At 37.0% G+C, this 57,671-nt stretch carries 54 protein-coding genes (2 of these 54 cut by a window edge); 29 read left to right on the forward strand and 25 right to left on the reverse strand.

Translation table 11 applies throughout. From position 1 onward, the window contains the following. Positions 1 to 513: the 5' portion of a porphobilinogen synthase gene (hemB, locus tag C0W29_RS07505; protein WP_045045163.1), read on the reverse strand. The gene continues 480 nt to the left of window position 1, outside the view; 513 of the gene's 993 nt are visible here — the first part of the coding sequence; its start codon is at positions 511 to 513; its stop codon lies off the left edge, out of view. A gap of 128 nt (positions 514 to 641) precedes the next feature. On the opposite strand from hemB, the gene C0W29_RS07510 reads away from it, so the two are divergent. The 3 genes from C0W29_RS07510 to C0W29_RS07520 all read left to right on the forward strand — a co-directional run bounded on the left by C0W29_RS07510 (position 642) and on the right by C0W29_RS07520 (position 3,402). Next, the gene (locus C0W29_RS07510) at positions 642 to 944 is read left to right on the forward strand and encodes a hypothetical protein (RefSeq protein WP_045045162.1); all 303 of its coding nucleotides are present in this window, start codon (positions 642 to 644) and stop codon (positions 942 to 944) included. Between the two features lie 267 nt (positions 945 to 1,211). After that, positions 1,212 to 1,646 carry a thioredoxin TrxC gene (trxC, locus tag C0W29_RS07515; RefSeq protein ID WP_045042448.1) on the forward strand — a complete coding sequence of 145 codons (435 nt, stop codon included), beginning with the start codon at positions 1,212 to 1,214 and terminating at the stop codon, positions 1,644 to 1,646. A gap of 490 nt (positions 1,647 to 2,136) precedes the next feature. After that, on the forward strand, positions 2,137 to 3,402 hold the full coding sequence (locus tag C0W29_RS07520) for a NupC/NupG family nucleoside CNT transporter (RefSeq protein ID WP_045042449.1): 1,266 nt from the start codon (positions 2,137 to 2,139) through the stop codon (positions 3,400 to 3,402). 114 nt (positions 3,403 to 3,516) lie between these two features. Here the strand turns inward: C0W29_RS07520 and C0W29_RS07525 are convergent, their stop codons facing one another. Beyond that, complete coding sequence (locus tag C0W29_RS07525) at positions 3,517 to 4,386, reverse strand: NAD(P)-dependent oxidoreductase (RefSeq protein ID WP_045045161.1); 870 nt, start codon at positions 4,384 to 4,386, stop codon at positions 3,517 to 3,519. A 213-nt stretch (positions 4,387 to 4,599) separates the two neighbouring features. On the opposite strand from C0W29_RS07525, the gene C0W29_RS07530 reads away from it, so the two are divergent. The 4 genes from C0W29_RS07530 to C0W29_RS07545 all read left to right on the forward strand — a co-directional run bounded on the left by C0W29_RS07530 (position 4,600) and on the right by C0W29_RS07545 (position 8,654). Beyond that, positions 4,600 to 5,217, forward strand: coding sequence for a hypothetical protein (locus C0W29_RS07530; RefSeq protein ID WP_052671658.1), 618 nt, complete (start codon positions 4,600 to 4,602; stop codon positions 5,215 to 5,217). Between the two features lie 254 nt (positions 5,218 to 5,471). Further along, positions 5,472 to 7,286 (forward strand): protein translocase subunit SecD, encoded by a 1,815-nt coding sequence (gene secD / locus C0W29_RS07535; RefSeq protein WP_045042451.1) that lies wholly within the window; start codon positions 5,472 to 5,474, stop codon positions 7,284 to 7,286. A 4-nt stretch (positions 7,287 to 7,290) separates the two neighbouring features. After that, complete coding sequence (gene secF / locus C0W29_RS07540) at positions 7,291 to 8,193, forward strand: protein translocase subunit SecF (protein WP_036791097.1); 903 nt, start codon at positions 7,291 to 7,293, stop codon at positions 8,191 to 8,193. Between the two features lie 146 nt (positions 8,194 to 8,339). After that, positions 8,340 to 8,654, forward strand: coding sequence for a hypothetical protein (locus tag C0W29_RS07545; RefSeq protein ID WP_036791095.1), 315 nt, complete (start codon positions 8,340 to 8,342; stop codon positions 8,652 to 8,654). Positions 8,655 to 8,868: 214 nt separating this feature from the next. On the opposite strand, the gene C0W29_RS07550 is transcribed toward C0W29_RS07545, so the two are convergent. Beyond that, entirely contained in the window at positions 8,869 to 9,141 is a 273-nt protein-coding gene (locus C0W29_RS07550) for a hypothetical protein (protein ID WP_146145916.1), read from the reverse strand. A gap of 260 nt (positions 9,142 to 9,401) precedes the next feature. On the opposite strand from C0W29_RS07550, the gene C0W29_RS07555 reads away from it, so the two are divergent. Both C0W29_RS07555 and C0W29_RS07560 read left to right on the forward strand, forming a co-directional pair. Further along, complete coding sequence (locus tag C0W29_RS07555; RefSeq protein WP_045042453.1) at positions 9,402 to 10,001, forward strand: DNA-3-methyladenine glycosylase I; 600 nt, start codon at positions 9,402 to 9,404, stop codon at positions 9,999 to 10,001. 81 nt (positions 10,002 to 10,082) lie between these two features. Continuing rightward, positions 10,083 to 11,003: a cation diffusion facilitator family transporter gene (locus tag C0W29_RS07560; protein WP_045045160.1), complete on the forward strand. Its 921-nt coding sequence runs from the start codon at positions 10,083 to 10,085 to the stop codon at positions 11,001 to 11,003. Between the two features lie 56 nt (positions 11,004 to 11,059). Here the strand turns inward: C0W29_RS07560 and C0W29_RS07565 are convergent, their stop codons facing one another. Next, on the reverse strand, positions 11,060 to 12,079 hold the full coding sequence (locus C0W29_RS07565) for a lipoate--protein ligase (protein WP_045045159.1): 1,020 nt from the start codon (positions 12,077 to 12,079) through the stop codon (positions 11,060 to 11,062). A gap of 798 nt (positions 12,080 to 12,877) precedes the next feature. Further along, a complete protein-coding gene (locus tag C0W29_RS07570; RefSeq protein ID WP_036791088.1) occupies positions 12,878 to 13,567 on the reverse strand; it encodes a MaoC family dehydratase in 690 nt (229 codons plus the stop codon). 330 nt (positions 13,568 to 13,897) lie between these two features. Here C0W29_RS07570 and astB point away from each other — a divergent pair, with 330 nt between their 5' ends. Then, complete coding sequence (gene astB, locus C0W29_RS07575) at positions 13,898 to 15,235, forward strand: N-succinylarginine dihydrolase (protein ID WP_045042457.1); 1,338 nt, start codon at positions 13,898 to 13,900, stop codon at positions 15,233 to 15,235. Between the two features lie 51 nt (positions 15,236 to 15,286). Here the strand turns inward: astB and C0W29_RS07580 are convergent, their stop codons facing one another. Beyond that, positions 15,287 to 15,769 (reverse strand): YidB family protein, encoded by a 483-nt coding sequence (locus C0W29_RS07580; RefSeq protein WP_036791083.1) that lies wholly within the window; start codon positions 15,767 to 15,769, stop codon positions 15,287 to 15,289. A gap of 391 nt (positions 15,770 to 16,160) precedes the next feature. Between C0W29_RS07580 and C0W29_RS07585 the strand changes: the two genes are divergently transcribed. The 3 genes from C0W29_RS07585 (at position 16,161) to C0W29_RS07595 (ending at position 18,987) form a co-directional block, all read left to right on the forward strand. Further along, entirely contained in the window at positions 16,161 to 16,682 is a 522-nt protein-coding gene (locus C0W29_RS07585) for a DUF2058 domain-containing protein (RefSeq protein ID WP_036791082.1), read from the forward strand. Positions 16,683 to 17,011: 329 nt separating this feature from the next. Then, complete coding sequence (locus tag C0W29_RS07590; protein WP_045045158.1) at positions 17,012 to 18,715, forward strand: phospho-sugar mutase; 1,704 nt, start codon at positions 17,012 to 17,014, stop codon at positions 18,713 to 18,715. Positions 18,716 to 18,810: 95 nt separating this feature from the next. Then, complete coding sequence (locus C0W29_RS07595) at positions 18,811 to 18,987, forward strand: ATPase (RefSeq protein WP_036791078.1); 177 nt, start codon at positions 18,811 to 18,813, stop codon at positions 18,985 to 18,987. Positions 18,988 to 19,130: 143 nt separating this feature from the next. Here the strand turns inward: C0W29_RS07595 and brnQ (C0W29_RS07600) are convergent, their stop codons facing one another. From brnQ (C0W29_RS07600) to yjjG, 3 genes are all read right to left on the reverse strand, one after another. Beyond that, entirely contained in the window at positions 19,131 to 20,465 is a 1,335-nt protein-coding gene (gene brnQ, locus C0W29_RS07600) for a branched-chain amino acid transport system II carrier protein (RefSeq protein WP_045042459.1), read from the reverse strand. A 596-nt stretch (positions 20,466 to 21,061) separates the two neighbouring features. Next, the gene (gene brnQ / locus C0W29_RS07605) at positions 21,062 to 22,348 is read right to left on the reverse strand and encodes a branched-chain amino acid transport system II carrier protein (protein WP_045042515.1); all 1,287 of its coding nucleotides are present in this window, start codon (positions 22,346 to 22,348) and stop codon (positions 21,062 to 21,064) included. Between the two features lie 414 nt (positions 22,349 to 22,762). Next, on the reverse strand, positions 22,763 to 23,437 hold the full coding sequence (gene yjjG, locus C0W29_RS07610; protein ID WP_045045157.1) for a pyrimidine 5'-nucleotidase: 675 nt from the start codon (positions 23,435 to 23,437) through the stop codon (positions 22,763 to 22,765). Positions 23,438 to 23,681: 244 nt separating this feature from the next. Between yjjG and C0W29_RS07615 the strand changes: the two genes are divergently transcribed. Then, on the forward strand, positions 23,682 to 23,930 hold the full coding sequence (locus C0W29_RS07615) for a GlsB/YeaQ/YmgE family stress response membrane protein (protein ID WP_036791071.1): 249 nt from the start codon (positions 23,682 to 23,684) through the stop codon (positions 23,928 to 23,930). A 412-nt stretch (positions 23,931 to 24,342) separates the two neighbouring features. Continuing rightward, positions 24,343 to 26,688 carry a glycosyl hydrolase family 18 protein gene (locus tag C0W29_RS07620; RefSeq protein ID WP_045045156.1) on the forward strand — a complete coding sequence of 782 codons (2,346 nt, stop codon included), beginning with the start codon at positions 24,343 to 24,345 and terminating at the stop codon, positions 26,686 to 26,688. 73 nt (positions 26,689 to 26,761) lie between these two features. On the opposite strand, the gene dcuC is transcribed toward C0W29_RS07620, so the two are convergent. The 3 genes from dcuC to C0W29_RS07635 form a co-directional block, all read right to left on the reverse strand. Continuing rightward, positions 26,762 to 28,114, reverse strand: coding sequence for a C4-dicarboxylate transporter DcuC (gene dcuC, locus C0W29_RS07625; RefSeq protein ID WP_045042462.1), 1,353 nt, complete (start codon positions 28,112 to 28,114; stop codon positions 26,762 to 26,764). A gap of 372 nt (positions 28,115 to 28,486) precedes the next feature. Continuing rightward, positions 28,487 to 29,266 carry a RelA/SpoT domain-containing protein gene (locus tag C0W29_RS07630; protein WP_045042463.1) on the reverse strand — a complete coding sequence of 260 codons (780 nt, stop codon included), beginning with the start codon at positions 29,264 to 29,266 and terminating at the stop codon, positions 28,487 to 28,489. Positions 29,267 to 29,490: 224 nt separating this feature from the next. Next, positions 29,491 to 30,189: a nucleotidyltransferase family protein gene (locus C0W29_RS07635; RefSeq protein WP_052671657.1), complete on the reverse strand. Its 699-nt coding sequence runs from the start codon at positions 30,187 to 30,189 to the stop codon at positions 29,491 to 29,493. Between the two features lie 318 nt (positions 30,190 to 30,507). On the opposite strand from C0W29_RS07635, the gene C0W29_RS07640 reads away from it, so the two are divergent. Beyond that, positions 30,508 to 30,837 (forward strand): hypothetical protein, encoded by a 330-nt coding sequence (locus C0W29_RS07640; RefSeq protein WP_045045155.1) that lies wholly within the window; start codon positions 30,508 to 30,510, stop codon positions 30,835 to 30,837. A 53-nt stretch (positions 30,838 to 30,890) separates the two neighbouring features. Here the strand turns inward: C0W29_RS07640 and C0W29_RS07645 are convergent, their stop codons facing one another. Next, positions 30,891 to 31,250: a HopJ type III effector protein gene (locus C0W29_RS07645; protein ID WP_045045154.1), complete on the reverse strand. Its 360-nt coding sequence runs from the start codon at positions 31,248 to 31,250 to the stop codon at positions 30,891 to 30,893. A gap of 75 nt (positions 31,251 to 31,325) precedes the next feature. After that, positions 31,326 to 31,718 (reverse strand): DUF2750 domain-containing protein, encoded by a 393-nt coding sequence (locus C0W29_RS07650; RefSeq protein ID WP_045045153.1) that lies wholly within the window; start codon positions 31,716 to 31,718, stop codon positions 31,326 to 31,328. 410 nt (positions 31,719 to 32,128) lie between these two features. Here C0W29_RS07650 and C0W29_RS07655 point away from each other — a divergent pair, with 410 nt between their 5' ends. Then, positions 32,129 to 33,475, forward strand: coding sequence for a sigma-54-dependent transcriptional regulator (locus tag C0W29_RS07655; protein WP_045042467.1), 1,347 nt, complete (start codon positions 32,129 to 32,131; stop codon positions 33,473 to 33,475). On the opposite strand, the gene C0W29_RS07660 is transcribed toward C0W29_RS07655, so the two are convergent. Further along, positions 33,476 to 34,396, reverse strand: coding sequence for an endonuclease/exonuclease/phosphatase family protein (locus C0W29_RS07660; RefSeq protein WP_158260015.1), 921 nt, complete (start codon positions 34,394 to 34,396; stop codon positions 33,476 to 33,478). It lies immediately after the preceding gene. 137 nt (positions 34,397 to 34,533) lie between these two features. Continuing rightward, a complete protein-coding gene (locus C0W29_RS07665; RefSeq protein ID WP_045045152.1) occupies positions 34,534 to 35,640 on the reverse strand; it encodes a GGDEF domain-containing protein in 1,107 nt (368 codons plus the stop codon). Between the two features lie 320 nt (positions 35,641 to 35,960). Between C0W29_RS07665 and nrdD the strand changes: the two genes are divergently transcribed. The 4 genes from nrdD (at position 35,961) to C0W29_RS07685 (ending at position 41,463) form a co-directional block, all read left to right on the forward strand. Next, positions 35,961 to 38,096 carry an anaerobic ribonucleoside-triphosphate reductase gene (gene nrdD / locus C0W29_RS07670; protein WP_045042469.1) on the forward strand — a complete coding sequence of 712 codons (2,136 nt, stop codon included), beginning with the start codon at positions 35,961 to 35,963 and terminating at the stop codon, positions 38,094 to 38,096. A 114-nt stretch (positions 38,097 to 38,210) separates the two neighbouring features. Next, on the forward strand, positions 38,211 to 38,684 hold the full coding sequence (nrdG, locus tag C0W29_RS07675) for an anaerobic ribonucleoside-triphosphate reductase-activating protein (protein ID WP_045042470.1): 474 nt from the start codon (positions 38,211 to 38,213) through the stop codon (positions 38,682 to 38,684). Between the two features lie 360 nt (positions 38,685 to 39,044). After that, positions 39,045 to 41,099 carry an EAL domain-containing protein gene (locus C0W29_RS07680; protein ID WP_045042471.1) on the forward strand — a complete coding sequence of 685 codons (2,055 nt, stop codon included), beginning with the start codon at positions 39,045 to 39,047 and terminating at the stop codon, positions 41,097 to 41,099. Positions 41,100 to 41,199: 100 nt separating this feature from the next. Further along, the gene (locus C0W29_RS07685; protein ID WP_036791038.1) at positions 41,200 to 41,463 is read left to right on the forward strand and encodes a DUF2960 family protein; all 264 of its coding nucleotides are present in this window, start codon (positions 41,200 to 41,202) and stop codon (positions 41,461 to 41,463) included. 54 nt (positions 41,464 to 41,517) lie between these two features. Here C0W29_RS07685 and C0W29_RS07690 read toward each other — a convergent pair whose 3' ends face one another. Next, positions 41,518 to 41,886, reverse strand: coding sequence for a nucleotide pyrophosphohydrolase (locus tag C0W29_RS07690; RefSeq protein ID WP_045042472.1), 369 nt, complete (start codon positions 41,884 to 41,886; stop codon positions 41,518 to 41,520). Between the two features lie 90 nt (positions 41,887 to 41,976). Beyond that, positions 41,977 to 42,882 (reverse strand): EamA family transporter RarD, encoded by a 906-nt coding sequence (gene rarD, locus C0W29_RS07695; RefSeq protein ID WP_045042473.1) that lies wholly within the window; start codon positions 42,880 to 42,882, stop codon positions 41,977 to 41,979. Between the two features lie 343 nt (positions 42,883 to 43,225). On the opposite strand from rarD, the gene C0W29_RS07700 reads away from it, so the two are divergent. Continuing rightward, the gene (locus C0W29_RS07700) at positions 43,226 to 43,579 is read left to right on the forward strand and encodes a DUF2750 domain-containing protein (protein WP_045042474.1); all 354 of its coding nucleotides are present in this window, start codon (positions 43,226 to 43,228) and stop codon (positions 43,577 to 43,579) included. A 674-nt stretch (positions 43,580 to 44,253) separates the two neighbouring features. Continuing rightward, positions 44,254 to 44,643 (forward strand): NlpC/P60 family protein, encoded by a 390-nt coding sequence (locus tag C0W29_RS07705; protein ID WP_235862056.1) that lies wholly within the window; start codon positions 44,254 to 44,256, stop codon positions 44,641 to 44,643. 66 nt (positions 44,644 to 44,709) lie between these two features. On the opposite strand, the gene C0W29_RS07710 is transcribed toward C0W29_RS07705, so the two are convergent. The 3 genes from C0W29_RS07710 to C0W29_RS07720 form a co-directional block, all read right to left on the reverse strand. Then, on the reverse strand, positions 44,710 to 45,261 hold the full coding sequence (locus C0W29_RS07710) for a thioredoxin domain-containing protein (protein ID WP_045042476.1): 552 nt from the start codon (positions 45,259 to 45,261) through the stop codon (positions 44,710 to 44,712). Continuing rightward, a complete protein-coding gene (locus C0W29_RS07715; protein WP_045045150.1) occupies positions 45,261 to 47,363 on the reverse strand; it encodes a protein-disulfide reductase DsbD family protein in 2,103 nt (700 codons plus the stop codon). Before C0W29_RS07715 ends, C0W29_RS07710 begins: the two co-directional genes overlap by 1 nt. 262 nt (positions 47,364 to 47,625) lie before the next feature. Continuing rightward, positions 47,626 to 48,177 carry a hypothetical protein gene (locus C0W29_RS07720; protein ID WP_045042478.1) on the reverse strand — a complete coding sequence of 184 codons (552 nt, stop codon included), beginning with the start codon at positions 48,175 to 48,177 and terminating at the stop codon, positions 47,626 to 47,628. A 531-nt stretch (positions 48,178 to 48,708) separates the two neighbouring features. Here C0W29_RS07720 and C0W29_RS07725 point away from each other — a divergent pair. Next, entirely contained in the window at positions 48,709 to 49,173 is a 465-nt protein-coding gene (locus C0W29_RS07725; RefSeq protein ID WP_045042479.1) for an ATP-dependent zinc protease family protein, read from the forward strand. Between the two features lie 5 nt (positions 49,174 to 49,178). Then, the gene (gene rimK, locus C0W29_RS07730) at positions 49,179 to 50,081 is read left to right on the forward strand and encodes a 30S ribosomal protein S6--L-glutamate ligase (RefSeq protein ID WP_036791019.1); all 903 of its coding nucleotides are present in this window, start codon (positions 49,179 to 49,181) and stop codon (positions 50,079 to 50,081) included. Positions 50,082 to 50,140: 59 nt separating this feature from the next. Here the strand turns inward: rimK and C0W29_RS07735 are convergent, their stop codons facing one another. Both C0W29_RS07735 and C0W29_RS07740 read right to left on the reverse strand, forming a co-directional pair. Beyond that, a complete protein-coding gene (locus C0W29_RS07735) occupies positions 50,141 to 51,670 on the reverse strand; it encodes a phospholipase D family protein (protein WP_045045149.1) in 1,530 nt (509 codons plus the stop codon). A gap of 211 nt (positions 51,671 to 51,881) precedes the next feature. Continuing rightward, entirely contained in the window at positions 51,882 to 52,955 is a 1,074-nt protein-coding gene (locus C0W29_RS07740) for a Preprotein translocase subunit SecY (protein WP_080888867.1), read from the reverse strand. A 443-nt stretch (positions 52,956 to 53,398) separates the two neighbouring features. On the opposite strand from C0W29_RS07740, the gene C0W29_RS07745 reads away from it, so the two are divergent. Beyond that, positions 53,399 to 53,647 (forward strand): hypothetical protein, encoded by a 249-nt coding sequence (locus C0W29_RS07745; protein WP_045042481.1) that lies wholly within the window; start codon positions 53,399 to 53,401, stop codon positions 53,645 to 53,647. A gap of 235 nt (positions 53,648 to 53,882) precedes the next feature. Beyond that, positions 53,883 to 54,947 carry an L-asparaginase 2 gene (gene ansB / locus C0W29_RS07750; protein WP_045042482.1) on the forward strand — a complete coding sequence of 355 codons (1,065 nt, stop codon included), beginning with the start codon at positions 53,883 to 53,885 and terminating at the stop codon, positions 54,945 to 54,947. A gap of 83 nt (positions 54,948 to 55,030) precedes the next feature. Here ansB and C0W29_RS07755 read toward each other — a convergent pair whose 3' ends face one another. Then, positions 55,031 to 55,813 (reverse strand): DsbA family protein, encoded by a 783-nt coding sequence (locus tag C0W29_RS07755; RefSeq protein WP_045042483.1) that lies wholly within the window; start codon positions 55,811 to 55,813, stop codon positions 55,031 to 55,033. A 273-nt stretch (positions 55,814 to 56,086) separates the two neighbouring features. Here C0W29_RS07755 and aphA point away from each other — a divergent pair, with 273 nt between their 5' ends. After that, positions 56,087 to 56,806 (forward strand): acid phosphatase AphA, encoded by a 720-nt coding sequence (aphA, locus tag C0W29_RS07760; protein ID WP_045042484.1) that lies wholly within the window; start codon positions 56,087 to 56,089, stop codon positions 56,804 to 56,806. An 83-nt stretch (positions 56,807 to 56,889) separates the two neighbouring features. On the opposite strand, the gene C0W29_RS07765 is transcribed toward aphA, so the two are convergent. Then, positions 56,890 to 57,246, reverse strand: coding sequence for a DUF333 domain-containing protein (locus C0W29_RS07765; RefSeq protein WP_045042485.1), 357 nt, complete (start codon positions 57,244 to 57,246; stop codon positions 56,890 to 56,892). A 266-nt stretch (positions 57,247 to 57,512) separates the two neighbouring features. Between C0W29_RS07765 and arfB the strand changes: the two genes are divergently transcribed. Continuing rightward, positions 57,513 to 57,671 carry the start of an alternative ribosome rescue aminoacyl-tRNA hydrolase ArfB gene (gene arfB / locus C0W29_RS07770; protein ID WP_045042486.1) on the forward strand. Its footprint extends 255 nt past the window's final position, so only the first 159 of its 414 coding nucleotides appear in the window; its start codon is at positions 57,513 to 57,515; the stop codon falls past the right edge of the window.

A 57,671-nucleotide genomic window follows, 5' to 3' on the forward strand; every position in this document is an offset into this window, starting at 1 on the left:
CATTGCTGACGGTGCTAGCATATCAGCGCCCGCTTTAGCTGCAGTGATACTTTGTTTAACTAATAATGCGAGTGTTTCGTCATTGAGGACATGTTCATCATGGTAAACACCGCAATGGCCGTGAGTGGTATATTCGCAAAAACAAATATCAGGGATCACCATCATGTCTGGGCAAGCGGCTTTGATTGTTTTTACCATACGGGCAAGTAAACCATCATCATTCCATGTATCACTGCCGATTTCATCTTTGGTATGAGAGATACCAAAAGGCATTACGTAACGTACGCCAAGCTTATAAAGTGTATTTATCTCATCAGCCAGCATGTTTTCTGGAATACGTGAAATGCCAGGCATGGTGCTAATAGGCACTTCTTCAGTTAAAGTTTCTTCAATGAAGATTGGGTGGATCAGATCTGCTAATTTAAATTCATGTTCACGTACAAGATCACGCATATTGGCAGTACGACGCATACGACGAATACGTTTCACTGGAACAGAGATAGGGTTTGTCATTAGAAAATTCTATTTTATGTTAATCGGGTATACATCATACAAATGTTAGGGTTTGAGATGCAAGAGATTGTGCTGTTGATTCTTAACCAGACTAAACTTAATGCGGAAGTTACTACCCTGAGGTCATTATGAAAGTAATTATATTATTAGTATTATCTATTTTATCTTTTCAAGTCTATGCGCAAGACAAATATGTTTGTCACAAGGATGGCGCTGAACGCACTGTTGAAGTTGTTTATAGTCAGCCAGGCAGTAAAGTGCCTTGTGAGGTTAAATATACTAAGCCGGACAGTAATAAAATTTTATGGAGTGCTAATCATGAAGTTGGCTATTGCGAAACGAAAGCAAAACAGTTTGTTCTTAAGCTCGGTGGCTTTGGTTGGTCTTGTAGTGATGTAAATGATAAAGCAGCACAGCCATTGGGTGAATAGAACGCGAGTTTATCGGCATTCACACGGATAAAAAGAGTGAGCTCTTTTAATCCGTGTGATATTTGAGTTAACTCTTCTATATCAAGCCAAAAAAGTTATTTAATAGAGGCTAAAAAACAGTCATTAAAAGTATTTTGGTGTTATTGATGACCGATGTCTATTCATAGGTTTTTCCTATCAGCTTAATCTGTTAAAACTTCTTTTGTTTTGATAAAGAAGGGGATAGATTAAATATAATTAATTTATAATTAGATCTGGAAATTCATTATGACAACCATGACAACTCGCTGCCCACATTGTAAAGCAATGAACCGTTTACCTCTTGATCGTGTTAATGACGAGGCAACATGTGGTACTTGTAAAGAAAAGCTACTTGATGGTATGCCAATCGAAGGTACTGCTGATAACTTCGCTAATTTAATTAATGGTGACAAACCTGTTGTTGTTGATTTTTGGGCACCGTGGTGTAGCCCATGTGTCGGTTTTGCACCAATCTTTGCTGATGTTGCTAATGAACGTGATGGCGCAGCTCGTTTCGTTAAGATTGATACTGAAGCTCAACAGGCACTTGCTGGACAATATCGTATTCGTAGCATTCCAACCATTATGGTATTTAAAGGCGGTAAAATGGTCGACATGTTAAATGGTGCGATGCCTAAAACGGCATTCGATGAGTGGTTGAACAGCGCATTAACAAAATAACGACCAATAATATATTTTTGTTATATACGAATATTTGTCAGTGGTATGTTAATAAGTAAGCCTAGTTATTCAAACAGATAACTGGGCTTTTTTGTACAAAAAATCTGACTAAACAAGACTAGATATCATTATTTCGCATATTATTTATGCTAATTATGTGTAAATGTAAAAAAACACTATGCTAAATTTTTAATGTGATCAAGATCTCTATATACTCCCGCCTCGGCCAGAACAATTACGTTCAGCCACCTTATTACAAGCTGTCACTAGGATATGTGAACGACCCACGGAGTTGGACCGGCATTAACTAGCTTGTTAATTTAGGTGACTTGTATGTTGTACCATTGGACGAACACTCTTTTAGTTGTTTGCGCATATTTGCGTAATACCCATCTTTTGTTGAGTCTTCAGCAAATGTTTTTCCGATGCCGCGACACAATCAATACCTTCATTATTCGACACCCATTTATAAACACAGCAGGACGAAATAATGCAGTTGTTAATTAGTTTGGCCGGTATTGCAATACTGGTTTTATGCGCAATTTTACTTTCAGATAATCGCAAAGCGATCAATTGGCGTACCGTGATTGGTGCTTTAGTGCTGCAAGCGAGTTTTGCTGCCTTAGTGTTGTACATTCCACTCGGACAGAAAATGCTTGGTGCAATGAGTGACGGTGTTGCTGGTTTGTTGAGCTTCGCCGATGTAGGTATAAAGTTTGTATTTGGTGATTTAGCCAATATTGAAAAAAGTGGCTTTGTATTTGCTATTCGAGTACTGCCATTAGTGATCTTTATTAGTGCATTAATTTCGTTACTATATTATTTCGGTATTATGCAGTGGGTAATTAAAGTTCTTGGTGGTGGTATCCAAAAGCTATTAGGTACGAGCCGCGCAGAATCATTAGTTGCTACGGGTAATATATTCTTGTCGCAGGGTGAATCACCATTACTTATTCGTCCTTTTTTAGCCAAAATGACCCGTTCTGAGCTGTTTGTGGTAATGACATGTGGTATGGCGTCTGTTGCTGGTTCAGTATTGGGTGGTTATGCGGGTCTCGGTGTCGATCTTAAATTTTTGATTGCAGCTAGTTTTATGGCGGCTCCTGGTGGTTTGTTAATGGCTAAAATTTTAGTGCCAGAGCAAGAAACGCCAGAAGAGCAGGTTGAGATTGAAATGGCAACCAGTGAACACAGTAATGCCATTGATGCATTAGCAGCTGGTGCAATGAATGGTATGAAAGTCTCTGTTGCTATTGGTACGATGTTAATTGCGTTTGTTAGTGTGATTGCGATGGCTAATGCAGGACTAGAGCAGGTCGGTTATGGCCTAGCAAGTTTAACATCAACTATGGGAATGGAGTCGTTATCACAATGGTTTGCGACCACCCCATTAAGTATGCAGCTTATTTTAGGCTATATTTTCTCACCTTTGGCATTTGTTGTTGGGGTTCCGGCGAATGAAATGATGGCTGCAGGTACTTTCATTGGTGAAAAACTAATTTTAAATGAATTTGTTGCCTTTATGGATTTTGCTTCAGTTAAACAGACTTTATCCGCTCATACACAAGTGATTATCACGTTTGCCTTATGTGGTTTTGCCAATATTGGTTCAATTGCGATTCAAATTGGTTCAATTGGTGTGATGGCACCTGAGCGTCGTAGTGATGTCGCACGACTTGGCTTTAAAGCTGTGATGGCGGCAACATTAGCTAACTTAATGAGTGCGACCTTAGCGGGCATTTTTGTTACGTTATAATGGAATAAACAAGCAATTTATCCCTTGAATCACGAAACCGTTGTAAGATTTCTTACAACGGCTTCGTTGTTTCTAATATTATCTATTTTTATTCAAGCGTGATTTCAATGCTGATTATTTATCAAATTGTTTAATTAATACTGACGTATCTGCTCGATTAAATCCGCGTTGCTGCAATTTTTCATATTGTGAATCAACTTGTTTTGCCAATGGTAGCTCCACATTAAGTTTGTCAGCAGCATCGAAACAAATAGCAAGATCTTTACGCATCCAATCAACGGCAAACCCAAAATCAAATAAGTTTGCGTCCATAGTCTGGGCGCGATTTTCTAATTGCCATGATCCTGCTGCACCATGTTTTAATACTTCTGTCATGGTGTGAATATCAAGCCCTGCGGCTTTGGCGAGAGTAATTGCTTCTGATAACCCTTGTAATACACCAGCGATACATAACTGGTTGGCCATTTTAGTTATTTGACCGTAACCCGTTTCACCCATTAAAGTCGTTGCTTTGGCATAGCTTGCTATAGCCTGTTTGGCTTTATTAAAAACAGCTTCATTACCACCGACCATTACGGTTAAACAACCATTAATAGCACCGGCTTCGCCGCCTGATACTGGCGCATCTAAAAAGTCACAGCCAATAGCATGTGCTGCATCAGCAATTTCTCGCGCCACATCAGCAGAGGCTGTAGTATGATCGACTAAAATAGCACCAGGTTTAGCTGTTACTAAAATACCGTGTTGGCCTTTATAAATTTCACGTACGTCGTCATCATTACCGACACAAGTGAAAACAATATCTGCTTCTTTCACTGCATCACAAGGAGTAAGGGCAATCGCACCATTATATTCTTTTGTCCAAGCGTCTGCTTTTGCTTGGGTACGGTTATAAACCGTAACGTGATAGCCCGCTTTAGCAAGGTGTCCAGCCATCGAATAGCCCATCGTCCCGAGCCCTAAAAAAGCAACGTTTGCAGTCATAGTTAATACTTCCTTGGTTTTAATTGTGAGCAATATGTAACATCATAACAGACTGCATTATTGCGTAAATGGTTAGCAGTTGTATGTGTTTTGTTCAAATGAGTGAGGTTTATCAATAGGATTAATTATTCGAGATTAATCGCTTGTAACAACTTGTGTTGCCAATTATCATAACACTCACTTTTATTTTATGGATTGGTTTAGTTAAGCCTAATGTTGTCAGCTGTGTTTCGTATTGTGTTATTAGTACTATGTTTAGGAGCAAGTTCATTTGCTTCGGCATCGTCACATGCGGACTTCACTCAGACCAATCCTGTATATACTGATGTTATTGAAACACCGATGCTTAACGTTACTGCTGTTGCAATAACAGCAATAACAGATCATGCCTCAACGCAACAGCATCAGAGCGAACAAGCTCCTACTCAAAAGCATCCCACTGATCGATATGTCAGTACCAATGGCTTGCCGGTGTCGTTTTATAACACTAAGTTAGTGTGGAACTTTCCAGCACCAACCAATATTAAGTTTCCGCTACACAGTGGTAAACATCACCGTTCAGAAGTCCTTAATTTAAAAAATATCATTAATACATCTACTCGGTCTTTGAGTAGTTTTTATCATAATGCTGATGATATACCGCCAACATTTGAATTGGCGTTTGAATTACCTTTACCTCCTATACCTATACTTACTATTGGGTATGCAGAACCCCTTAGCCCACAAAGTGATTGGATATTAACGATAAAATCCACATCATCGCGTGTATCCGGCTGGAAAGAATCTAATCTACTCTATTCACATTACGAACGTCCGTTCGTTACCGCGTAAGACATTACTAGCGTTTATGTCATTTATGGCATGGTGTGCTTTACTTAGTGATGTTGCTTTCATCAACACATAAAACGTTCTATTAATTTATGTATTAAATCTATCAATAACTATTATTAATACTAACTGTTATCGGCTGTGAATATGATAACAAACAGTTGTTTGTCTATATAAAGATAAAAATTAATAATAATTGCTGATGTGTTATCGGTCGCAACAAGATGAGCTTGTTGCTAGATATATGGCTTAAAATAATGAGAAAAAAGAATAATAAACAGATTCTGAATCATTACTCAGCATGGAAATATGTTGTGTTAATTGTGACAGTCTCGATTATGTTGCTTAGTGCGATCCCAACTTGGTATGGCGAAAATGCAGCAGTACAAATCAGTGCGAAAGGCGGCTCAATGCCAACACCTTTTGAGATTCAACGTGTTCTAAAAGAAAATGGCATTGAAGCCAAAACTATTGAACAGCAGCCAACTCGTACTATTGTGGTCGTTAATTCAACCAAAGAGCAAACTAATACTAAAGAAGCGCTAAACAGCATTATTCATAATGAAAGCCGTTTAACGTTAGCATTAGAACCTGCTGCACCGAAGTGGTTATTAGGCCTAGGTTTTGAACCTATTAAGTTGGGGCTTGATTTACGTGGTGGTGTGCAATTCTTGCTTGATGTCGATATGAAGGAAGTTTACAAGCAGCATGCACAGCAGTTGACTGACGATCTTCGTGTTGATTTTCGTAAACAAGATATTCGTGCTGCACGCTCAGAATTGACCAATAATAATCAAGTTCTTGTGCGTCTTCCAAGTGAAGCTGCGAATGATAAAGTACGTACATACATTCGTACTCAATATCCACAATGGCAAGCGAAGAATGGTCAAGGCGATAACTTAGTCTTGTCTATGCGTGAAGATGAGCAAACTAATCTGCGTAACTTAACAGTACAGCAGAACTTGCAAACTATGCGTGGCCGTATTGAGCAGTTAGGTATTACCGAAGCATCTGTACAGCGTCAAGGTGAAAACCGTATTCGTATTGAGCTTCCAGGTGTACAAGATCCTGCGGCAGCGAAGAACGTTATTGGTGCAACAGCTAGCCTTGCTTTCTATGCGGTTAAGCAAGAAGGTACTGGTAGTACAATGATCATTGACGACAAAGAAGGTCGTCCTGTACGTGTAAGCCGTAAACCAGTATTAACTGGTGATCATATTATCGATGCACGTGCAAGCATGGGTGAAATGGGTACGCCAGAAGTTAATATTACTTTGGATAGTGCTGGTGGCAGCATGATGTCAGAGTTCTCACGTAATAACGTGGGCCAACCAATGGCAACGTCTTACAGTGAATATACGCGTAACGCCAAAGGTCAGACAGTACAAACTAACAAGATCATTAGTGTTGCTACTATTCAAACTCAGTTAGGCAGCCGCTTCCGTATTACGGGTGCTGGTTCACTTGCTGATGCACAACAATTAGCGTTATTACTACGTGCAGGTTCATTAACCGCGCCAGTAACTATTGTTGAAGAGCGTACCATTGGTCCAACATTGGGTGCTGAAAACATTAAAAATGGTTTTGCTGCTCTAGCATTAGGTTTAGGTGTGACATTGCTATTTATGGCATTGTGGTACCGCCGCCTTGGTTGGGTGGCAAACATTGCGTTGATCACTAACATGATCATGTTATTCGGTTTACTTGCCTTGATTCCAGGAGCGGTATTGACCTTACCGGGTATTGCTGGTCTGGTATTAACCGTTGGTATGGCTGTTGATACCAACGTGCTTATTTTTGAGCGTATTCGCGATATGGTTCGAGATGGCCGCAGTTTTGCTCAAGCGATTGATCGTGGTTTCAGTAGCGCATTTGGTACAATTTTCGATGCGAACTTCACCACAATGATCACAGCAGTGGTTCTGTACTCTATCGGTAATGGTCCAATTCAAGGCTTTGCATTGACGTTAGGTCTAGGTCTTCTAACCAGTATGTTCACTGGTATATTTACTTCCCGCGCCATTATTAACTTGGTCTGGGGTCGTGATTCTCGTCGAGATGTAAGGGTTTAACGCAATGAAAAATTGGATTATTACACACTTAACTAAATTGCGTTATATGACCGGTATTGTGTCAATTGCGCTAATGGTTATCTCGATCAGCTTCATTTGTATTCGTGGTTTAAACTGGGGTCTTGATTTCACTGGCGGTGTTGTTAGTGAAGTACAGATGAACAGCCAAATTACGAGCAGTGAAATTGAACCACTGATGGATGCTGGCTTTAAACAAGATGTTGTTGTAATTGCAGCTGATGAACCTGGTCGTTGGATTTTACGCTATTCAGTACCTGCTAAGGGTGAGACTTACCCAGAAATTACTCAAGTACTTGATCCGTTACATGCCCAAGTACAAGTGTTAAACACTAGTATTGTAGGACCACAAGTGGGTGCTGAAATGGCTTCTCAAGGTGGTTTAGCATTACTTGTTACTATGCTTTGTATCTTAGGTTACCTAAGTTACCGCTTTGAATGGCGTCTTGCTGCAGGTGCGCTACTTGCACTAATGCACGATGTTATTTTAGCGGTGGGTTTCTTTGCGATGACTCAGATGGAGTTTAACCTAACGGTACTAGCGGCTATCCTAGCTATTTTGGGTTACTCACTGAATGACTCGATTGTTATCGCTGACCGTATTCGTGAACTTCTGATTGCGAAACCAAAGCAAGACATTGAAGCAACAAACAATGAAGCGATCATTGCAACGTTCTCACGTACGATGGTGACATCGGGTACGACGTTGATGACAATCAGTTCATTATGGTTATTAGGTGGTTCATCACTACAAGGTTTCTCTATTGCGATGTTTATTGGTGTACTAACCGGTACATGGTCATCGATATCTGTAGGTACATTGTTACCTGAATTCTTAGGGTTAAAACCTGAGCATTATTTGCCAAAACCTGAATCACAAGATCCTTAACCGTTAAGGATAATGAGTAAACCGTCAGCAGTAATGTTGGCGGTTTTTTTTTGCTATAGATTCAAGAAGTGGCTTATTTTCAGTGCATAGTAAAATTTATTGCTAGACTAATAGAAGTGACATAAAGCATGGTAAAAGGAGATAGCATGCAACAAAGAATGATATTAATTAGTGGTGCAGCACTGTTAATTGTCGGCTGTACGCACACTGATGATGGCGATATTCGTTTTTTACCCGATAAATATATCAATAATATTGAATACAACAGTATTTATCATTATGGCTATAATCAAGGTTGTGAGTCAGCACTTGCGAAAGCAAAAGTAGCAGGACATCGCTATAACCAAGATCTGACCTTAAATGACACTTCAATGCGTTTTAATAAAGGTTGGCAACAAGGTTATTCTGCTTGTAAAGCTGGAAAAGAGAAGATGCTATATAATTTATCCCAAACACGATGATATTTTTGATATACGTCACTTTTTTATAAAATATGGTTTGTTTTGTATTATATTAGCAGTTATTATACTCAACATTAAGCATATGCTTTTAATTACCTTTAGTTATAAGATATAACCATATTTTTTTGGGGTAAAAAAAACAGACCTAATGATCTGTTTTTACTTAAATGTCAACTAGCCGAAGTTTTCATTATTAATTTTAAATATTTATTTTTTAAGCTGCAATCGCAGTTACTTTTTGATTGTTAAATACAATATGAGTTGCAACATTTATCTCTGACAATAATAAATAGTGCTCTAATTTGTTATTGTTTAGCTCAACGACAATTTGCAAATGACATTCAATCATTTCTCTAAGGTATGAATATCTGTTTTTAACATTATTACTCTTTAATTGTTTATAACTTCCATTTTGTGCATATACCCAAGCATTGTATGTGCACTTATCATTTTCTATTTGTGCGATGAACTCCGCAATATTTTTCACATTTAATCCCTTAATGAATCTGTACATGCTATAGGCCTAGTTAGTATGCATCAAAGAGAAAAAACTGAAACCTAAATTTATATTTAATATGGATAATGTGATATTGATAAGTATTTTTAGGTAATAACGATGATTGAAAGTGACTTATATTAAAAGACTTTAAGAATAATGCGTTATAGTAGTAGGTATTCTTATAAATTGATTACTTTTATTTTGTGAAAAAAGAGTTAATTAATATAAATATTGTTATTAGAAGTGATATGACAAATTCAAATAATATATGTGATTGGGCTATTCATTCAGATTTAGAACGCCAATATCATGATAATGAGTGGGGGCGTCCTCATAAAGATGATTGTTATTTATTTGAATTTTTAACATTGGAAGGTGCTCAGGCAGGGCTTAATTGGTATACCATTTTAAAGAAACGCGCTAGCTATAGAAAAGCTTTTGAAGACTATGATATTGAGAAGCTTGCGGCTTATAGTGAGCAAGAAATAGAATTACGTATAATGGCGATTATTGCTAACTATGATGTAATTCGACATCAAGGTAAATTACGTTCGGTATTTACCAATGCGCGCGCTGCTAAACGACTACAAAGCCAGTATGGTAGTTTAGCTGCTCCATTGTGGCAGTTTGTTAATGGTGTGCCTCATATTAATCATTGGTCGTCGAGTGAGCAAGTTCCTACTACAACCTCTGCATCACTGGCATTGAGTCAATTTCTAAAGCATCATGGATTTAAATTTATTGGTAATATAACCTGTTATGCATTTATGCAAGCAGTAGGGATGGTTAATGATCATACGATTAATTGTCATTGTTATCAATCTATTACAAACGGAATAGTAAAGTAGTTATTAATGTAAAAAAGATCACATTTTGTGAGCTAAATTCGTTATCATATCGCATCCATTTTTCATGTTTTATGGGGCGTTATGTCTAAGACGGCAGTTAAGTTAATTCAGAAAGTCACCTGGGTTGGGTCTATTGCAAATATTGCATTAGCATTTATAAAAATTACCGTAGGTAAACTTACTGGCAGTCAGGCGCTTATTGCCGATGGTGTACACAGTTTTTCTGACTTGGTTACCGATACGGCTATTATAATAGGCTCTCGCTATTGGACGGCTCCTGCTGATACAGAACATCCTTATGGTCATGGTCGTTTTGAAACTTTAACTAATATTTTTATTGGTTTTATTTTGGCTATTGTAGGTATTGGTATTGGTTGGGATTCACTACATTCGATCAGCACTCAATCACATTCGCAACCAGGGATATTAGCATTTAGTGCTGCTGTATTGTCGATTGTTGTGAAAGAGGTGCTTTATCGTTGGACTGCAATTCAGGCTAAAAGTATTAATAGTCGTGCATTATATGCTAATGCTTGGCATCATCGTTCTGATGCTTTAAGTTCATTGCCTGTTGCTATCGCAGTAATAGCGAATTATTTTTTTCCTACCTTTCATTATTTAGATCAAATTGCAGCATTAATTGTAACGGCGATGATTTTAAAAGCATCGTTTGAAATTTTATGGCCAGCAATTTTAGAGTTGACTGAGGCAAAAGCAGACTCAGATATTGAAAAACAAATTCAGGCATATGCAGCAGAAGATAAAGATATTCAAGAAGTTCATGCTATAAGAAGCCGCCGTACTGGTAGTACAATTTTATTAGATTTCCATTTATTGGTTGATCCTGAAATGAGTGTTGAGCGGGCTCATAATATTACTGAAAACTTTAAAACACATTTATTAAATGAATTAGATGAGGTTGTCGATATTATTATTCATATTGAGCCGTATAATTGCCAAGAGCGAAAAATAAACCCATGCAGCGATGATTGCCAGGAATAAATAATACCTATTTAACAATAATAAGACCGGTGTTAATCCGGTCTTGTTATTATTTTTTAATTAATAGTATTCTTTAACCAATTATCAACATCCATTAATAGATCATTATAGTGTGGGTATTCAATGGCTAAATTATTGATAGCATTACTTATCGCTGCATTATTATAAGGTAAGTTCATTAGCCGTTGTTCTAATAATTCTAACGGTGCAGGATCTAAACTATCAGTAAATAGTTTTACTTCAGTTATATTACCTTTGTTGACATCAAGGTGCAGTTCAATACCTCCCCAATTAAAACGTTCATCTAGGCTATGTGTAAACTGAGGTGTATTGCCAAAATTCCAATCCCAACGACTGAATTTTGCAAAGGTTTCATTGAAGCCAGCTAATTCAGGTAATGCTTGTGGTGAAATATGTTCGGCTTCAACATACTCATTATAATGATCACAAAAAGTATCAATAATGGCATCACAGACCATTTTATGGTCAATATTATGAACGATTTGGTTGAGATTTGTCACTCGTGAACGTACAGATGTGATCCCTTTCGCGGCAAGTTTCTTTTTATCGGGGTTAAGGTAATTAGCTAATTGTGTTAAATCGGCACTGAGTAATAATGTGCCATGATGAAAACCACGATCCATTGTTTCACGGTATGCTGAGCCTGAAAACTTACGCTCGCCTTCTGCATCTTCAACAACCAAATCATTACGGCCTGTTGCTTTACCATTTATGCCAAGTTGTTTGAGTGCTGTAAGTACTATATCTGTTGATATTGTCTTGTTGTAATCAGGCTTACCTGCCATAAATGTAAAATTGGTATTTCCAAGGTCGTGAAAGACTGCGCCACCGCCGCTTTGACGACGCGCAAGTGTAATACCATCTTGTTCCATCTTAAGCGTGTTACATTCTTTCCATGGGTTTTGTGCTCGACCTATGACAACTGTATTGTCGTTCCGCCATAGGAATAATACCCGTTGCTGGGTAGACATTGTACGGAAAATAGCATCTTCAACAGCAAGATTAAACCATGGGTTAGTTGAGTCTGAAATCAGTACTCTAATTTTTGAAGACATCACGCATACCTGACTAAATGTGGATGCAATGAATTTACCTTGTCATTCGAAAGAGGTAAAGCGGTCAATACAGAAGAGAAAATTTTTGTAGGATTTATAAATAAAAAAACCAAATCACATCCTATAAACTGGAACAAATGTGATTTGGTAACATGTTTTTAATTATGGCTCGCCTAGAGAATCTTGTTGTTTTCTAGATCATAAAATAAGAATAGCATCACAATTTTTGAATGCAAAGAACGATAATTGCAAGTTAAGGTTACTATATGTTATTTATTGATAGTAATTATGTGATGTATGGGTAAAGAAATATAGTTAAAAAGAAATGATACAGAATTGAAGCCTGAGGGGGATAAACGCAGTAAATGATAGTCAGTAAGAGCATGGATTGATCACCATGCTACCTCTAAGCTATTTATAATATAAAAATATAGTTACTTATAGATTAGTTACTGATTGTTCGTTGTTTGTTCTGTTGGTGTTGGTTGACTTACTTGGTTAAATACATCATACGTGATGAAATAGCCAATTAATAAAATGAGGGGAATGAATTTTATCCACTTGTTCATAATGATACCTAGCCAAAAAATATTCGGCTACCATACCAGTCTTCTTCACTAGGTAAATGACTATTAATGAAAAGTTAGGTTTTACACTATAAGATCATCAAGATAGGAAAAGAAGAAAGATAAATAACATAATGAATTGAATGCTTTTTTTTGCTTTTTTTGGTTGAGTTCTTGGAAATAGAGAAAAAGCCGATAACTCGGCTTTTTTGGGGAATAGGATTGCTTAAAATTAAAAATAAAGTCGCATAACTGATTCAGCAACACATGCAGGACGACGACAACCTTCGATTTCAACAGTAATCTCTTGAACGATTTCTAGACCGCGCTTAATTGGTGTTACAGATTGAATTTTTGTTCTTGCGCGAATATTAACGCCTGTTTTTACTGGGTAAGGAAATCTAACTTGGTTAAGACCATAATTGACCGTCATTTTTGCAGATGGAAACTTAGGGCTCGCAGGGTCAACACTGTCAGTTAATACTGATAGGAGTGAAAGCGTTAAAAAACCATGTGCAATGGTTGTTTTAAAAGGAGATTCTGCTGCTGCTTTTTGTGGATCAGTATGGATCCATTGATGATCGTCGGTAACATTAGCAAAGTTATTAATACGCAGCTGATCAACTGTTAGCCATTCGCCAACATGAATTTCTTCACCTAATGATGCTGTGAGCTCATTCATGACTTTGGTGGCTTCTGGGTGCATCTCAACCATAATAGGTTTAGAGACAGCTTCACCGTTAGATATAGAAACGAGGTTATGATCTTTTACCCAAGTTGCAAAATGGCTGCTATTGGCTTTATTGAGGAACTCAATCCAATAATCACGGATTGATGGGGATAGCCAGTCTTTAAATTCAAACGGGTGATGTGATAACACTTCACGTTTACGTTTGATAAAATCGACTACTTTTACTTTCATAGAGCATAACCTTAGTTTGAAATGCCGCGCTTGGGTTTGGGGCAAGGCATTGTAGCTATTATTTACAGTAGCACAACTGGTATTTTTTATAAAAAATACTTATAAGACTCATCGGATGAGTTAATTTTAAAGGATGTTGATGCCTTTACGCAATAATTAAATGGCGTTTTTTAACGATTTTTTATAGAAAAGCTGAGTTAGTCACGGAAACAATGCTAAATATTACTTATAGGTATCATAAACTATTAGATCTTAACCTATGCTGAAATACTATAAATAGTAGGAGACTATAATAGTAAAGAGATACGACTTATATCATGGAGGAAGTGGATGATTGCATATGAAGCTAATTTTGATGGGTTAGTCGGGCCCACTCATAATTATAGTGGTTTATCTACAGGTAATATTGCCTCGCTTACATATAGTCAGCAAGTATCAAATCCTAAAAGAGCGGCACTACAAGGCCTCGATAAAATGAAAGCATTGGCTAATTTAGGACTTATACAAGGTGTTATTGCACCTCAAATGCGGCCTGATATACAGGTGTTACGGCGACTCGGTTTTTATGGTAGTGATCGTTGTGTATTACAGCAAGCAGCACAGCAAGCACCTAAGTTATTAACAAGCTGCTGTTCAGCATCCAGTATGTGGGCTGCTAACGCTGCAACAGTCTCACCTTCGGCAGATACAGATGATCGCCGTATACATTTTACCCCTGCTAATTTAGTTAACCATTTTCATCGCTCTATTGAAAACCAAACAACGTCTCGAATTTTAGCGGCTATATTTAACGACGAGAATCATTTTTGTCATCATCAACCGTTACCTGCATCAGAACAATTAGGTGACGAAGGCGCAGCTAATCACATGCGTTTTTGTGAGCATCATGGTGAGCAAGGTGTCGAGATGTTTGTATTTGGGCGTTATGGGTTTGATCATCATCAGCAAGCACCTACACGGTATCCTGCACGTCAAACATATGAAGCGAGTGCTGCTATTGTACGGTTACATCAGTTAGACCCACAACAAGTGGTGATGGCGCAACAAAATCCGTTATTAATAGATCAAGGTGTGTTTCATAATGATGTAATTGCAGTTGCTAATCAGCAAGTATTGTTTTGTCATCAATATGCTTTTTTAAATCAAGCTGATGTTTATCTGCAGCTACAGCAGAAAATGGGAATGGATTTTTCTATTATAGAAGTACCTGACAATGTCGTAAGTGTTGATGATGCTGTCAGTAGTTATTTATTTAATTCGCAATTAGTGACTTTACCAAATGGTGATGTCAGTTTGATCTTACCGCAAGAGTGCCAACGTAACCCACGCATATGGCAGTATGTACAACAATTATTACAAGCGCGAGTTGGTATTAACCGAATTGATTTATTTAACTTAAGTCAGAGCATGTGTAATGGTGGTGGGCCAGCATGCTTACGTTTAAGAGTCGTATTAACCGAGCAAGAGCAGCGAGCGGTTAACCCTGCAGTATTATTAACAGATACATTATTTAAACGCTTACGAGAATGGATTGATTTACATTATCGAGATCGATTAGTAGAAGCTGATTTAGCTGATCCGTCATTATTATTGCAGTCTTATACTGCATTAGACGAATTAACCTATATTTTAAAATTGGGGTCAGTCTATGATTTTCAGCAAGTATAATCCGCAAAGTCGTGAGTAGATATTGACTGCGGATTATAAATACTAACATTGCTACTTTTTACCAAAAATGGTTGAAGCAAGGCTCTTAAGGTTATTAATATCCATTAAATCATCAATGCTATGAATTTCACCAACAGGCTGAATTAATAAGTTATGATCAATATCACCTCCAGGGCTTGCCTGATCAATCATGGTTGGTAATGCATCTTGTAGACCTAAAATGACATCTTGTTCTGACATTTTGAGTTCAGAAGCAAATGTGGCAAGTTTCTCTGTACTAAAAATAGTGGCAATATTTGTCGCTGAAATCTTAGCATTAACTTCGTTACCTAGCCAAGAGTTGGCAATATTAGATAAATCTGCTTGATTGAGCGCTTTAATAACAGTCTGGAGGTTTACGTGTTGAGCTTGATCATCACCGTCTAATAAATGAGAGAGTGCTGAAAAAATACTATTTTCATCAACAGCTTGAGTATTTGCACGTGATTGATTAAAAAACTGTGCACCAAGACGAACTATTTCTACCATATCCATGACTAAGACTCCTTGCTTGATAAGCTCATTATGCGGCTACTAAAAATCGTGATACTGATGTCACGCACAAAACTTAATAAGCTCATGTTATATTCTCTGCTGAGTCTATTACTGATGGCTATTAATAAGTATGTTGTTAATAATAATACAAAAAACAGATTGAATTATCAGCATTTTCTGACATTTTAATGCTAAAAATGTATTTTACATGCATTTGCGGTATGGTTGCTTATGAGGTTGTATAGTTGTCTGGCTTTAGTATTTATTTAACTAATGACCACATCTATGTGTAGCAATGCTTGACCTGTTTTAGACCAAACAGGGATAATGGTCGTCATAAATCTATAAGTGTAATAATCACTCATCGTCACGAATAATTGATGGAGTTTCAATGGCAAAGCTAAGCCTACAAGAGCAAATGCTAAAAGCTGGTCTTATTGATAAGAAAAAGCTAAAAAAAGCGGGTAAGACAACTAAGAAATCGCGAACTCAAGCTAAAGAAGCAAAAGCTGCTGTTGAGGAGAACCGAATCTCTCAGCTTGAGAAAGACAAACAGCTTAATCGTCAGCGAGATGAAGATGCACAACAAAAAGCATTTTTAGCGCAAGTAAAACAGTTGATTGAAATGAATCGCTTAGATCGTAATAGCGGGGATATTGGTTATAACTTTACTGATGGTACCACGGTTAAGAAGATCTATGTTGATAAGCTAATGCAAGCACAATTAGTGAATGGTCGCCTTGCTATTGCACGTTATCTTGATGGTTACGAGGTTATTCCTGCGTCTGTAGCGGATAAAATTGCTCTACGTGATCAAGAGTCAATTGTGCTTAATAATGTGGTTGATGAAAGTATTATTGATGATGATGATCCATATGCAGATTTTGTTATTCCTGACGATCTAATGTGGTAAATAGCACTAAATGGAAAAAGCCTCATTAGAGGCTTTTTTTATACCTAAAATATTTGGCGAAGGGATGTTTTTGGTATTACTGTTTTAAAAGAGTTCACGAAAAGCATCAATGTGTATTGATATAGGTAATCGTTTGCGAATCAAATGTTGGTTAAAGGCAGTTGTAATTCAATGAAATAGGGCATATTTTAATGAGAGTATTTATCATTTGCATTGCTGATACGATGGCAATGATAAATAAATGTACGATGGTAGTGTCTGCGGTCTCATAAATGACCCAGTCATTATTGTTGAGTTGTGATGATGATAAACGTACTAGGATAACAACAATGAATAATGAAATTACGCGTTGGCTACAACGTGACCCTGACCCTAAATCACGTCAAGAATTACAACAATTAGTTGCCGATAATGCGACCGCCGAATTAGCCGATCGTTTTAATGGACGCTTAGAGTTTGGGACCGCAGGTTTACGTGGTGTGGTTGGTGCAGGACCTAATCGTATGAATCGGTTAGTTATTCAAGAAACAGCAACAGGACTTGGCCAGTATCTATTACGTACAGATAGTGCCGCTGCTCATAAAGGTGTTGTTATTGGTTATGATGGCCGCCCAGATTCGCGTCAATTCGCTCATGATACAGCAGCAGCATTAGCAGCCCAAGGTATTAAAGTTTATCTCACCACCAAAGTTGCGGCAACACCGATTGTGGCTTTTGGTGTTAAGCATTTACATACTGCAGCCGCAGTTGTTGTGACTGCGAGTCATAATCCACCGGCTTATAATGGTTTTAAAGTGTATTGGAATAATGGTGCGCAGATCATTCCACCTCATGACGCAGGTATTGCTGCTGAAATTGATAAAGCTACCCAATCTGAATTACACCTTATGGATTTAGCTGAAGCAGAAGCCAAGGGCTTATTAGTATGGCTTGATGATGCTTATTATCAAGATTACCGTAAGGCAATAAATACGAATCCATTATTGAATAATCATCATAACCCGCAAGATATTAGTATTGCCTATACAGCAATGCATGGTGTTGGTGCTGATATGGCTGAAACATTATTAGCTGATGCAGGGTTTAAATATGTTTACAGTGTTGCAGCTCAACGTGAACCAGACGGTGCTTTTCCAACGGTTAAGTTTCCAAATCCTGAAGAGCAAGGGGCAATGGATCTTGTGATCGCAGAGGCGAAACTACACGGGGCAACTTTAGCGTGCGCTAATGATCCTGATGCTGACCGTTTTGCGGTTGCTGTTCGCTGTGCTGATGGTGAGTATCAGATGTTAACTGGCGATCAAGTTGGTACATTATTTGGTTATTACTTGCTTAATCAGGCACAAGCTTCAACTAGCTTAGTCGGTAATACCATTGTTTCATCAACATTACTTGGTAAAATCGCCACAGCCCTTGGTGCACAATATTATCAAACATTAACGGGGTTTAAATGGCTCACTAATGTCGCAATGGAACGTCAAACGGTTGATCATCAGTTCTTATTTGCTTATGAAGAAGCGTTAGGCTACACCATTGGCAATACCGTATGGGATAAAGATGGATTATCTGCGTTAGTAGCATTTGCACAACTAACCGCTGAACTATCTGCTAAAGGTCAAACTGTTTGGGATCAACTTGAAGCGATTTATCGTGAATATGGTTTATATATTAATGCCCAGCGTAGCATTGCGCTTGATCCAACCGCTGCGCCAATCGGTGATTCATTACGTACAACGCCACCACAGGCGATTGCAGGGTTGGCTATTCATAGCACTGAGGATTTTAAAACCTCATTGCGCACTTTTGCTGATGGATCGGTTGAAGCAATTGATTTACCGGTTAGCGATGTACTAATTTATCATCTTGAAGGTGGTGCGCGCGTTGTTGTGCGTCCGTCTGGTACTGAGCCTAAATTGAAATGTTATTATGAAGTTGTTGAGCCAATGAGCCAAGAAGAGACATTTGAACATGCTCAATTACGCGCTCAGGAAACAATGGATCGATTAATTGTTCAGCATCAAGCTTCATTGTAATTGAGCTTACCGTGGTATGGTAAAGCTGAACTCTAGACAATTTTCAGTGTATAATCACGAAAGTTAGAATTTATTTAGATAACCAAGGGTTTACCATGCACGATCTTAATTTATCGTTACCTGATGATTATGAAAAAGAGCCAGAATTACCGATTCCATCGATTGATGACCAAAAGAAAATTGTGGCAGAGCTTAAGCGTTTAGAAGAAGCAGGTGAGTTAACGCCTGAAATTTTGCACGCATTCATGACAGGTGAACGTTTACCTGAATAAGGTAATGTTGATCATTGTGTAATAAAAAGCCTCTTACTGTTCTTCATTTATTATTGAAGCAGTAAGAGGCTTTTTTATAGCTAATTAATGATGGGATACAGTCTGGTATTGATAACCCCAATTATCGTTACACAGAGATATTATTAATTTTTAGCCGTTGAATCTAAACGGTAATCCACAACATTGAACTTACGCGCTACGATGGGTAAGCGGGCCATGATAGTCGTCACAAATAAGATCAATAGAGTTGGTAGTAACCAACTGGCATGTGCCTGATATAGTGGCAATGTGTCATTAAAGAACTGATTAAGATCTGCGGGCATTTTACCGAGAATACTTATTGCATCAACAGTACCAAATACCATGGCAGTGACTAATACTGAGGAATGAGTCAGTGTTGAAACATGAATGGTAGAAGCGGTTAAAGAGGCAAACACGAGTGCAATTGCAACTGGGCATAAGACTAAGATAGCAGGCAAGCTAACCTTAAGAATATCATCGAGACCAAAGTTAGCAATCATACCTGTTAACACAACAATAATTGTTGCTGTTAAACCAAATGAAGCTTTGAATGTTTGTTGGTAATATTCAGCGCAGGCATTGGTTAAACCTACGGTAGTCGTTAAACAAGCCATGATAATAATTGCAGCCAGTAACCATTGGCCATAGACTCCAAACTCACCTGCAACATAACGTGTAAGGATTACACTGCCGTTCATTCCGTGAGTAGCAATTGAGGTTGAAGTCGCACCAACATACCCCATCGCAATATAACAGCTTCCCATTAATACAAAATAGATCATTGCGACTTTAAACGAGACGCTAGCGATTCCTTTTTGTGATACCACTCCTTTAGCTTTAATTGCTTGAATGATAACCCAACCAAAACCGACTGCTGCGATAGCATCCATCGTCATATAACCTTGGATTAAGCCACTGGTAACTGCGCTGTGCTGATAATCACCATAAGGAGCTGCTGGAGCACCTAGTGGTGAAAAGAAAGCGGCGAGGCCTAAACCTGCTAATAATAAAATCAGAGCTGGTGTCATGATTTTACCAATGTAATTAACGAGGTTGCCGGGCTTAAATGCCAAAATTAATGTTAGGGCAGAGAATACAATAGAGAAAGCAATGAGATGATCAGCTTTGAAAAAAGGTTTTAATCCCATTTCATAAGCAACAGTAACTGCACGAGGCATACCAAATGCTGGGCCAATTGCTGTAAATAATAGAATCCAGAATGTAGTTGCTAACCATTTTGGCAGTGCTTTAGTAAGGTTTTTAGTGCTACCAATACGACCTAGTACAATAATAGTAAAGGCGGGTAGACCAACTGCGGTGACTAAGAAGCCGCTCATTGCTGATGTTAATGATGTACCTGCATCCAAACCCATAGCAGGGGGAAAGATCAAGTTACCAGCACCTAGAAACAGTGCGAAGGTCATAAGACCGATAGCGAGTAAGTCTTGTGTTTTCAAATGTTGTACCTGCATTGTGTGAATGTCGAACAGTAACTAATGACTTAATGTTATAAGTATTATAGTGCTGTTACTTCGTTAATAATGGTTCCGCAGGTTTGCTGAAAGAAGATATGAAGAGTTGAAGCTATCCCCCATCAGCAACGGCTGACGGAAGCTTGCCCGCCAGCCTAGCGAATAATCACTAGAATCAAAGCGGAAATAATTCGAGATGTTTTTCTTATCGTCATAGAAGCAACTTCAACCCAAGCGTTTGTCGTTGTGGTTGATGCTAAGTATTTCTGTTCTCTATGTTTCAACGCTGTTGAATGCATAACTTAACAACTTCTATTAATGAATGAGTGAATTACCCTTTAAAAATATAAAGAAAAGTTAGTGTTGTAAATAACTTTTTTCAAATTTTTTTTAATAGTTGTAAAAAAAATCTAATTTAAGTGTTTAATATTAACAAGTTAGTAAAGTTTGATGTGTTTGTTTTGAATGATAGTAATAATTTCGATTGATTATGTTGTGAGTTAGTGCTTTTTTTGACGAAAATTGTTAATCATAAGGGCTAGATATTACCTAGCCCTACGATGATGGCGACTTAGATTAAACTAGTTTACAGCGACACTATCGTGATTTTTATGACTACGAGTACATAATTTACTGATTAAAATAGTGATAGTGACAGGTGCTAGCCAAGATGCGTGAGACGCAAATAAAGGCAGCCAATGTTGAGCAAATTCGGTTATTGACGTTGGCAGTTTACCTAAAATATTTAATGCATCAATAGTACCAAATAGTGTTGCAACTATGACAACTATTGTCTGACTTATTGAAATACGGCGTTGCTCTGACGTTGAGTGATTACGGATGAAAAAGGTTGAAATAATTAATGATATTGAAATTGGGCATAAAATTAAAATAGCGGGTAGGCTTACTTTAATAATTGTTTCTAAACCAACGTTAGAAATAATTGCGGTTAATACCATAATCACGGTAGCACTGAGTTTAAATTTTACACCGTAAGTGTTTTTATAATACTCACCATTAGCATTAGTTAAGCCTACTGTGGTGGTTAAACACGCCATTAATGTGATGGCTGCTAACAACAGTTGTCCTAGCGTGCCAAATTCACCCGCAGCATAGCGAGTAAGGATTTCACCACCATTGGTTGCTTGTGGTGCAATATCTGAAGATGTCGCACCTAAATATCCCATAGCAAGGTAGCAAAGTGACATTAGAACCGCGTAAATGAGTGCAATGCGAAGGGTGTAGTAAGAAATTGCTTTATTACATTTCACGCCAGTATTACGGATAGTTTGAATAATAACCCAGCCAAAAGCGACGGCTGCAATCGCATCTAATGTCATGTAGCCCTGAATAAGCCCATTAACCGTTGGTGCTTTTTGGTAGGTTTCAATTGCTGCTGTTGGAGAGCCTAAAGGATTAATAACCGCAGAAATTGCAAGTAATGCTAACATTGCAATCAGTGCTGGCGTCATTACTTTGCCAATATAATCAACTAGTTTCCCTGGTTTAAGCGCTAGTACTAATGTTAATGCACAGAAAACGGCAGAGAAGACCATTAAGCCATTACCAGAATAAAACGGTTTGATCCCCATTTCATAGGCAACCGTAACAGCCCGAGGTAAAACGAAAGCAGGGCCGAGTGTGGTTAACACTAAAAACCAAAATGAACGATCCATCCATTTTGGTAATGCCGCAGTTAATTTGTCCGCAGAAGATAACCGTCCTAGAACAACAAGTGTCAACGCAGGTAAGCCAACAGCGGTTAGCAAAAATCCTGCGATAGCAATTAACCAGTTTTCACCAGCTTGTTGTGCCATCAGAGGGGGGAATATTAGGTTTCCAGCACCGAGAAATAATGCAAAGGTCATAAAACCAATGGCTGCAAGTTCTTTTGTTTTCAAATGACATACCTTATTCAGAGCGAACAATGTGAGTCAGTATGCTGGAGAGGTAATAAGAAATGAAACTCATATCCGCCAGCGTTACTGACGAATAAATTAACCGTCAGCGTCAGAAAGTGACGACGACGACAGATTTTAGCGTACAAGCAATCGGTCTGGTTGCTGTAGCAATAGCATCCTGATTGTTGTTAATGTTCTGAGACATAGCCTATACGCTCTAAGAAAAATGAGGTTTAAACTTAATCGGAATTAAGAGGATTGTAAAGCATGATGAACAAGTATTTGACGTTTTTTTAGTATTGACTGGCTAGATGCCATATAAACAACTGAATTATAGTCGTTATATAATGACATCTAGTTTTTAATACAAAAAATCGATTTTTAAGTCAGTAAAATGGTTTGTAATTCAGCTAGTGACGCTATGGTATAAGTTGGAGTAATCCCTTTTGGCTGTGGTTTCTGATCACTGTTAAGCCAGCAAGTATCCATGCCTGCATTAATACCGCCTAAAATATCAGAATGTGGGTTATCTCCGACCATTAAAACCTGTTGGCGCTGAGTGATATTCATTTGCTGGCATGCATAATCAAAAATCTTAACGTCAGGCTTAGCGACCCCAACTTGTTCTGAAATAATGAGTACATCAAAAAAGTCGGCTAAACCAGTACGCTCTAAACGTATTTCCTGTAATGCAGTGAAGCCATTAGTAATAATGCCTAACTTTGCATGTTGGCTTAATGCTTCGAGCATCGATTTAGCGCCAGCTAATGGTGTACAAATATCAGCCATTGCTTTTAAAAAATCAGTATTCAGTTGCTCTGTTGATAGCGACAGCGCTGCAGCCCATGTTTCAAAGCGAATATTTTGTAATTCGGTCGCAGAAATTATACCGTTCTGATAATCAACCCATAATGGTTTATTAATCGCTTCATATTGCTCAAAATCACGATTAGAAAAAACGGTATCATGCCGAGAAAACATCAATTGAAGCCCGCGAAATGCATCAAAGTGAAACAAGGTTTCGTCAGCATCAAATAAAATCCATTGGTACTTCATTAAGTGTAATTCTCTATTTCAGTGAGTGTAAATGCTATTACATTAACCCTTGTAAAGCGGACTGTATTTTACTTGAAGTAAGGAAGTATGCGCTAGTAGTTCACAACGAATAACTGTGATCAATAACGCTATTTGTATAATTATGATATTTTTATTGAACTCAATAGTGTGATATATGTCTACTTATACCATAATCACATCATCTCTCTTGAGAGTGAAAAAATTAGCCAATTGAGGAAAGAAAATGGGCATTTTATCTTGGATTATTTTAGGTTTAATCGCTGGTGCATTAGCAAAATGGTTAATGCCAGGTAAAGATGGTGGCGGTTGGATTGTGACAATGGCACTAGGTATTGGTGGTGCTTTTGTCGGAGGGTTTGTAGGTAAATTTATTGGTTTAGGTCATGCAACTGGCGTAAATATTGGCAGTATTATCACTGCAACGTTAGGTGCTTTTATTCTACTGTTTATTTATAATCGATTTATTCGTTAATAATCATAATATTACAATAGCAATTAAATAATAATCGAGTTGTATTTTACAACTCGTTTTTTTATGCTTTTATTTTCTAATAGAACAAATATCTGTCTAGAAAAAATTCCATCAGCTTTATAATGATATTTTTATCTAAATATTATCTCCTTTTTTTTGTCGTTATCGATAGCAAAATGATGTTTTATTGTTCGTATTGTTGCTGACAAAGTATGAACCCAGTTCCATTTGTTGTGTTTTTGTTGATCATTGTAATCAAAATGATAATTTTTTTTCGCTAAACCAAAAAAGATCTATAACAATGATACAAGATTCTTAATGGCGTAAAAACATTACTAATCGTTATAAAAATCAGCTGAATTCATAAAAGCTGATATAGCAAGTAGCTATCAATCATAACGTGGAGCACAAAATGAAAAAGGGACTTAATAAAACGAAAGTTGCAGGTATTATTGCTGGATTTTTATTGGCGGGTTCAGCAGCTCAAGTACAAGCAGCACCAGCACATAATAAGAATGTGATTGGTTATCTAACTCAATGGGAAGCATGGAAAGGTACTAGTGCAGGTTTTTCTGTAAAAGGCGAAGCGACTCATTTAAATGTTGATATGGATATTTACTCTATTCTTAATTTCTCGTTTTTTGGAGTAGCAAAAGACGGCACATTGCACAGTGGTGATTTACGTAATAAAGATATTAATAAGCCTGATAGCGTACAAGAGCCTGGGCCATTATTACACCCAGATGTATATTCTAGCTGGGATTTCCATATTTTGTGGGGTGAGTTGGAATATATTCATCAATACCCAGTTAATGAACCTTGGGATGCGGAAAATTTAGCCAAGGTAACAGCACAAGGTTTTGTGAAAAGTGGCAAAGGTTGGCGTCATGAACCAACAGGCATTGAAGGTAATATGCCTATTCCACTGAAAAAAGAAGGTGGTGCTCCTGGCTTGATTGATCTTGCCAATCAGAAAGGTGTTAAGGTTATGGCATCGCTAGGTGGTTGGAGCATGTCTAAACATTTTCCTGAAATGGCTGCTGACCCAGTTAAAAAAGAACGTTTCCTTAATGATTTAGATAAGTTAATGGCATTAGGTTTCCACGGTATTGATATTGATTGGGAATATCCAGGGTTTGGTGGAATGAATTTTGCGGGAGATCCTGCCGATTTCGCGAACTTTGAACAATTAATGGAAGATATTCGCAAACGTATTGGTCCTGATAAATTACTGACAGCGGCATTCTCTGCATCAACGGCAAAACTCGAAGGGTTTAATTGGCCTCGCCTCGTTAAATCAATGGACTACTTTAATATGATGACTTACGACCTTAATGGTGGTTGGTCTAATGTTACTGCACATAACGCACCGTTATACCCATACCCAGAAGAAGAATATGCTGGATTAGATTTAGATACCTTGCGTATTTGGATGGCAGAAAAGGGCATTCCATCGGAGAAAATTAACTTCGGTGCTGCTTTTTATGGTCGAGGTGTGCAGACCACAGAAGCTGAAGCTTATTTAGGTGCGCCAACTGATAAACGTATGTATACCATGTCTGTTGATGGTCCATTGTTAACTGCTGTCGATGTTGATAACTGGAAAGAGTTTGAAGGCTCACCAAATTACAATTATATCGTTACAACGCCTGGTTGGGAGCATAAGTGGGATGCGAGTGCAGAAGTACCTTATGCTGTTAAAGGTAAATACTTCTTAAGTTATGACGATGTTCCTTCGATGAAGAAGAAAGCGCAGTACATTGTTGATCACGATTTAGGTGGGGTTATTGTTTGGCAAGTACACGGCGATATTAAGTGTGAAGGTACCTTTATCAACCACGGTACTAAGTTAAAAGAATGTACTAAGTTAAGTTCACCCCTAGCAGAAGCAATTGATGATGTGTTTAGCGCTGATATTACTCCGAACGCTGCGCCAGAATTGACGGTACCAGCCACTCAAGCTGCACAGTCTGGCGAGACTATTAGTTTTAGTGTTTCTGCAATAGATGCTGATGGCGACAGTTTAAGCTTTAGTTCTCCAGAGGCACAAATTACAGATAATGGTAATGGTACTGCAACAGTGACGTATACCGCACCAAACACAGCGACTGATATGGTGACATCTGTAATGATTAAAGTGACTGATGGCCGTAAAAGTGTGACTAAATCTGTGGTGGTGAATGTTAAAGGTTCAGGCGTTGTTGAAAATACGGCGCCAGTATTAACAGCACCAGCAACAGTTGCTGTTGAAAGTGGTCAAGATGTGGTTATCTCTGTTGCCGCAACTGATGCTGAGGGCGATAACTTAACTTATTCTTCATCAATAGGACAGGTTGTAGCAACGGCTAGCGGTGCTGATATCACCGTGACAGCACCAATAACGACTGAAGATGTAACGCTAACTGTTGTGGTTACTGTGACAGATGGCCAAGCGTCAGTACAGCAAACGGTTGTTGTGAATGTGACAGGACAAGCCGCTGGTGGTGATACATGGAGCCCAACAACAGAATATAGTGGTGGTGATAGTGTTATTTATAATGGTATCACTTATGTAGCTCAGTGGTGGACCAAAGGTGAAACACCAGGAACAGCTGCTGTATGGGTAGAAGAAACAACGGGTGAGATTGGTAATTGGTCTGCAAATAAAGCGTATGTTGCCGGTGACGAAGTTATCTTTGAAGGTAATAACTACCGTGCTAAATGGTGGACTAAAGGTAATCAACCCGGTGATGTGAATGGTCCATGGGAACGTATTTAAATTATGATTAATAATTAAATAATAAAAACCGCATCTTATTTGATGCGGTTTTTTTTTGAGTGTAGTTGATTCGTTATAAACCTAAGATAAGTGACATTGTGGTTGATACAATTAATGCACCGATCATTGGAATGGCTGTGCGTTTTACTAATTCAAATGGAGACACATCAGCGACACCAGCAACAGCAACGATTGCACCGGTAATTGGTGACATTGAGCGAGCAATACCGGAGGCTAATTGCATTGGCATCAGCATAACAACCGCATTAATACCTACCTTATCAGCAATATCTGGCACCATTGCTGCAAATGAGAAGAACGGCGCATTGCCTGAACCCATTAAAATTGCAGCAAAGGTAATGATAATAACCATTAAAATGATCATTAATGCCGGTGATACTGAGGCGTTAATAGCAAAGTTGATTACGGTATCAAGTAAGCCAATTACTTTCATACCATGAGCAAATACCTGACCCGCAATAACCAGTGTTACTACACGTGCAAATTGCTTACCCATGCTATCGAAATAAACCAAAATGTCTTTAAAGATCGGTTTTGCGCCATGACGAATCCCTTCACAAACCATTGCTACAGCAATTGAAATAAACATTGCGGTTACAACATCTATTTTTACGGTTGCGATAGCCATTGGACTAAAGATCATGATCAATGCCAGCGGTATAATCGGCAGTAAAGCGTACCACGCTGGTGGTGCAACTTGGATTTCTTCTGTTTGAAGTTCAACGTTGTCATTAGTTGTTGTGCGACGATCGAACCATTGCTGGACAAAAAAGTGCAGCGTAGCGATTGTTATCATAGTCGCAATCGCAACGGGTAATTGATAACTAATAAAATATTCGGTGACAGGAATATCAGCAGTACGAGCGGCTAAATTGACGTTACCAGACGCTGGTCCTAAATCTAAACAAGCTGCTGTTGCAATAACTGCTACAGCAGACATTTTACTGACCCCAAGACGCACTAAAATAGGGTAAAGCGTTACCATCAACAATAATCCAAGACCTGATGCGCTTGGAATAAAGATATTGAGTATTTGCCCCATGATATAACCAAGTGCCATAACTAAATAAGGCGCTTTAAAATAACCTAATGGTTTAATTGCAATATTGACCAGTGCTCGTGAGGCACCAATATGATCCATATATTTAGCAAAACCACCAACAGCCATAATAATAAGACCAAGCGTACCGACAGTCTTTGCGGTGGTGTTTTTTAGAAATGTAAAGATATCAAGCCATTGATTACCGCTTGAAATATTTTCTGGAAGCGGTGTGCCAGTACTAAATATAATAGCCGCGGCCATCATTATAATACCGCCAAGCAGTAATGTTGTTTGCGGGTTGTATTTTTTATAAATTAATAAGCCTACAAGGAATATAATTACAAGGCTAAAAATAGTAACCATTATCTATCTCCATATTGAAAAGCGTCCGTTATCTAGCGCTGGATAATAAGAGATAGAAAATGTTTTCACGATAAAAAAATGCAGTCATTGAGAGTAAATAAATGTAATTATGATATCGCTCAAATAAAGCCTTTTATCGATATCGGAATAAATCCAATCTATATACGTAATTTATTATTGATAAGTACATATAATTAACATTTTTATTTCAAATGATATTTTCAAAAATGAATAAATGAGATATTTAAAGAGGGATAGATTTAAGAAAGGGGATTTTTTATGTTCAAATGGAATTATATAGTCTAAAAGCCCGCTCGATTTTTTGTTCTCAATATTCGATCTCGGGCTCTATTGTTTCAATAAATATAAATGTTATGCGGCTTGAGGTTGCAGATAACCTAACCATGCTGTTTGGTAAAGCTGGTGAGATTGTTGTCGTAGCTTATTAATCTGTGCTACTTCAAACTCAGATAATGGACGTTGTTGTTGTAATGCTGCACGCTCAATATGCTGAATTTTTTCATAAAGGTCGTGCTCTGGACCATTTTTAATTGTTGATATTTCATTTAAGTGTAGTTGAACTTCAGTAATTACTTGGCTGTTAGGTAAACGTACCAGCACGTTTAAATCACGGTAGCCTGATGACGTTGGATTTTTAAAGCGATTTTTCACACTTACGATTGTTGCTTCTTTTGCCAGTAATTCATAAGCTTGAACTAATGCTGGAATATTTTTAGCAACAATAGATCCTCGTGCAATATCGGTGATTTTATCTACTTCACCTCGTAATTCAGTCGTGATTTTTTGTTGAGAACGTTGTGCTGATTTAATATTAGGAATAATAATATTGGTTGTAGATGCAAGGCTGACAGTCTGAAGTAATGTCTGTAATTCAATTTGTGCGTCAGTAGCTGCTAAATAAAGATCGTCAAAATTTTTAAATGGTTGACGTAGATTATCATCTTTCCATGATTGGATACTGTATAAGCCACTTAAGTCACGTTGAAAGGCTTTACGACTTGCTTGTGTTTGACGCGTTTGTGATTGGTCGTGGGTATTAAATGCGGGAGTAATAGCTGGCGCAGCCACAACAGAGCGGCTGAGCATGCAAAAAAGAACAAAACTTGTACGTAAAACAGATTTTATGTCCATTAAACAACTCCTAAAAATATTGCAGTGCAATATCAAAACATACTAAAACGGGCATAACTAAAAAGTTTGTATGTAGAGTGTTGGTTGTTATCTATTATCTGTTCACATAGTAATAACTTTACCCTGAATGGGAATTGAATACTGTGCTGGTATTCATATTTTTGAATTATTTATTACAGCATATTTACATCATTCATAACCACATACAATTCCCGTATCAATGGTTAACTAGCTAAACAGTTATTGCCCATATAGTGCTGCCACACACGGTGATAGAGATGCTGTGATTGTTGACGCAATTTTTTAATTTTCTGTTGTTCTAATTCATGTAGCAAGCGCGATTCAGTCATTGCTTGACGTTCAATTTTTTGAATTTGCTCATAAATTGAATGTTCAACGCCATTTTTTATTGAGGCTATTTTTTTGAGATGCAATTGTATCTCGGCAATAAAATGGCTGTTTGGTAACCGTATTAATAGTTTAATATCACGATAGCCAGAATCTGTTGGTCGACTAAAGCGGTTTTTAACTCCACAAACATCGGTATATTGTATTAAGTAATCGTAAGCTGCGATTAAATCATCAATATTAGTAGCAATAATTGAGCCACGTACGAGATCCGTTAATGCTTCGGACTTGCCATGCAGTTCTGTTGTGATTTTTTGTTGGGCACGTATTCGAGACTTTTGGCCGGGAAGAATTGCGTGGCAATCAGTACGTAACGCAGATTTTTTAATTAGTTGGTTAAGTTCTACTTGCGCGAATTTAGCGTGTTCATACAATGCCTCAAATTGCTGATGAGGTTGTTGAATGTTGTCATCGCGCCAATCGTTAATAAGACTAAGACGGTTGGGCGTGGCGCAGTTATGCACGATAGAGCGCACATTGTGCATCGCTATTTGAGAATATGAAATCGTAACCATTTTCACTCCTTAAACCTATCTTTAGCAAATGGCAGCTAAGTAGGCATTTTCAATGAACATCCTGTTCTGTCGCTAAATATAATACTTTTATTAATATAATCAACAGTATTCTGCATCATAATGATAACTTTTTTGTTACATGTGGTTTTTGTTTGAAATGTCGTTATTAAATCGGCTAAAAATGCGGCATAGTAATAAGATTACTGTCAATATTTGACGCAATGAGTAACAATTATTGAAAGTGGTTTAACGCAGTAACTATATGACACCTAGTTAAATAGGTGTTGTGTTTAAAGATATATTTTTTAAGGAAAAAAAATGCAGGAAAATCTACTAATTGGTTTCGTTGTAATTTGGCTAGGCCTAACGGTGGGAAGTGTGATGCTATTCCAACGTGGTAATGATGTGGCTAAAAAGCGTCGATTATGGCCAATTTATACTGTGTTTAGTAATGTTGTAATTGGTGGTTTTATTATCTTTATGCAACCACCTGTAGCATGGATGATTGCAATATTGATTTTATTAGTGCCTGTAACATTATTGACTATTCGATCAACAAGGTTTTGTGATCGTTGTGGTCAGGCTAGCCGCTCTCCTTTTTTTATGAAGCCGCCACAAAAATGCAGTCACTGTAAAAAACCACTGTAGGTGTATTCCTATTATTATATAAAGCCATTAGGTATGAATTGACTTAATGGCTTTTATATTGCTGTTTTTAGTGTGAGAGGAAAATGGTCAAAAGTGATCCCTTCCCAGCTAGATAGCATAAATTGACGAATATTTTGGTGATCAGTATGTTGAGGATGTTGAAGGACATCTTTACGGTAAAATGCACCAAAACAGGCTAAAGTTTCAGCTTGTGATAGTTGGTGTAAGTATGCAAACGCAAATATTTTGCATGATCCTTCGTTAGTGCCTGCTTGATTGATGATGATATTATTTTCTAGACCATTAGTAAAACGTACCGGTTGATAATGATAATGTTTACTGATAGCAGCAATAACATCGTTAAAATCAATACTGGCTGGTGTTTGTTTAATTTGTTCGACAATAGTATTCAAAATATACCTTATTAGATGCTGGGCGTTTAAAAATAAGGCCAGCTTAATGCTAGCCTATTAGGCACTTTGATCTAATTAGCGACGTTTATTCGCTAATGTTTTTAATTCATAATCAAATTCATCAGGATAGATCACTAGACCTTCTTGTTCAGGAATTGGGAATACGACTAATGCAAGTTCGTCATCTTCAAGGCCGTGAGTCCAACGGCTATGCCATTTATTTAATGAGATAGCTTCTGCTTTACATGTTTCCCATTCACCGGTTGCCCATGCTTCTGCAAATTCTTTATTCGGCCATACAGGTACGCAATCTTCATCATCAGTATTGAGCATAACGCAACCATGTTCATCGGTAAGAATCCATATTTCACGGTTGGCAACCACTTCTTTCACTAAGTGTTTGTAACGTTTTTCAGTATCAAAGCTCAAAATTGTTTCAATCATTGCAGCATCTAATGGAGTAGACATACTGTCGTCCTATTTATTACATATCATTATTTAGGCAAGGATAAAACAAAAGTAGGGTAAGGTCTCGTATTATCCTTGCTTTTTTGCTCATCATCATGGTTTATTTTATTCCGTTGATGTCTATATAATTGTATTTTAATGCATATTTAAATGTATAAAAAAACAATAAAGTTCAATATTTTCTTTTTTCTTTCTTTTTTTAAAGTAAATAATTTATATGACTATTTTTATCTTAAATATTCTTAATGCTATGAAATATAACAAATATATAAAATATTATATTATTAATGAATTTCAATTGGTATATTTTTATTGCTATTCTTATCGTTGATACAATGCAAAATACATTGTTGTTACCTATATTTTTTAATATAAATCGAGAATGGCTATTTTCTTAAAGGGTGACTCTAATGGTAGCTATAAATGATAAAAAAAAGAGTAATGGACGTTTGATTGCTATGGGGTGTACTTATGAACCTTGGATTGCATTGTTAGAGCAAGCTGGTTGGAAAACCCATTGTTGTTATGATTTGCGAACAGCTGATGCAATATTAGAAGAGTATAGTCCATGTGTTTGTATTGTTGATTTGAGCAATAATGATTTTAGCTTAAATAGTATTTCCCAGCGTGCAAATAAAACAAAGCATGTTAAATGGATAGCAATAATAAAAAAAGAGCAATTAAGAATTGATTCTATTTGCCAATTCATTAATAACTTCTGTGTCGATTTTTTTTCAACACCAATACCCTCAAGTCAATTATTAGACACGGCAGGTCATCAGCTAGGGATGTTGGATATTGAGTCGACGTCTTGGATTGATGCTAATCATCAATGTGAAATTGGATTATATGGTGAGTCTAAATCGATTAAACACTTAAGAGATATGGTAAAAAGAGTTGCCATGACTGATGTTAATGTTCTTTTGAGTGGTGAACAAGGGGTTGGAAAAGAACTTATCGCAAAGACAATTCATAATTTAAGTAAACGTCGTAATGACGATATAGTTGTAATTAATTGTTCTTCATTATCAGAAGATGATCAACGCACTGCTTTTTTAGATCCACTTCGACATACAAGTTCGAATGATATTATTACTAATGGGACGGTGCTATTCAATGGTATCGAAGAGCTTTCTAAACCATTACAGTTGAAATTGCTTAATTATTTACAACAACCAGAAAATGAAAAATTAAATGATCAAGGTTTTTTTGATGTACGTGTGATTACTTCATCAAGTATCGATTTAGAACTAGCGGTTAAAAATGATAACTTTAATAAAGAACTTTATTATCGGTTAAATGTATTCCATGTTGTAGTACCTACATTAAGAGAACGTGGTGCTGATATTATTTTATTAGCTGAGTATTATTTGCAAAAATACTCTAAGGAATATAATACGCTCGCAATGCATTACAGTGAAGAGGCCAAGCAACTATTACTTCGATATAACTGGCCAGGTAATGTCCGTGAATTAATCAATCAAGTTAAGCGGGTTTCATTATTAAATGATAGTAATGAAGTTAGCTTGGATCATTTTGACTTACCGAAGAAAAATAATATTAAACAAAGTTTACGAACGATTAAAGATGAAGCCGAAAAGGATGTATTAGTCGCTATGCTTGAGGCACACAAGGGGCAAGTAGCATCTGCGGCGAAAGATCTTGGTGTATCACGGGCCACAATGTACCGTTTACTCAATAAGCATAATATTATTCCCGATGTACGTTATTGTAATGGTGGGTACGCGACTGATTAGTTATGTATGTGACGAAGAATGAACAGCTAATGTAAACAACAATGGACAGTGATCACTGAGTGTAAATTGTGATAGTTGCTGTTTATCATACTGAATCTGATGTTGATTAAGAGCTTTAATATTTGTGGTCGTGAAAAGATGATCGATGAGCGTTCTGTAGGTACGATAGCGGGTTACTTTGCTGGCTAACTTTACCGTACAATTAGCATTAATTGCAGCAGAAACGTGGTGGATAGTTGTTGGATCGTTAGTAATTTTATCGATAAATTTTTTACTGGATTTAATGCGGTGGTTAAAATCACCAACAATGATGAAAGGTTGTGATATTGCTTGTTGAGTACTAACCCAATGCTCAATCAATTTAAGCTGCTGGGCCAGAGTTTTACATGATCTACCTTTTTGTTGGGCCAATTGTTTAGCCGTAAAACAACCTGATTTTAGATGAAGATTAAGTAAAATAATTGATTGTTTATTAATGGTAATACGTATCATACTGCCATAACGTAATTTGTTTTTAAAAGGCATTGAATTACCTGTTGCGATAGCTGGAGAGCTTAGTTGTGATAAATCAGTTATATCTTCAATATCAATACCATGCTTAATCGCAAATCCTGTGTATTGATTATTTATTTTAAAACTATCTTGTGGACTATTGGTTCGTGAGGAAAGATATATTTTATAGTGTTGTTGATTGATTACTTGGTATAAAGCCTCGGTACTGTCTACCTCTTGAAATGCGAGGATGTCGGGTGAATGAATGGCAAATAGTTGTTTTAAGGCTTGATAATCTGCCGCTGAGCGTACGATAGGTGATTTGGGATTTAGCGATAGCCATTGCATATTCCAACTCATGAGAGTGAAAGGTTGAGCGTAGCTATCGCTTATTGGCAGTAATAGTAGTAACAAGGCGAAAATAGGCATAGTTATTATCATCATGATTGGCTTGATATTGACTATGCCTGATCTATTTTAAATACTTAATTATTTATAGTTTGTGATTATCCATAGTATGGCGCTAGTTACTGTTTAGAGTAATAATGCCTTAACACTTTTCATCTTTATGTGCCGTAATATTGATTACGTCCTAATTCCTTCGCTTTATAAAGATAGCTATCTGCAACATCAATTAATTGACTAGGAAGTTGATTCGCTTTCAATGTGGCAATACCTTGGCTGACGGTGACAGTTTGACTAATATCAGAGTTTGGATGGGTAATCGCTAAGCTTGCTACATTTTGTTGAATGCGGTGAGCAACACAACGTGCACCTTGGTTATCAGTATTAGGCAGTAAGACCACAAATTCCTCACCACCATAACGAGATACGGTGTCACTACTCCTCAATAAACTATTTTGGATTGTCGTCGCCACTGATTTTAAACACATATCACCTTTAACATGTCCGAGGTTGTCGTTAAAAAGTTTAAAATAGTCAATATCAATTAAGATAATTGAAAGTGGTTGGTGGTAATGCTTTGCATTGATAATTTGTTTATTAATTGCAAAATCAAAAAAACGACGATTATTAATTTGTGTTAATTGATCCGTAAAAGATATTTTTGCCAGCTGTTTTAGCAAACGTTTGTTGTCATGTTCTTGCTTAATGCGAGTAGTGAACCATTTAAAGAGTAGCTGTCGGCCAGATTCAATAATGATTATAGTAATAGCGAGCTTGGTTAAAGCAAAGAGTAGGTCAAATCGAGGATCTTCAATACTGTACCAAGTGGTAAAAACTAAAATAGGAATCGTTGCGAGATAAACAGCGGTGCGATATGCATAAAAGCTAAGTAGTACAACAAGAAATAATAGATTAGCTACAATTTCAACAATAACATAGGCATGACCTAAGTTATTAAGGTTTATAATAGCCCCTCCCCATGTTAATCCGAATAACAAAGCATAACTAGATGAAACTATTCTGTAATGCTGAAGGGTTTTATTGTGGGCAAAAAAAAGCCATCCAAGGGCAAAGAGCAGTGCTTGAATACTAAAACCTACAGTGGTTAATAATAAATCATTATTTTTGGTGTTAAAAAAATCGATCCAAATAACAACGGTAATGAGCATTATTGTGATTAAAGAGATTTTAGATGCCCAAATAAAACCAATACGAAGATTTTTAAATATCGTGTTGTCAATGCGCGTATTGAGTGATGACAAATCCATGTGTTACATCCATGATTATTGAATAGAGGATAGTCTCAAGAATTGCACGAAAGGCAAGTAATTTTTTAAAAATATTGAATGAATGTGATGATAAATTTATTGACAATGGGCTTTATAAATAAGCTTACATTCGAAAATTTGTGGCGCTTCATAATCATCGTTCACAAGACAAACTGCTCGTGCTAAAAATTGATCTCGATCAAGGTTTCTTTGCGCCAGATCGCGCCTAATACACCACATCTTGTTGCCGCTTATAAATAGAACACTATATTTTGTGTTTAAGTGACAGTGTCATTTTTCTGTGATTTTAGGAGCCTTGTGTGAATCCTGTAGTAATAAAGCGTGATGGTTGCCGTGTATCCTTCGATGTTTTACGCGTAAAAGAAGCCGTTCTTGGGGCAGCAAATTCCATCAGCGATTCAGAGTGTCATACAATGGATGAGGCTTATGCTACCTCAGTGGCTGAAGCGGTATTAGCGCAATTTGCTGATACAGAGAATGTTGATATTCATGCTATTCAAGAAGCGGTAGAAACGCAGCTTATGGCAGGCCCACACAAGATTGTAGCTCGTGCTTATATTGAATATCGTCATGATCGTGATATTTCTCGTGAGAAGAAAAGTCGCCTGAATAATGAGATCCGTGGCTTAATTGAGCAAAGCAATGCTTCATTGTTAAATGAAAATGCAAACAAAGACAGTAAAGTGATTCCGACACAACGTGATCTACTTGCTGGTATTGTTGCTAAGCATTATGCAACTCAGCATTTGTTACCCCGTGATATTGTTAAAGCACATGAAAGCGGTGAGATTCACTACCATGATTTAGATTATTCACCTTTTTTCCCAATGTTTAACTGTATGCTGATCGATCTAGACGGCATGTTAACGCATGGCTTTAAAATGGGTAACGCAGAAATTGATACACCTAAATCAATTTCTACAGCAACAGCAGTAACTGCTCAAATTATTGCACAAGTTGCAAGCCATATTTATGGTGGTACAACGATTAACCGTATTGATGAGGTGTTAGCACCTTATGTTACCGTTAGCTATGCTAAGCATTTAGAGGTAGCGACAGAGTGGGGGATTGCTGATCCGATTGCTTTTGCACAAGCGCGTACCCATAAAGAATGCTACGACGCATTTCAATCACTAGAATATGAAGTAAACACGCTTCACACCGCGAATGGTCAAACTCCTTTTGTAACATTTGGCTTTGGTTTAGGCATATCGTGGGAATCGCGTTTAATTCAACAATCTATTCTTAAAAACCGTATTGCAGGTTTAGGTAAAAATCATAAAACAGCAGTATTCCCGAAGCTTGTTTTTGCAATTAAAGATGGTCTTAACCATAAACAAGGCGATGCTAACTACGATATTAAGCAATTAGCGTTAGAGTGTGCATCTAAGCGTATGTATCCTGATATTTTAAACTATGACAAATTGGTTGAAGTAACAGGTTCGTTTAAAACCCCAATGGGTTGTCGTAGTTTCCTTGGTCCTTATGAAGAAAATGGTGAACTGATTCATGAAGGCCGAAACAACCTTGGTGTAGTCAGTATTAACTTGCCACGCATTGCTTTAGAAGCAAAAGGTGATGAAGCGCGTTTCTTTGAAATTTTAGATGAGCGTTTGGCATTATCTCGTCGTGCTCTGGATACACGTATTACTCGTTTAAACGGTGTAAAAGCGCGTGTAGCTCCTATCCTTTATATGGAAGGCGCATGTGGCGTGCGTTTAAAAGAAGATGATGATGTATCAGAAATCTTCAAAAATGGTCGAGCTTCAATTTCATTAGGTTATATCGGTATTCATGAAACAGTGAATGCATTATATGGCAATAAGACCCATGTTTATGATAGTGAAATGCTACGTGAAAAAGCGGTAGCTATTGTTCAACGCTTACGTGACGCAACAGATGCATGGAAGGAAGAGTCTGGTTATGGCTTTAGTCTTTACAGCACCCCAAGTGAAAATTTATGTAGCCGCTTCTGTGCAATTGATACCAAAGAATTTGGTGTGGTTGACGGTGTAACGGATCGTGGTTTTTATACTAATAGCTTCCATCTAGATGTTGAGAAAAAAGTTAATCCATATGACAAGATTGACTTTGAAATGGCATATCCAGATATCGCGAATGGTGGTTTTATTTGTTACGGCGAATACCCAAATATTCAGCATAATCTTGAAGCATTAGAAAATGTCTGGGATTACAGTTATACCCGAGTACCATATTACGGTACTAATACGCCTATTGATGAATGTTATGATTGCGGCTTTACTGGTGAGTTTGATTGTACAAGTAAAGGTTTTACTTGCCCTAAGTGTGGTAACCATGAGCCATCACGAGTTTCTGTAACGCGCCGTGTATGTGGTTACTTAGGTAGTCCAGATGCTCGTCCATTTAACTTTGGTAAGCAAGAAGAAGTTAAACGTCGCGTTAAGCACATGTAAGTATTATTAATAACGCAGTCGAGTTGTAAAACAAGAAGTGCTTTAGAGCACTTCTTTTATTTGTAAGCGTTGCTTGAATGATTCGGCGCTAGCTTTAGTTAATCGAGATCGAAAATGAATTACCACAATTATTACCCTGTCGATATTGTTAATGGTCCGGGTACTCGTGTAACACTCTTTGTTTCTGGCTGTGTACATCAATGCAAGGGGTGTTATAACCAAAGTACTTGGCGTTTAGATGCGGGTCATCCGTTTACCCAAGAGATGGAAGATCAGGTTATTAATGACCTTAATGATACGCGTATTAAACGTCGAGGCTTATCGCTTTCTGGCGGTGATCCTCTTCATCCTAAAAATGTTGCGGCTGTATTGAAATTAGTACAACGTGTACGTCGAGAGTGCAGTGGAAAAGATATTTGGCTATGGACGGGGTATTTATTCTCTGAGCTCACAGTAGAACAACAACAAATTGCTAACTTAATCGATGTGATGGTTGATGGGAAATATGATCAAACGCAACGAAATCCTTCCTTGGTATGGAAAGGAAGTGAGAATCAGGTTATCCATTATTTTAAGATCGATAATTAGTAGTAGGTTATTAAGTAACCGACACTCGCTATGGTTCAGTAGTGTTTTGTAAGAAAGATGTTATGCGAGTGTTTTAATTTGTATGTTTTATGGACTTATCCACTGTTTCTGTGCATAACTATGGGAAAAGGTGGTGAATGGTTACTGGCTGCCATTGCTGCAGTTGAGCTTTTTTCTATAACTTAAAACTGTATGTGGAATATATTGACCGTATTTTTATAGCTAATTATTGATTTTTAGATGAAATTTGTTTGTTCTTTATTTAAAAATGACTATATTTGAGATGATTTTTTTTACAATATAGTTACCATTAATTATATCTATTTAGTTTAAGCGTTTAGTATAGAAGCAGAAAATATTATGCCAATGTTTAAAAAGATGTCTTATTTATCTGCGAATAAATATCTGGTTGCAGTTTCGAATGTTTTTTTAATGGCATTACCGTTGGTATTAATTTCGACATTTTGTGAGCTAGTTGCAGTTGTTTGTGATCATTTCAATTTTAATGATCTTGGTCAAACAGTACATTATGTCGGCCAAACAACAGGGATTATGATTCCTATTTTGGTTAATTTCTATTTAGCCACTTATTTATCAGCAGTAAAATGTATTCCAAAAGGAACGGTGATCGCAACATCATTAACGGTATTTTTTATTGTTTCTTATCAATGGAATTTAATATCACCATTAATTCCTTTACCAAATAACTTTCCAATATCATTACTGACTGCGTATGTTTCTTGTGAAATTATTGCTAAGCTAAAAAATATTAGAGTATTTAAAATAAAATCGGATGATTCATTTATTGATATTTCTATGAGTATGTTGGCAGGTTCAATTGCCACTATTTCAATGGTACTATCTATAAGTTTCTTATTTCGTAAAATATTTGAACAGGCATCAACATTAATTTCTTGGTCACTTATTCCCCGGTTAGATCCAACCTCATTTTTTGATGGACTCATTTATGAAGTGTTACGTGGTTTATTGTGGTCAATAGGGATTAATGGTCATAATATTCTGCACACTTATAAAACAGAACTCTATAATGTTACTATGGTAAATATTACCGAGTGGCATAATTTTGGTGCGGATCTTAATATATTAAGTACTAATTTTTATGATTTTTTTACCGGTATCGGTGGTAGCGGTAATATGCTAAGTTTAGCTCTCTGCATGTTGTTTTTTGCGAAAAGTAAAGGTTATAAAATACTAGCTAAAGCTGCTTTGTTGCTCTGCCTTTTTAATGTTAATGAGCCAATTTTATATGGTGTTCCTATCATATTTAATCCGGTTATGATTATCCCATTTTTATTAGTGCCTGCGGTGAGTTTTGTTATTGCTTATGGTGCTATTTATATTGGTATTGTGCCACACTTAACCGAAGTCCATAGTTGGTTAATGCCACCGATTATTAGTGGTTATGTAGCAACGGGTGGTTCAATAGCTGGCGCTATATTACAATTACTATTAATAGTGCTTGGCATAGTTATATATTTACCATTTTTTAGATTAATGGATAAACGTAGTTTAGGTATTGGTGTTTCAGATATCTTTTCTAATCGTTTATTTACGAGTGATGAAATTGAGGTTAAAACCCGTTTAACCAGTTTTATCCCTTCATTACATAATAATCTTACCGCTCAACGAGAAATTGAAAAGCTACAGACGGAAGGTGAGTTTATTCTTTATTTTCAGCCTCAAGTAGATATAAAAAATAATAAAGTGAGTGGGTGTGAAGTATTGATTCGTTTTAGGAATCACCAAGGGCAGATTTTGCCACCTACATTTATACCAGCTTTTAATCAGTTAGGATTAATGCCTGAACTTGATTTATGGGTGCTAGATAAAGCGATAAAAGCAGCGGAAAGATTTATTGTTGTTAACCCTAACTTCAAATTATCGATTAATATTTCACCGGACACTGTGCTTTCAAAAAATTTCGTTAATACTCTTAAAAACCGTATTATTGATAGTTCGTTGTCTTTTTGTCATATAGAACTAGAATTTACCGAAGAGTTATTGATTTTAGATGAGGCTAAAGTCACTCAGGTAATGTCACAATTACAACATTTGGGTATTTCTGTAGCGTTAGATGATTTTGGTACTGGATATTCATCACTGGCTTACTTATCACGTTTTGAATTTAATAAGGTTAAGATTGATCGTTCTTTAGTTTTGAACCTTGATAGTCAACGTGGCAAAGAGTTGTTCAAAATAGCTGTTCAATTGGGAAAAATTACTCAGGCAGATATTGTGGTTGAGGGCGTTGAGCAACAAGCAGAATTAGATTTCATTGCTTCATTAGGTGTACGTTATATCCAAGGTTTTTATTTTTATAAGCCAATGGCTGAAGATGAGCTATTTCAACGTGGCTTACTCACTTCACAGCAGTGTGAAGCTGTTGATAATTAACACACTGTAAAGTAAATCATTACAGTAAAGACGGTTCTACTTCCATCTTGAGCCCTTATACGGTAAATTCGCTCTCCTTTTATGCTCTATTGGGGACGTTATGTCACGTACTATTGTTTATACCTACAAAGAAGAAGAAAAGCGCTTAATTTTCTCTTTTGATATACACCGTAACATTCATGAAGCGGTAGCTGCTGCTGAAGGTATTGATTTAACGACATTCCTAAAAATGGAGCAGCAAGTTGAAGCTGTATCGACCTGTAGTAAAGCAGGACGAGAATATCGTGATAGTTACTTTCGTAAGTTAGGTTTTGGTAAAATAGCTTTAGCTAAAAAAGAAAACCGTGGTGTCGGTGAAAAGTAAATTATTTATGAAAAGCTGACCTCGAGTCAGCTTTTTTATTGTTAGTGAGTGATACTAATCTAATTCGTTATATTTCTTTGCAGAACCATAGCATTTACTTATTGGGTATTTAGCTGCGTTTTGTTGTATCTTTTGTTGGCAGGCTTGCATCACATCGATATTACATTTATCGGCTAATCGCAGTAAATACATCATTACATCAGCGATCTCTTCACTGGCGTGCTGTTTCTTTTCTAAAGATAACTGCTGGCTTTGTTCTGGAGTTAGCCACTGAAAAATTTCTACTAGTTCTCCTACCTCACCACTTAATGCCATCACTAAATTTTTGGGAGTATGAAATTGATCCCAATCTCGTTGTTGAGCAAATTCAGCAAGAGTGTATTGTAATTGTTTTATTTCTGAATCAGGACTAGTTGTGGTCATTATTAATAGTAGACATAGTGAAGTTTGTTACAGCATAAACGCAAACACCGCCAAAAACACGGTGTTTGCGTAGGCATCAAAAAATAATGGTTAATGGTCTGACATTGTTACTTTCTTGCGTCGAGACAGAGGTGGTAAAGCTTCTAGCGTACAAAAAACTAAACCTAGCCAGATCAGGCCAAAGCTGATGGCCTTGGTATGATCAAATACTTCACCGAATAAGAATACCGCTAATAAAAGTTGCAAGCTTGGTTCAATATATTGCATTAAACCTACCATCGTCAGGCTAGTACGATTCAGGGCTAAGGCAAAAAATATCAATGGCGCTACGGTAACTGGAGCGGCCCCTGCATACAATAAAAAGGTGGTTGTCCCAGAAGTAAGAGCAACACTATCACCACTAAGATATAACCATATCATATAAATAAGGGCAAAAGGGGTCAGTACAGCCGCTTCTATCATGACAGATGTTAGTGCGTCATATTTGATGTATTTTTTTGTTAAACCATAGACAGCAAAAAAACTGCCCATAATTAAAGAAAGCCAAGGTAATTGGCCGTATTGCCATACCTGATAGCCAATGCCTAAAATAGCCAAAATAACAGCAATAACTTGTGCTTTGGTGAGTCTTTCTTTTAAGAAAAACATTGCAAGAGCAATAGCAAATAAAGGGTTGATAAAATACCCTAAACTCGCAGCTAATACTTCACCATGAGTGATAGCCCATGTAAAGGCATACCACGAAACACTCATTATAATGCCCGCAATACCGCACATCAGTAATGATTTTTTATCAGCAACGATATCTTTTATCGCAGGGATGGGTTGCCGAAGTAATATCATCACAATGAGCATGACAGGAACCGAAAAAATAAGTCTTAATGCAAGTAATTCATTGGTATTTGCTTGAGGTAAATATTGGTAATAAAGAGGTAATATTCCCCATAAAACGAATGAAAATGCCGCAAGCATATTACCTGCACGACGTGATTGCATGTTAACACCTAAGATAGAGAGTGGTTATTGCCTCAATGTCATTGCAATATTGAGGCGCTATTTTGATGAATGATCAATAGTGGCACTCAGAGCCCTAGATACCATCCTGGTGTGAAGTGATAACATTCGTCGTTATTCTGTCATTGAATTCTTATAAGTCAATATACATAGTGAAGAAAAGCGATTTATTGATGCTGTTCATTTTTTATCGTTGCTGTACAGTGAATCATTACTAAATAATAATGCTGCTAAGGTGTTTTTTTTGATAAAATATCTAGGTAGGGTAAGGTTGATATATTTAACCGATAAAGCCAGATTATGGCATTTTGATTGAGAGAAAATAATGACTAAATTAACTGCAGATATCCAAGCAAATAAAGCTTTGTTCGTAACAGAAACACAAGCAACACGCGTTGTTTGGAGCCTTCGTAACGAAGAGGGTGATTGGTTATCTGTTGCCTCTTCTGAATTTGAAGACTCTGAAGTGATGCCATTTTGGTCAAATGAAGCCGATGCTAAAACGCAATGTGCTGATGAGTGGGCAGAATTTCAACCGAGTGAACTGCCACTAGACATTTTTCTTGAAGATTGGATGATCACTCTAGTAGAAGATGGTGTTTTAGTTGGTTTGAACTGGAATGACTCACTTGAAGGCGTAGAGTTAGAGCCTTCAGATGTAGCTAAGCTTTACCTATAATTGTTTTATTTAATATAAAACGTTGACCCTATGAATAATAATGAAATATTTCATTTCCTTATTTTCATAGGGTTTCTATGTTATTGATAATATGATCATTTACAAGATGGCGTGAATTGTCTCTAATACTGATATTAAAGCTCTCGCATTAAATATGAAAAGATTTACAGTAGAGTCTGATGACATTTCATCATGTTTGTCTCTTCTATTGTGTTAATTTTGGCTTGCACTTTAGTGTAAGCTTTTTTTTTGATATTTTTATCAACTGTAATGAATTTTTGCTTATATTTCTATATACGCTAAGCCTCCAATTAGCTACATACCTTGATTGTCTAATTGTATGCTATTGTTCAGCTTGCATTCTTGAATGGTATAACTCTTCGTGTATTATCGGGTAGATTAGATAGTAATATATGGAACAATTGAATCAATACCACAGTTATTGGTTATGGTTTACGCTAGCATGGCGAATGTAACGATAATATTTGATTGATTGTATTAAACATATTTATTTCCACCGAAGGACTGTAGGATAAATAGTGAAAAACGGATTAATTACAAAAAAAGCGATATTAATTTTATTCGTATTATTAGCAAGTGTTGGCTGTTCTTCAACACCTGCCGTGAATGAAACTGCAACAACTAAGTCTCTAACGCCGCCACCTAAGCTACAAATAAAACCTGCATTACCGTTGGATAACGGCGTATTTGATGGCGTCTATCACAGTTGGAAAGGAACGCCATATCGTTATGGTGGTTCGTCGAAGAAAGGTATCGATTGTTCGGCATTTGTGCAGGTCGGTTATTCAAGTGTTTATCAAAAACTACTGCCAAGAACGACACTAGAATTAGTCAAAAAAGGCAAACAAGTTAAACGTAATACAGCTAAGGAGGGGGATTTAGTCTTTTTCCGAACCGGACGTAATACACGCCATGTGGGGATTTATTTAGGGAATTCAGAATTTCTACATGCCTCGCAATCAAAAGGCGTTATGATTTCGCGATTAGATAACCCATATTGGAAGCGTCATTTTTGGCAAATACGGCGATTAAATAAATATTAAAAAGAAACCCAGTTACTCTATGACTTTTTCTAGTTGAAAGAGTACATGCAGTAGCTGGGTTTATTATTATTTCATGTCAACCCATGCTAAGCGGGCGAGTAATCCAGGAGGCGTGACTAAACCTGCGGTTGTACTTTGAATTTTACCATTCTTAATGATTAAAATAGTCGGTGCTCTAGAGAGTTTCCATTGCTTCGTTAATAAATTGCTATTGATATTTACAACCGGGAAATCATATCCTTTCATATTTAGATAGGCATGTAAGCGGCGATCATCACCGGATTGCATCGCGATTGTGACGACCTTGATATTTAACCATGATTGATTATTAATCCAGTTAATCATCGGCGATACTATTTTACAGCTACCACACCATGTTGCCCATGCATACACAAGTACAGTTTGATCATAGCTATCTTTAAAGATATCGACCTTTTGACCATCAATTGTGGTGAAGGCTTGCTGGGTTGCTGCAGATACTTGCATTTGATTTAAATGACGATTGCGCCACATTTCTAATGCTGTACTAGCAATTGTAAACATAATTATAAAAATAATAATACTTTTGAGCCATCCTCGCCATTTACGGCGAGGTGATTTATTGATATTTGATGACATTATTTACCTGCTTTTTTGAGTGCATTAAGAACGCTATCACTTGATAAAATAACAGGAAGTTCAATGCCTTTAGGTGCATTAGGACCGTAAACGATATTAAACGGTACTCCAAAGCGGCCATGTGATTGTAGAAAGCCAGTAACGTAATCTGAAGGTTTAGTCCAATCGCCACGCATTAATACAATATTTTTATTATCTAAGGCAGAATAAACAGGTTCTTGTAAAATCACGCCCATTTTGTTGGCTTTACAAGTAATACACCATTGTGCTGTCACATCGACAAAAACTGTTTTTCCTTGCGCCACTTCTGTTGCTATTTGGGCTGTATCTAATGGGATCCAGTGATGATCGGCCGGTAGTGGCGTTGCCCATTTATTAGCGGTTAAACTCCCAGTAAATAAGCTAGCACCCGCACCAAGTAACATTACAGCTAAGGTAATAATAACTGTTTTACGGCCTTTCTTTCGTCCTAGTAACCATAAAATAATCACTAAGATTACGGCACCTAATCCCCATACTGTAGCCGTGTTAAAGAAGCTAGTCATCAAGCTCAATAGCCATACTGACGTTGCGAGCATCATTAGGCCGAACAGTGTCTTAACACGATCCATCCATAAGCCAGGTTTTGGCATTAATGCTGCTAACTGTGGGAAAGTGGCAATTAATAACCACGGTGCAGCCATACCGATAGCAAGCGCTGTGAAAATAGCAAATAAAGTCACTAAATCTGCGCCCAATGCAAACGCAACGGCTGTGCCTAAAAAGGGTGCACTACACGGTGTTGCTAATAAGGTCGCAAACATGCCTTGAATGAAATGCCCAAAATGAGAGTTATCTCCTTTGGTTGCTAGCCAAGTGTTGGTATTGCTTGAAAGACGAATTTCAAACAAGCCCAGCATATTGGCACCAAATAGCACCGTAATAGTAATCATGGCAGCGATAAACCATGGGCTTTGGAATTGAATTCCCCACCCAAGAGCCTGACCTGATAATTTCATTGCGGCAAGAAATAGAGCTAATAACCAAAATGAAACAATAATTCCAGCGGCAGAAGCTAAGAATTGGGTGCGAATTTGACGACGAGCTAATCCTTGCGCAGAGATAACACTGCTTAATTTCATCCCTAATACTGGTAAGACACACGGCATAATATTAAGAATAAGGCCACCGAGTAAGGCTAATCCAATAATTTTTAGAAGATTGTTACCCGTAGTTGGAATACTAACGGGTATATCAGTCGCTTTTGCGGTCATTTCAACGGCAATATCATGATCACCAATAGTCACATGCAGTGGCTGTCCCACTAATTTTGGTGTACCAAACCAACTAGTGACAGGTAATGTCGCGTAAAGCGTATTACCTTTTATAGTTGTGGTTGATTTAAGAAACGAGGTGTCTTTAGCCGCTTGCGAATCACCATCAATAATTACATCGGGCTGTTGCCATCCCGTAGTATTAGTCGCTACAACCGTAACTTGTTTTTCGGTTTTATTATAAGAGAGGCTATTTAAAGTGACGGTTGGAGATGGTTTGGGTACCTGACTTTCCCCTTTGTTATATAGAAACATCGCTTCTGTCGATGGCATTAACTTACTTGGGATAAAGTCTAATGAAAGTTCGTAATCGGTTAGTACGCAGATGCTAGTACATGACGACATAGTTAATTTACCAGCGAGGAATACTGGTTTATTCATATCTTTAATATGAATTGAAAGTGGGAAGATAACGTCATGCTTGTAACCAAGCGTTTCAACACCTAAGAATTCATAGCGTTTGGGTAAAGGCCATTGCCAATCAACTTTAGCAATATTTGATGACATATCCCAATTGATAGAGGGTGCGACACCACTTTCGCCGGGTGAGCGCCAATAGGTTTTCCAATTAGTGTCAAGTTTGACTTCTAACAGGCCTTGAACGGTATGTTTAGCAGGATCTTTTTGACCTGTAAGCATCAGTCTAACTTCAACCGGTGGATGTTGAGGGTTTTTAACCCAACCTGTTGTGTATTGCGGTGTAGCCGCTGCTATTGATGAAAAGGTAATGCCAAACCCAGTAATTAGTAAGGCAAAGGTTAAATAGAGGTATTGGTATAACTTTTTCAATCTAGAGCTCCAAGTAAACAACGTACAATGTGATGATATTTAGCGTTGTTCGATATATGATTCTTTGTGTTGGGCCAAGGTACTATCTACATTAAAGCGATAAGTATTTATAATATTTCCTATGAGACCGACAATAAGTAGATTTTATTTCATTAAAGATAAATACAGCCGTATTGTCGGTAATTTATGAAGTAAGGACAAGTCAGTAGCGCGGTTAAAGAAGGCAGTTAATGCTATTTTAAAGTTATAAGCTATAACGTTGTTATGCTTTTCTGAACAGTTGCTTGATGCGGGTTCGAAATTTAGCTTTATTATGGTTTTTTCCTAAATAGTATGATTGCATAAATTTGCATCTTAGCGATTCTACTTCGGTATTAAGCTGTGTGGGTTGTATCGTCTGTTTATCATTAATGATGATGTGACTTTGGGCTTCAGCTTGTTCGTTGCTGTAACTGTAATCAATACCTGAGGCGCCTTGTACCATTAGCCATAAATGCGTTACAGCAAGTAAGTAATGTTGATCTTGATGAGTGAAGTGACAAGCATAATCGTTACCGATTGTATTATTAATAACCGTTTTCATTTTTATTGCTGCAGTGTGTTGATGCAGCCATTGTTGATGTGCTTGTTGATGATGTAACGTCATAAATCCAAGTAATAAGTCTAATAATGTACTATTTGGACGTTGTTGGCGGACATGCTCAAAATGCGCCGATGATGCTAAAATAAATTGTTCTAATTGCTGCTGGGTTGAAGCGTCAACAGGCAAGTCAGCCATGCCAAGTAATAGTAGTTGTTGTTTTAGTTCTGACATGTTTATACGTTCTTATTGATTAATAATGAAAGAGTAACATGAGTGAAGGTTGTAACTGAAAAGATTTAAATAAGATTGATAATCAGCTCTTTTTTATTGGAATTAAAATAATCAAAAATGGTCTTTTTATATACTAGTATTTTATTGTTATTGTATTCAGATATACTGAAGGCTGAGCAATAGTTATGTTTTGGAGACTCGGCTAGGAATAACAAAGAGGATTATTACTATTATCACGTTGAAACTTATTGCTTAATGAGATTAATAAAAAATCCTATATGGCTAATATGTGGTAATATATACCACGATGCTACTAAAAAACAGTCATCTAATGGTGGTTTTATCACCGTTATTGGCACTGATTCAGGTCAGTTCAGTGCTCAGTTAGTTAATGATTTCCTTATTTATTGATAATAGTTTAATTAAAGTACAGTTAACTATTCATAATCAGAAACTGTTAGTTTCGGTTTTATATGCTGTATTTCAATAAAAGTGCTTTAGTTAGCTGTTAAGGAAGTTTGGGTTATTGTAATGATTAATAAAGAAACAATTGTGAATAAAAATAATAAATTTATTGTTGGTTGGCGTGAAATTGCCGCTTTACCTGATCTTGGTGTCGATGATATTCATGTGAAAATTGACACAGGAGCACGTAGTTCTTGTCTTCATACATTCAAAATTGAAGAGTTTACTCAAAATGATGAATTGTGGGTGAAATTCTGGCTACACCCGATTCACAATAATACTGATATTGAACAGGTTTGTATGGCTAAAGTTGCTGACAAGCGTGTTGTGAGAAACTCTGGTGGCGATGAACAATTACGCTACTTTATTGTTTCAACTATTGATTTTAATGGTCAACAATGGCCAATAGAAATATCGTTAACAAGCCGTGATAATATGGCTTTTCGAATGTTGCTAGGGCGAACCGCTATGCATGGTCGTATCATTGTTGATCCGGAAGCTTCTTACCTAATTCAAAGCAAGGAAAAGTAATAGTAATGAAAATCGGTATCTTATCTCGTAATCAGTCATTGTATTCAACGTCTCGCCTGATTGAAGCGGCAGAGCAACGTGGCCATGAAATCAAGGTGATTGATGCACTTCGTTGCTATATGAACATTAACTCGCAAAAACCGTCGATTCACTTTAAAGGTGAAGATTTAGTGGATTTTGATGCAGTTATCCCTCGTATTGGTGCATCAGTAACATTTTACGGTACAGCGGTATTACGTCAATTTGAAATGATGGGTGTTTATACTGTTAACGAATCTGTTGCAATTAGTCGTTCTCGCGATAAATTGCGCTCAATGCAGCTGTTATCTCGTAAATGCATCGGTATGCCTGTTACTGGTTTTGCAAGTAAGCCTGATGACGTTAAAGATTTACTAGATATGGTGGGTGGTGCGCCAGTAGTAATTAAGCTACTAGAAGGTACGCAAGGCATTGGTGTTGTTCTCGCTGAGACACGTAAAGCGGCTGAAAGTGTTATTGAAGCATTCATGGGCTTAAAAGCTAATATCATGGTGCAGGAATACATTAAAGAAGCTGGTGGTGCAGATATTCGTTGTTTCGTGATTGGCGATAAAGTGATTGCAGCAATGAAACGTCAAGGTGCAGAAGGTGAATTCCGTTCTAATCTTCACCGTGGTGGTAGTGCTGCATTGGTTAAAATTACTCCTGAAGAGCGTAAGACTGCGGTTGCTGCTGCGAAAATCATGGGATTAAGCGTTGCAGGTGTTGATTTATTGCGCTCTGAACGTGGTCCATTAGTTATGGAAGTTAACTCATCGCCAGGTCTTGAAGGTATCGAGAAAGCAACAGGTAAAGATATTGCTGGCATGATTATTGATTATATTGAAAAGCATGCATCTAAAAAAACAGTACTACGTACTAAAGGTTAATTAAATTCTGCTTTATTGATTAAAGCCCTTCATTGCCAAATGGTGATGAAGGGCTTTTTTTATAGTTGCTTTTCTATCGGCAGAATACCAGCCAGCCAAGCGCCCATTTTTAACATTGCGCTACTGTCTGGCTCTGAGTCAAGCTGTTGACCATTAATATCATCAATCCAAATAATGTCATTGTTATTATCTAACGCTAAACGGTAAGCACTTTTCTCTAATAAGTTATTTAAATTATTATAAAAAACATCAGAGAATGGTTTGGAATCAACAAAGACGCCAAGTTCAGTATTAAGGTAGGCTGAACGAGGGTCAAAATTAAACGATCCAACAAAGATTTTGCTGCGATCAATAATAAACGTTTTAGCATGTAAACTAGAACGGGAGCTACCTAGCCATGAATGCTTCTTTTTAAGTTCTGGGTCAATTTTGGTTTCGTAAAGTTTAACGCCACCTTCAAGCATGATTTGACGATATTTAGCATACCAACCGTGAACAGCAAAGACATCATTAGAGGCTAGTGAGTTCGTTACAATAGTAATGTTTAAGCCATTTTTAGCCGCTGCTGCTAATGCAGTCGCACCCGCTTCTGTTGGTACAAAGTATGGTGAAATTAATAAGAAATCTGTTTTTGCCTTGCTGATCATTGCGGATAATTGATGCAGCAATAAATCATCTTGGCTATTTTCTACTTTGTAAGGCGTATCATAAACCAGTTCTGCATCAGCCCAGTAGAAGGGTAGTGTTTGATTTAATAGCTTTTTTACCATCGGATGTTGCTTTAATGAACGCGCATAATCAGAGCTCAAATATTGCTTCTGAGCTTGTTGCCATTGAGCTAACTGTGCTGTTGTTGGTAAATGTGCCTTCGAAACTAATGCTTCAATAGGTGTCGCTGGTCTACTGTTCCAGTATTCATCAAACTGACGTGAAATCTGAAGAATGATCTTTCCCATCATTAATAGGTCGAAATCACCAAACTCAACATTATCATTAGCAGAGAAGTATTCATCACCAATATTACGTCCACCGGTAATAGCAAATACATTGTCAGCAATAATGGATTTATTATGCATACGGCGATTGAGACGATCAAAGTCAGTTAAAAAGCTTAGTGGCTTAAAACTACGATTACCAAATGGATTAAACAACCGGACTTCTACGTTTGGGTGTGCAGATAGGCTGGCTAAGGCTTGATCATCACGACTTTGCATATCATCTAATAATAGACGCACTCGTACACCACGTTCTGCTGCTTGATATAAGTACCAAGTGAGTAAGTTACTGGTTGCGTCATCACGGTAGATATAATATTGCACATCGATTGTTTTTTGTGCACCTTCAATGACAGCTAAACGAGCAAGAAATGCTGCCTGGCCATCACCAAGTGGGTAAAAACCTGTTTTATCAGGATTCGCTTGTGTGTAAGGACGCGTATGCTGATAAAAAGAAGTATTGAAATTATCGACATTACTGTGGGTTGCCGTTTTTAGAGTAGATAAAGGCTGAGCACATCCGACCAATGTTAAGGCACTGGTAGCAATAAGCGAATGAGTAAATATTTGCTTGAAACGACTAAAAGTAATCATTAGAAAACATTGTCCTGAGAAAAGTGCGCCGATTCTACCTGTAATTATAAATTTGTGCTTGAGATAAATAAACGGATGATTAATTTTGATTGCGAGATATTCTTATTACGAATTATCAGTTGATTAGATGTCATTGTTGACACTTTTTAGTGCAAAAAAGCCCAAAATAGAGTCTCTATTTTGGGCTTAAAGAATAGGCTGAATTGAACAATTAACTTGTTACAGCATCAGTGCCATGCCATTGATAATGGTTGTTGGGTTTTTTACTTACGATACCTTGAGTTAATAGCTCGTGAAAAATGGCATCAACTTCGTCAGTAGTCAGTTTTAGTAACTGACTAACTGCACGTTTACTGCAGTTAACTTGATTTTTAGTGAGTGCTTCTACAGCTTGCTCATAGGCTGTTTTTGGCGGCTCTGGTTCAACTTCTTCAACAATAATTTCATCTTCGTCACTAATATCGGTGATAGATGATGTGCCTATAGAAGAAGGATCAAAATGAGTTAGTAACTGCGGTTGATCTTGGACGTTATAACCATTGACCGATAGTAATTGCTGACGCTTAAATTGATAGCGGAAACGATTTTCCTCACCGATAAGGCCAACAAAAAATGCGGCAAAGAAATCAAGCAATACCGACAAGAAAATAACCAAGCCAAGTTGAGCTGCTTGATTACTGACATTGAATGTTGTTGCTAGGCTATCAATCAGTCCAAGTACTGAACCTTGACCAACAATTGGCGTTGTATCACGTTCAATTGCGATTTGCTGTTGTTGTTTACGTAGTGCTTCATTTTCTTTCTGGATACGTGTTACACCAGAAGCAATGCGCTCCATTTGGATGTACTTCTCAGCGGCAATATTATTTAGATCGATTTGCTTTTCAATAGCTTGAATTTGCATATTAAACGCATTGATTTTACTTTGTTGCACGTTCGCTTCACTGTGTGCTTTATTGGTTGCGCTATTAATACCGCCAACAGAACCACCAATAGAAATAGCCGCTAGTACTGCATAAAACGTAAATGCGGTGAAAGTGCCGCTGTAATTACGGCGTGCTTTGCGTTCTCCAACTTCGTACCACGCAAAGAATTTACCCAATTCAAAAATGACTGCTAAACCACCAAAGAGGAATTTCATCAGTGGGTCATCATCAATAGATAAAAACAACAATAGTGAGAACACGATTGAAGCAAGAATAGCTGCACCTGTGAAGCTGTAAACACTCCACATTGCGAAAATCCCTTTAGGGAAGCGTACTGGTATATTTTGGTTGAAATGCATAAAAATGTCTAAGTAAGGAGCATTTGTTCAGCTGGTCGCATTATAGCGGCAAGCATATAAAGGACTTCTAGGATACAGTAAAATGCTTGTTAACCCCTTATAAAAAGTGACACCCAAAAACCTTGTGAGGTTAATTTGTGCGTTATTGTTCTCATTGTATAAATAACCAACTAAAAGTGTAAAATAAAAAATCATTATTAATAAATTCTAACATATCAGTAATTAGGCAGCTTAATCCATTTACCATAAAGTAATTCATCACATTAAAAGTAAGGTTATTTTTGCAGAAATTTAGTGTGATATTTATCATCTATAGAATATATATACATCGATATGAGCAATCAATACGCGACCAATACAATGGTGATATTTTGCACTGATGAAAATACACTGAACAATTATGTCTACACTTAATAGATAATTATTTAAAAGGTGTGCGCTTTATGTTTTATGTAAGTCAACATCAACTCTTTAATTTACAACAAAATGTGAATGAGGTTGCTGTCTTTGAAGTGGGGTTACCAAATAATATGGTATTGCACTCAACATTTGTTTATATAAAAGAAGGCTATTTTCAGTGCTTATGGGAAGCGGATAATATTGATAATATCCAACAATATATTAATACGACTGTGGGTGATGAGTGTCAAAGTGATTATTATAGCATTGATCCTATGACGGCAATTGCATAACTAATTATTGACTAAGGAGTAATAGTAATAGTTCGAGCTCTTATATAAAATAGAAATAAGTATTTGTTATGTAAGTGTTTGTGTTTTGTTGTTGTTTGTGGGTGCTGTTACTCTTGTGTGATTGTGGTCACTAGGGTTGTGCATAAACAGTGATATTGAGCACAAAAAAATATTCCATTAACAATAGTATTCATACCATAAATAAATTTATATAAAATAACTTATGGTGTGAGTGATGAATAAAAATCCTATCCGTGTTGCTATGCTGATCGCAGGTTTATGTATTACTTCGTTGGCTACCGCTGCCGATGATTTACCCAATATTAAAATTTTAGCAACAGGAGGAACCATTGCAGGGGCTGGGCAATCGGCAACAGAATCTGCTTATACTTCTGGTCAAGTTGGAGTTGAATCATTAATTAAAGCAGTACCTGCAATGACTAAAATTGCAGATATATCTGGTGAGCAAGTGACTAATATTGGCTCCCAAGATATGAATGATCAAGTATGGCTTACTTTATCTAAACGTATTAATGAATTATTAGCTCGAGACGATGTTGATGGTGTTGTGGTAACCCATGGTACTGATACGATGGAAGAAACTGCTTATTTCCTTGATCTGACAATTAAAAGTGATAAGCCTGTTGTGCTTGTTGGCTCGATGCGACCATCAACGGCAGTGAGTGCTGATGGCCCTGCTAATTTATATAATGCTGTTGTTACTGCTGTTGATGAAGATTCAAAAGGGCGCGGAGTATTGTTAGCAATGAACGATACGGTGTTAGATGCACGGGATGTAACTAAGACTAACACGACGGCTGTTGATACATTTCAGGCTCCAAATTTTGGTCCGCTCGGTTATATTCATAATAGTGACGTTACCTATCAACGCGCGCCAGAACGTCATCATACGACGGCGACGCATTTCGATGTGTCAAAATTAACGAGTTTACCTAAAGTAGGGATTGTCTATAACTATTCAAATGCATCACCATTGCCAGTAACCGCGTTAGTGAATGCTAAATTTGATGGAATTGTCAGTGCCGGTGTTGGTAACGGTAATATGTATAAAGCAATTTTTGATGAATTAGCAAAGGCGAGTAAAGAGGGAACGATGGTAGTGCGTAGTTCACGAGTACCAACGGGATCGACGACATTAGCCGCTGAAGTTGATGATGCAAAATATGGTTTTGTTGCTGCAGGTACGCTTAATCCACAAAAGGCACGGATTTTATTAATGCTATCGTTAACACAAACCAAGAATTATAAAGAAGTTCAGCAGATGTTTCAGTATTACTAAAATAAAGCTTAAATAAGCTCAATAACACAACAAGGCCAAAAATAAGGCCTTGTTGTGTTTATTATATTGAATAGCCGCGATGGTTATTTAGTGCTTGCTTTTACGTCACTGATTGCTTTTGCTAACGCATCAGGGTTATAACCATTAATAATATGAATATTATCTTCGGTTATGTTGTTACTTGGCATAACAATTAGCGCAGGCGTTCCTTGGAAGCCTAATTTACTAAATAACTCAAAGTTATTCATAAATGTATTGTTAACATTAAATTTAGATACATCAACGCCAACACTGGTTGCGATAGTGTTGATATCTTGTTTGGTTAATTTACCTTCATCTTTACCCGTTGCAAATACAGCATTGTGGTATTTAGCATAAGTAGCGCCACCTTTTTGTTGGTAGATCCAGTTGCCCATATCTGCTGCATATTTTGAAGCTTCCCAGCGCGATGCGAAAATTGGCGTTTCTTTAAAGATGAATTTCACATCTGGGTTTTTAGCTTCTAATTGCTTAACTACATCAGCAATCTTAGAACAGTACATGCATTGATAATCAAAGAATTCAATTACATTTACTTTGGCATCTTTAGGACCAATAAATGGTGTTGTTTTATCTTTTAAAAGTTGATCTGCATTCGCAATAACAGCTTGTTTAGCGTCATTTTGTTGCGCTTGCATTTGTTGCTGTTGCAAGGTCTTTGAAGCTTTTACTAACACTTCAGGATGGTTAATAATATATTGGCTAGCAATCTGCTCAATTTGTGCTTTTTGTTGAGCTGTAAAATCACCATTATTATTAACGGTTGTTGTTTCATTACAGCCAGTAAGTAATGCACCCAGCATAATAGGTAGAAGCAGTTTTTTCATTGTATTATCAATCACTATAAATATTTATCGGTTAGAGTAATAGTAGAATAAATTAGTTCAATCTGTTTCAGTAAAATGTTAGTTCTTAATAATTATAATAACTGATAACTATTTTTATAAATATCATCAATCGAAATAATGTTATTTTTTACATTCATTTTTTATGGATCTTATATTGCATATAAAATAATGAGTCATGTGATAATTGTCACTTTATATGTAGAGATGAATAGTTAGATTATCTATTCAATTTTTTTGCTGATTTATTCTAAAATGAAAAAGACATTTACTGCGATTACTATTTCTTCTTTACTAGCCTTTAGTCTTGTTTCTACTTCTGTAATGGCAGAGCCAAAAGTACCTGCAACAGAGACAGGTTACAGTACTATCCAGTTAACGCAAATGGGTCAACCTAAAAGTGTTGATTGGGTGACAGTCGATCAAATTGCTCAACAACTCAAAGGTAAGCCACCAATGGCTGTCGGTTTTGATATTGATGATACAGTGTTGTTTAGTTCTCCAGGTTTTTATCGCGGCAAACAAGTCTTTTCCCCTAACAGTTTTAGTTATTTAAAAGATCAGAAATTCTGGGATAAAATGAATTGTGATTGGGAAAAATTCAGCCTTCCTAAGCAAATAGGTAAAGAGTTAATCGCAATGCATCAAAAACGTGGTGATGATATTTACTTTATTACTGGTCGCGATCCATCGAAATGTGAAATTACTACCCAATATCTAAAAGATGTCTTTGGTATTAAAAATATGCACAAAGTTATTTTTGCAGGTTCGAGTAAAACAACAAACACCAAAACACCATATATAAAAGCTGAGAATATTAAAGTTTATTACGGTGATTCTGATGGTGATATTACCGCTGCTCGTGATGCAGGCGCGGTTGGTATTCGTGTAATGCGAGCTGCAAATTCAACCAATCGTCCGATTGCTAAAAATGGTATTTACGGTGAAGAGGTAGTCGTAAATTCACAGTATTAATTGTTGTTATTAAAATTTAAGAAAATAATAATGCCCAACCTATTATGAATAGGTTGGGCATTATTTTTATGGCAGTAGATTAATTAATACACTTTTGGGTGTTTAGGCTTTTTCTTACAGGTGCCATTGTAGAATTGTTTTAGATCACAGGTTGTGCCTTGCTTATTAAAGTGGCAATTAGAACCAATTGCAGTGCCTTTATGTTTAACACAGTATTTTATCCATTTATTTTGTTTCGGTTGTGATGATGAACATTGACCTTTTTGAAAAGCCCATTCATCACACATTTTTCCACTAGGGAGACGGCAATAGCCTTGACCATCAACAATAACGGATTTACCGCCATGGTTAACACAATAAATAGATGCAGGATTACCGTGAGGCATCGCAAAAACAGAACTTGAAACCACGAGTGCTGCTAGGAGTAATAATTTTTTCATGTAATAACCTCGATGTTCTTTGTGACGCAATATCAATACCTCGATCATAATTAAAAACAGCGTTCAAATGTCAGCTTAGTGCAAGGTTTGTAAATAGAGTTAATCAATTGTGACTATTTGTGAGCGTAAATGCTTGTATATAAAAAGAAGTGGGCTAATTGATAATATTCTACAAGTTATTGTTTGCTTGTAGACTGCGCTTATTAGGGCGCTGAGTGTGGTATTATAGAGTGAATATAAATATAGCGTTGAAGGGGTAAATATCGATGCTAGTGATTTCTAATTCTGTCAACTTAGCTGATTGGGAGATTGAATTAACAGCCATTCGAGCACAAGGCGCGGGTGGGCAAAATGTTAATAAAGTGTCGAGCGCTATCCACTTACGGTTTGATATCAATCGTTCATCACTGCCAGGCTTTTACAAA

Origin of the sequence: Photobacterium kishitanii (assembly GCF_003026355.1) — a bacterium.
Taxonomy (GTDB): domain Bacteria; phylum Pseudomonadota; class Gammaproteobacteria; order Enterobacterales; family Vibrionaceae; genus Photobacterium; species Photobacterium kishitanii.

Coding starts and splice junctions, on each gene's coding strand:
- aphA (WP_045042484.1), top strand. CDS start 56,087: ATGAAAAAGACATTTACTGCGATTACTATTTCTTCTTTACTAGCCTTT.
- astB (WP_045042457.1), top strand. CDS start 13,898: ATGATTGCATATGAAGCTAATTTTGATGGGTTAGTCGGGCCCACTCAT.
- trxC (WP_045042448.1), top strand. CDS start 1,212: ATGACAACCATGACAACTCGCTGCCCACATTGTAAAGCAATGAACCGT.
- C0W29_RS07585 (WP_036791082.1), top strand. CDS start 16,161: ATGGCAAAGCTAAGCCTACAAGAGCAAATGCTAAAAGCTGGTCTTATT.
- C0W29_RS07615 (WP_036791071.1), top strand. CDS start 23,682: ATGGGCATTTTATCTTGGATTATTTTAGGTTTAATCGCTGGTGCATTA.
- rimK (WP_036791019.1), top strand. CDS start 49,179: ATGAAAATCGGTATCTTATCTCGTAATCAGTCATTGTATTCAACGTCT.
- C0W29_RS07580 (WP_036791083.1), bottom strand. CDS start 15,769: ATGGATATGGTAGAAATAGTTCGTCTTGGTGCACAGTTTTTTAATCAA.
- C0W29_RS07520 (WP_045042449.1), top strand. CDS start 2,137: ATGCAGTTGTTAATTAGTTTGGCCGGTATTGCAATACTGGTTTTATGC.
- C0W29_RS07650 (WP_045045153.1), bottom strand. CDS start 31,718: ATGTCTACTCCATTAGATGCTGCAATGATTGAAACAATTTTGAGCTTT.
- C0W29_RS07680 (WP_045042471.1), top strand. CDS start 39,045: ATGCCAATGTTTAAAAAGATGTCTTATTTATCTGCGAATAAATATCTG.
- C0W29_RS07525 (WP_045045161.1), bottom strand. CDS start 4,386: ATGACTGCAAACGTTGCTTTTTTAGGGCTCGGGACGATGGGCTATTCG.
- C0W29_RS07725 (WP_045042479.1), top strand. CDS start 48,709: ATGATTAATAAAGAAACAATTGTGAATAAAAATAATAAATTTATTGTT.
- yjjG (WP_045045157.1), bottom strand. CDS start 23,437: ATGAAGTACCAATGGATTTTATTTGATGCTGACGAAACCTTGTTTCAC.
- C0W29_RS07735 (WP_045045149.1), bottom strand. CDS start 51,670: ATGATTACTTTTAGTCGTTTCAAGCAAATATTTACTCATTCGCTTATT.
- C0W29_RS07635 (WP_052671657.1), bottom strand. CDS start 30,189: ATGGTTACGATTTCATATTCTCAAATAGCGATGCACAATGTGCGCTCT.
- C0W29_RS07700 (WP_045042474.1), top strand. CDS start 43,226: ATGACTAAATTAACTGCAGATATCCAAGCAAATAAAGCTTTGTTCGTA.
- C0W29_RS07565 (WP_045045159.1), bottom strand. CDS start 12,079: ATGTCTTCAAAAATTAGAGTACTGATTTCAGACTCAACTAACCCATGG.
- C0W29_RS07570 (WP_036791088.1), bottom strand. CDS start 13,567: ATGAAAGTAAAAGTAGTCGATTTTATCAAACGTAAACGTGAAGTGTTA.
- C0W29_RS07665 (WP_045045152.1), bottom strand. CDS start 35,640: ATGGATTTGTCATCACTCAATACGCGCATTGACAACACGATATTTAAA.
- rarD (WP_045042473.1), bottom strand. CDS start 42,882: ATGCAATCACGTCGTGCAGGTAATATGCTTGCGGCATTTTCATTCGTT.
- C0W29_RS07755 (WP_045042483.1), bottom strand. CDS start 55,813: ATGAAAAAACTGCTTCTACCTATTATGCTGGGTGCATTACTTACTGGC.
- brnQ (WP_045042515.1), bottom strand. CDS start 22,348: ATGACCTTTGCATTATTTCTCGGTGCTGGAAACCTAATATTCCCCCCT.
- C0W29_RS07720 (WP_045042478.1), bottom strand. CDS start 48,177: ATGTCAGAACTAAAACAACAACTACTATTACTTGGCATGGCTGACTTG.
- C0W29_RS07655 (WP_045042467.1), top strand. CDS start 32,129: ATGGTAGCTATAAATGATAAAAAAAAGAGTAATGGACGTTTGATTGCT.
- dcuC (WP_045042462.1), bottom strand. CDS start 28,114: ATGGTTACTATTTTTAGCCTTGTAATTATATTCCTTGTAGGCTTATTA.
- C0W29_RS07685 (WP_036791038.1), top strand. CDS start 41,200: ATGTCACGTACTATTGTTTATACCTACAAAGAAGAAGAAAAGCGCTTA.
- C0W29_RS07765 (WP_045042485.1), bottom strand. CDS start 57,246: ATGAAAAAATTATTACTCCTAGCAGCACTCGTGGTTTCAAGTTCTGTT.
- ansB (WP_045042482.1), top strand. CDS start 53,883: ATGAATAAAAATCCTATCCGTGTTGCTATGCTGATCGCAGGTTTATGT.
- C0W29_RS07745 (WP_045042481.1), top strand. CDS start 53,399: ATGTTTTATGTAAGTCAACATCAACTCTTTAATTTACAACAAAATGTG.
- C0W29_RS07510 (WP_045045162.1), top strand. CDS start 642: ATGAAAGTAATTATATTATTAGTATTATCTATTTTATCTTTTCAAGTC.
- C0W29_RS07620 (WP_045045156.1), top strand. CDS start 24,343: ATGAAAAAGGGACTTAATAAAACGAAAGTTGCAGGTATTATTGCTGGA.
- C0W29_RS07690 (WP_045042472.1), bottom strand. CDS start 41,886: ATGACCACAACTAGTCCTGATTCAGAAATAAAACAATTACAATACACT.
- secF (WP_036791097.1), top strand. CDS start 7,291: ATGAAAAATTGGATTATTACACACTTAACTAAATTGCGTTATATGACC.
- secD (WP_045042451.1), top strand. CDS start 5,472: ATGAGAAAAAAGAATAATAAACAGATTCTGAATCATTACTCAGCATGG.
- C0W29_RS07590 (WP_045045158.1), top strand. CDS start 17,012: ATGAATAATGAAATTACGCGTTGGCTACAACGTGACCCTGACCCTAAA.
- C0W29_RS07545 (WP_036791095.1), top strand. CDS start 8,340: ATGCAACAAAGAATGATATTAATTAGTGGTGCAGCACTGTTAATTGTC.
- C0W29_RS07710 (WP_045042476.1), bottom strand. CDS start 45,261: ATGTCATCAAATATCAATAAATCACCTCGCCGTAAATGGCGAGGATGG.
- C0W29_RS07555 (WP_045042453.1), top strand. CDS start 9,402: ATGACAAATTCAAATAATATATGTGATTGGGCTATTCATTCAGATTTA.
- C0W29_RS07530 (WP_052671658.1), top strand. CDS start 4,600: ATGTTGTCAGCTGTGTTTCGTATTGTGTTATTAGTACTATGTTTAGGA.
- C0W29_RS07595 (WP_036791078.1), top strand. CDS start 18,811: ATGCACGATCTTAATTTATCGTTACCTGATGATTATGAAAAAGAGCCA.
- C0W29_RS07660 (WP_158260015.1), bottom strand. CDS start 34,396: ATGCCTATTTTCGCCTTGTTACTACTATTACTGCCAATAAGCGATAGC.
- C0W29_RS07630 (WP_045042463.1), bottom strand. CDS start 29,266: ATGGACATAAAATCTGTTTTACGTACAAGTTTTGTTCTTTTTTGCATG.
- C0W29_RS07640 (WP_045045155.1), top strand. CDS start 30,508: ATGCAGGAAAATCTACTAATTGGTTTCGTTGTAATTTGGCTAGGCCTA.
- C0W29_RS07560 (WP_045045160.1), top strand. CDS start 10,083: ATGTCTAAGACGGCAGTTAAGTTAATTCAGAAAGTCACCTGGGTTGGG.
- nrdG (WP_045042470.1), top strand. CDS start 38,211: ATGAATTACCACAATTATTACCCTGTCGATATTGTTAATGGTCCGGGT.
- C0W29_RS07740 (WP_080888867.1), bottom strand. CDS start 52,955: ATGCATTTCAACCAAAATATACCAGTACGCTTCCCTAAAGGGATTTTC.